At 62.8% G+C, this 54234-nt stretch carries 64 protein-coding genes and 1 tRNA gene (1 of these 65 only partly in view); 52 read left to right on the top strand and 13 right to left on the bottom strand.

All coding sequences use genetic code 11. The features are described from left to right. From ACI48I_RS21155 to ACI48I_RS21170, 4 genes are all read left to right on the top strand, one after another. On the top strand, positions 1-118 hold a 118-nt coding region (locus ACI48I_RS21155), incomplete at its 5' end, for an EF-Tu C-terminal domain-related protein (protein WP_446033001.1). A 178-nt stretch (positions 119-296) separates the two neighbouring features. Then, entirely contained in the window at positions 297-611 is a 315-nt protein-coding gene (rpsJ, locus tag ACI48I_RS21160; RefSeq protein ID WP_136219921.1) for a 30S ribosomal protein S10, read from the top strand. Positions 612-1110: 499 nt separating this feature from the next. Continuing rightward, positions 1111-1704 (top strand): hypothetical protein, encoded by a 594-nt coding sequence (locus tag ACI48I_RS21165; RefSeq protein WP_498575326.1) that lies wholly within the window; start codon positions 1111-1113, stop codon positions 1702-1704. A gap of 259 nt (positions 1705-1963) precedes the next feature. Continuing rightward, complete coding sequence (locus ACI48I_RS21170) at positions 1964-2593, top strand: phasin family protein (RefSeq protein WP_498575327.1); 630 nt, start codon at positions 1964-1966, stop codon at positions 2591-2593. Positions 2594-2641: 48 nt separating this feature from the next. On the opposite strand, the gene ACI48I_RS21175 is transcribed toward ACI48I_RS21170, so the two are convergent. From ACI48I_RS21175 to ACI48I_RS21205, 7 genes are all read right to left on the bottom strand, one after another. Then, positions 2642-3901 carry a TerD family protein gene (locus ACI48I_RS21175; RefSeq protein ID WP_498575328.1) on the bottom strand — a complete coding sequence of 420 codons (1260 nt, stop codon included), beginning with the start codon at positions 3899-3901 and terminating at the stop codon, positions 2642-2644. Then, on the bottom strand, positions 3898-4806 hold the full coding sequence (locus ACI48I_RS21180) for an HpcH/HpaI aldolase/citrate lyase family protein (RefSeq protein WP_498575329.1): 909 nt from the start codon (positions 4804-4806) through the stop codon (positions 3898-3900). Before ACI48I_RS21180 ends, ACI48I_RS21175 begins: the two co-directional genes overlap by 4 nt. Further along, entirely contained in the window at positions 4799-5896 is a 1098-nt protein-coding gene (locus tag ACI48I_RS21185; protein WP_498575330.1) for a cysteine protease StiP domain-containing protein, read from the bottom strand. The genes ACI48I_RS21180 and ACI48I_RS21185 overlap by 8 nt, the downstream gene beginning before the upstream one ends. Beyond that, positions 5893-6648, bottom strand: coding sequence for an HAD family hydrolase (locus ACI48I_RS21190; RefSeq protein WP_498575331.1), 756 nt, complete (start codon positions 6646-6648; stop codon positions 5893-5895). Before ACI48I_RS21190 ends, ACI48I_RS21185 begins: the two co-directional genes overlap by 4 nt. Further along, the gene (locus tag ACI48I_RS21195; RefSeq protein ID WP_498575332.1) at positions 6623-7804 is read right to left on the bottom strand and encodes a phosphoribosyltransferase domain-containing protein; all 1182 of its coding nucleotides are present in this window, start codon (positions 7802-7804) and stop codon (positions 6623-6625) included. The genes ACI48I_RS21190 and ACI48I_RS21195 overlap by 26 nt, the downstream gene beginning before the upstream one ends. Beyond that, positions 7801-8820, bottom strand: coding sequence for an ATP-grasp domain-containing protein (locus ACI48I_RS21200; RefSeq protein ID WP_498575333.1), 1020 nt, complete (start codon positions 8818-8820; stop codon positions 7801-7803). The genes ACI48I_RS21195 and ACI48I_RS21200 overlap by 4 nt, the downstream gene beginning before the upstream one ends. 72 nt (positions 8821-8892) lie before the next feature. Continuing rightward, entirely contained in the window at positions 8893-9468 is a 576-nt protein-coding gene (locus tag ACI48I_RS21205; RefSeq protein ID WP_193687465.1) for a TerD family protein, read from the bottom strand. Between the two features lie 331 nt (positions 9469-9799). On the opposite strand from ACI48I_RS21205, the gene ACI48I_RS21210 reads away from it, so the two are divergent. From ACI48I_RS21210 to dsbD, 30 genes are all read left to right on the top strand, one after another. Beyond that, positions 9800-9876 (top strand) — tRNA-Val (locus tag ACI48I_RS21210). 266 nt (positions 9877-10142) lie between these two features. After that, positions 10143-10799 carry a 50S ribosomal protein L3 gene (gene rplC / locus ACI48I_RS21215; protein ID WP_056337567.1) on the top strand — a complete coding sequence of 219 codons (657 nt, stop codon included), beginning with the start codon at positions 10143-10145 and terminating at the stop codon, positions 10797-10799. Between the two features lie 2 nt (positions 10800-10801). Beyond that, positions 10802-11422: a 50S ribosomal protein L4 gene (gene rplD, locus ACI48I_RS21220; protein WP_193687464.1), complete on the top strand. Its 621-nt coding sequence runs from the start codon at positions 10802-10804 to the stop codon at positions 11420-11422. Further along, positions 11419-11736 carry a 50S ribosomal protein L23 gene (gene rplW / locus ACI48I_RS21225; protein WP_182990702.1) on the top strand — a complete coding sequence of 106 codons (318 nt, stop codon included), beginning with the start codon at positions 11419-11421 and terminating at the stop codon, positions 11734-11736. Before rplD ends, rplW begins: the two co-directional genes overlap by 4 nt. Continuing rightward, on the top strand, positions 11736-12563 hold the full coding sequence (gene rplB, locus ACI48I_RS21230; RefSeq protein WP_193687463.1) for a 50S ribosomal protein L2: 828 nt from the start codon (positions 11736-11738) through the stop codon (positions 12561-12563). The genes rplW and rplB overlap by 1 nt, the downstream gene beginning before the upstream one ends. Before the next feature lie 10 nt (positions 12564-12573). Further along, a complete protein-coding gene (gene rpsS / locus ACI48I_RS21235) occupies positions 12574-12849 on the top strand; it encodes a 30S ribosomal protein S19 (protein WP_056337578.1) in 276 nt (91 codons plus the stop codon). Further along, positions 12846-13178, top strand: a complete 333-nt coding sequence (rplV, locus tag ACI48I_RS21240; RefSeq protein WP_181017582.1) for a 50S ribosomal protein L22 — start codon at positions 12846-12848, stop codon at positions 13176-13178. Before rpsS ends, rplV begins: the two co-directional genes overlap by 4 nt. 11 nt (positions 13179-13189) lie before the next feature. After that, a complete protein-coding gene (gene rpsC / locus ACI48I_RS21245) occupies positions 13190-14020 on the top strand; it encodes a 30S ribosomal protein S3 (RefSeq protein ID WP_056337585.1) in 831 nt (276 codons plus the stop codon). 2 nt (positions 14021-14022) lie between these two features. Then, on the top strand, positions 14023-14442 hold the full coding sequence (rplP, locus tag ACI48I_RS21250; RefSeq protein WP_145653055.1) for a 50S ribosomal protein L16: 420 nt from the start codon (positions 14023-14025) through the stop codon (positions 14440-14442). A gap of 12 nt (positions 14443-14454) precedes the next feature. Continuing rightward, positions 14455-14646, top strand: a complete 192-nt coding sequence (rpmC, locus tag ACI48I_RS21255) for a 50S ribosomal protein L29 (RefSeq protein WP_159698333.1) — start codon at positions 14455-14457, stop codon at positions 14644-14646. Then, positions 14643-14915, top strand: a complete 273-nt coding sequence (gene rpsQ, locus ACI48I_RS21260) for a 30S ribosomal protein S17 (RefSeq protein ID WP_020655684.1) — start codon at positions 14643-14645, stop codon at positions 14913-14915. The genes rpmC and rpsQ overlap by 4 nt, the downstream gene beginning before the upstream one ends. 234 nt (positions 14916-15149) lie before the next feature. Further along, complete coding sequence (gene rplN, locus ACI48I_RS21265) at positions 15150-15518, top strand: 50S ribosomal protein L14 (protein WP_005663451.1); 369 nt, start codon at positions 15150-15152, stop codon at positions 15516-15518. Positions 15519-15527: 9 nt separating this feature from the next. Beyond that, complete coding sequence (gene rplX, locus ACI48I_RS21270; RefSeq protein WP_056337594.1) at positions 15528-15842, top strand: 50S ribosomal protein L24; 315 nt, start codon at positions 15528-15530, stop codon at positions 15840-15842. Positions 15843-15846: 4 nt separating this feature from the next. Further along, the gene (gene rplE, locus ACI48I_RS21275; protein WP_182990708.1) at positions 15847-16386 is read left to right on the top strand and encodes a 50S ribosomal protein L5; all 540 of its coding nucleotides are present in this window, start codon (positions 15847-15849) and stop codon (positions 16384-16386) included. Positions 16387-16390: 4 nt separating this feature from the next. Continuing rightward, positions 16391-16696: a 30S ribosomal protein S14 gene (rpsN, locus tag ACI48I_RS21280; protein ID WP_056449167.1), complete on the top strand. Its 306-nt coding sequence runs from the start codon at positions 16391-16393 to the stop codon at positions 16694-16696. 14 nt (positions 16697-16710) lie between these two features. Next, positions 16711-17106, top strand: a complete 396-nt coding sequence (rpsH, locus tag ACI48I_RS21285; RefSeq protein ID WP_056337601.1) for a 30S ribosomal protein S8 — start codon at positions 16711-16713, stop codon at positions 17104-17106. Between the two features lie 10 nt (positions 17107-17116). Beyond that, positions 17117-17650: a 50S ribosomal protein L6 gene (gene rplF / locus ACI48I_RS21290; protein ID WP_193687462.1), complete on the top strand. Its 534-nt coding sequence runs from the start codon at positions 17117-17119 to the stop codon at positions 17648-17650. 12 nt (positions 17651-17662) lie between these two features. Next, positions 17663-18025 (top strand): 50S ribosomal protein L18, encoded by a 363-nt coding sequence (gene rplR, locus ACI48I_RS21295; protein ID WP_192056825.1) that lies wholly within the window; start codon positions 17663-17665, stop codon positions 18023-18025. A 12-nt stretch (positions 18026-18037) separates the two neighbouring features. Beyond that, positions 18038-18556 carry a 30S ribosomal protein S5 gene (gene rpsE / locus ACI48I_RS21300; protein WP_193687461.1) on the top strand — a complete coding sequence of 173 codons (519 nt, stop codon included), beginning with the start codon at positions 18038-18040 and terminating at the stop codon, positions 18554-18556. A 10-nt stretch (positions 18557-18566) separates the two neighbouring features. Further along, a complete protein-coding gene (gene rpmD / locus ACI48I_RS21305) occupies positions 18567-18746 on the top strand; it encodes a 50S ribosomal protein L30 (protein ID WP_007875342.1) in 180 nt (59 codons plus the stop codon). A gap of 26 nt (positions 18747-18772) precedes the next feature. Continuing rightward, complete coding sequence (gene rplO, locus ACI48I_RS21310; protein ID WP_137172335.1) at positions 18773-19204, top strand: 50S ribosomal protein L15; 432 nt, start codon at positions 18773-18775, stop codon at positions 19202-19204. Positions 19205-19232: 28 nt separating this feature from the next. Then, the gene (secY, locus tag ACI48I_RS21315; protein WP_193687459.1) at positions 19233-20567 is read left to right on the top strand and encodes a preprotein translocase subunit SecY; all 1335 of its coding nucleotides are present in this window, start codon (positions 19233-19235) and stop codon (positions 20565-20567) included. 19 nt (positions 20568-20586) lie between these two features. After that, positions 20587-20805 (top strand): translation initiation factor IF-1, encoded by a 219-nt coding sequence (gene infA, locus ACI48I_RS21320; RefSeq protein ID WP_005663428.1) that lies wholly within the window; start codon positions 20587-20589, stop codon positions 20803-20805. Between the two features lie 38 nt (positions 20806-20843). Then, entirely contained in the window at positions 20844-20957 is a 114-nt protein-coding gene (gene rpmJ / locus ACI48I_RS21325) for a 50S ribosomal protein L36 (protein WP_005663407.1), read from the top strand. 12 nt (positions 20958-20969) lie between these two features. Further along, complete coding sequence (rpsM, locus tag ACI48I_RS21330) at positions 20970-21335, top strand: 30S ribosomal protein S13 (protein WP_056337616.1); 366 nt, start codon at positions 20970-20972, stop codon at positions 21333-21335. 14 nt (positions 21336-21349) lie between these two features. Next, on the top strand, positions 21350-21754 hold the full coding sequence (gene rpsK / locus ACI48I_RS21335) for a 30S ribosomal protein S11 (RefSeq protein ID WP_005663404.1): 405 nt from the start codon (positions 21350-21352) through the stop codon (positions 21752-21754). 234 nt (positions 21755-21988) lie between these two features. Continuing rightward, positions 21989-22612, top strand: coding sequence for a 30S ribosomal protein S4 (gene rpsD / locus ACI48I_RS21340; RefSeq protein ID WP_193687458.1), 624 nt, complete (start codon positions 21989-21991; stop codon positions 22610-22612). A 117-nt stretch (positions 22613-22729) separates the two neighbouring features. Continuing rightward, positions 22730-23707, top strand: coding sequence for a DNA-directed RNA polymerase subunit alpha (locus ACI48I_RS21345; RefSeq protein ID WP_026354946.1), 978 nt, complete (start codon positions 22730-22732; stop codon positions 23705-23707). Between the two features lie 127 nt (positions 23708-23834). Further along, on the top strand, positions 23835-24230 hold the full coding sequence (rplQ, locus tag ACI48I_RS21350) for a 50S ribosomal protein L17 (protein WP_159698303.1): 396 nt from the start codon (positions 23835-23837) through the stop codon (positions 24228-24230). A gap of 112 nt (positions 24231-24342) precedes the next feature. Next, positions 24343-26271, top strand: a complete 1929-nt coding sequence (gene dsbD, locus ACI48I_RS21355) for a protein-disulfide reductase DsbD (protein WP_498575334.1) — start codon at positions 24343-24345, stop codon at positions 26269-26271. A 102-nt stretch (positions 26272-26373) separates the two neighbouring features. On the opposite strand, the gene ACI48I_RS21360 is transcribed toward dsbD, so the two are convergent. Next, positions 26374-26901 (bottom strand): Spy/CpxP family protein refolding chaperone, encoded by a 528-nt coding sequence (locus ACI48I_RS21360; protein ID WP_498575335.1) that lies wholly within the window; start codon positions 26899-26901, stop codon positions 26374-26376. 199 nt (positions 26902-27100) lie between these two features. Between ACI48I_RS21360 and ACI48I_RS21365 the strand changes: the two genes are divergently transcribed. From ACI48I_RS21365 to ACI48I_RS21385, 5 genes are all read left to right on the top strand, one after another. Continuing rightward, the gene (locus ACI48I_RS21365) at positions 27101-27829 is read left to right on the top strand and encodes a response regulator (RefSeq protein ID WP_193687455.1); all 729 of its coding nucleotides are present in this window, start codon (positions 27101-27103) and stop codon (positions 27827-27829) included. Continuing rightward, positions 27826-29184, top strand: coding sequence for an ATP-binding protein (locus ACI48I_RS21370; RefSeq protein ID WP_498575336.1), 1359 nt, complete (start codon positions 27826-27828; stop codon positions 29182-29184). Before ACI48I_RS21365 ends, ACI48I_RS21370 begins: the two co-directional genes overlap by 4 nt. Before the next feature lie 91 nt (positions 29185-29275). Beyond that, the gene (locus ACI48I_RS21375; protein WP_498575337.1) at positions 29276-30457 is read left to right on the top strand and encodes an efflux RND transporter periplasmic adaptor subunit; all 1182 of its coding nucleotides are present in this window, start codon (positions 29276-29278) and stop codon (positions 30455-30457) included. Then, positions 30454-33600, top strand: a complete 3147-nt coding sequence (locus ACI48I_RS21380) for an efflux RND transporter permease subunit (protein ID WP_498575338.1) — start codon at positions 30454-30456, stop codon at positions 33598-33600. The genes ACI48I_RS21375 and ACI48I_RS21380 overlap by 4 nt, the downstream gene beginning before the upstream one ends. A gap of 141 nt (positions 33601-33741) precedes the next feature. After that, on the top strand, positions 33742-34641 hold the full coding sequence (locus tag ACI48I_RS21385) for a hypothetical protein (RefSeq protein WP_193687451.1): 900 nt from the start codon (positions 33742-33744) through the stop codon (positions 34639-34641). Positions 34642-34701: 60 nt separating this feature from the next. Here ACI48I_RS21385 and hemB read toward each other — a convergent pair whose 3' ends face one another. Then, positions 34702-35715, bottom strand: coding sequence for a porphobilinogen synthase (gene hemB / locus ACI48I_RS21390; protein WP_193687450.1), 1014 nt, complete (start codon positions 35713-35715; stop codon positions 34702-34704). A gap of 14 nt (positions 35716-35729) precedes the next feature. After that, complete coding sequence (gene yihA / locus ACI48I_RS21395; RefSeq protein WP_193687449.1) at positions 35730-36464, bottom strand: ribosome biogenesis GTP-binding protein YihA/YsxC; 735 nt, start codon at positions 36462-36464, stop codon at positions 35730-35732. 156 nt (positions 36465-36620) lie between these two features. On the opposite strand from yihA, the gene ACI48I_RS21400 reads away from it, so the two are divergent. From ACI48I_RS21400 to ACI48I_RS21425, 6 genes are all read left to right on the top strand, one after another. Continuing rightward, on the top strand, positions 36621-37295 hold the full coding sequence (locus tag ACI48I_RS21400) for a c-type cytochrome (RefSeq protein WP_193687448.1): 675 nt from the start codon (positions 36621-36623) through the stop codon (positions 37293-37295). A 93-nt stretch (positions 37296-37388) separates the two neighbouring features. After that, the gene (locus ACI48I_RS21405) at positions 37389-39479 is read left to right on the top strand and encodes a cytochrome c biogenesis protein ResB (protein ID WP_498575339.1); all 2091 of its coding nucleotides are present in this window, start codon (positions 37389-37391) and stop codon (positions 39477-39479) included. A 43-nt stretch (positions 39480-39522) separates the two neighbouring features. Beyond that, entirely contained in the window at positions 39523-40683 is a 1161-nt protein-coding gene (gene ccsB, locus ACI48I_RS21410) for a c-type cytochrome biogenesis protein CcsB (RefSeq protein WP_498575340.1), read from the top strand. A 70-nt stretch (positions 40684-40753) separates the two neighbouring features. Then, positions 40754-41734, top strand: a complete 981-nt coding sequence (msrP, locus tag ACI48I_RS21415) for a protein-methionine-sulfoxide reductase catalytic subunit MsrP (RefSeq protein ID WP_498575341.1) — start codon at positions 40754-40756, stop codon at positions 41732-41734. Between the two features lie 3 nt (positions 41735-41737). Then, positions 41738-42361 carry a protein-methionine-sulfoxide reductase heme-binding subunit MsrQ gene (gene msrQ / locus ACI48I_RS21420; protein WP_498575342.1) on the top strand — a complete coding sequence of 208 codons (624 nt, stop codon included), beginning with the start codon at positions 41738-41740 and terminating at the stop codon, positions 42359-42361. Between the two features lie 127 nt (positions 42362-42488). After that, positions 42489-42896 carry an RcnB family protein gene (locus tag ACI48I_RS21425; protein WP_498575343.1) on the top strand — a complete coding sequence of 136 codons (408 nt, stop codon included), beginning with the start codon at positions 42489-42491 and terminating at the stop codon, positions 42894-42896. A gap of 83 nt (positions 42897-42979) precedes the next feature. Here ACI48I_RS21425 and lysA read toward each other — a convergent pair whose 3' ends face one another. After that, a complete protein-coding gene (lysA, locus tag ACI48I_RS21430) occupies positions 42980-44260 on the bottom strand; it encodes a diaminopimelate decarboxylase (protein ID WP_498575344.1) in 1281 nt (426 codons plus the stop codon). A 7-nt stretch (positions 44261-44267) separates the two neighbouring features. Continuing rightward, positions 44268-44474, bottom strand: coding sequence for an LPS translocon maturation chaperone LptM (gene lptM, locus ACI48I_RS21435; RefSeq protein ID WP_193687442.1), 207 nt, complete (start codon positions 44472-44474; stop codon positions 44268-44270). A gap of 39 nt (positions 44475-44513) precedes the next feature. On the opposite strand from lptM, the gene cyaY reads away from it, so the two are divergent. Next, positions 44514-44843: an iron donor protein CyaY gene (gene cyaY / locus ACI48I_RS21440; RefSeq protein ID WP_498575345.1), complete on the top strand. Its 330-nt coding sequence runs from the start codon at positions 44514-44516 to the stop codon at positions 44841-44843. A 137-nt stretch (positions 44844-44980) separates the two neighbouring features. Here the strand turns inward: cyaY and ACI48I_RS21445 are convergent, their stop codons facing one another. Next, positions 44981-47323, bottom strand: a complete 2343-nt coding sequence (locus ACI48I_RS21445; RefSeq protein ID WP_498575346.1) for a penicillin-binding protein 1A — start codon at positions 47321-47323, stop codon at positions 44981-44983. A 308-nt stretch (positions 47324-47631) separates the two neighbouring features. Here ACI48I_RS21445 and ACI48I_RS21450 point away from each other — a divergent pair, with 308 nt between their 5' ends. From ACI48I_RS21450 to ACI48I_RS21475, 6 genes are all read left to right on the top strand, one after another. Continuing rightward, entirely contained in the window at positions 47632-48696 is a 1065-nt protein-coding gene (locus ACI48I_RS21450) for a pilus assembly protein PilM (protein WP_193687439.1), read from the top strand. Next, on the top strand, positions 48696-49340 hold the full coding sequence (locus ACI48I_RS21455; protein ID WP_193687438.1) for a PilN domain-containing protein: 645 nt from the start codon (positions 48696-48698) through the stop codon (positions 49338-49340). Before ACI48I_RS21450 ends, ACI48I_RS21455 begins: the two co-directional genes overlap by 1 nt. Continuing rightward, positions 49337-50011 carry a type IV pilus inner membrane component PilO gene (locus ACI48I_RS21460; protein WP_498575347.1) on the top strand — a complete coding sequence of 225 codons (675 nt, stop codon included), beginning with the start codon at positions 49337-49339 and terminating at the stop codon, positions 50009-50011. Before ACI48I_RS21455 ends, ACI48I_RS21460 begins: the two co-directional genes overlap by 4 nt. Continuing rightward, entirely contained in the window at positions 50008-50559 is a 552-nt protein-coding gene (locus ACI48I_RS21465; RefSeq protein WP_307727339.1) for a pilus assembly protein PilP, read from the top strand. The genes ACI48I_RS21460 and ACI48I_RS21465 overlap by 4 nt, the downstream gene beginning before the upstream one ends. Then, positions 50556-52724 carry a type IV pilus secretin PilQ gene (locus ACI48I_RS21470; protein ID WP_498575348.1) on the top strand — a complete coding sequence of 723 codons (2169 nt, stop codon included), beginning with the start codon at positions 50556-50558 and terminating at the stop codon, positions 52722-52724. Before ACI48I_RS21465 ends, ACI48I_RS21470 begins: the two co-directional genes overlap by 4 nt. 108 nt (positions 52725-52832) lie before the next feature. Next, a protein-coding gene (locus ACI48I_RS21475) for an Ig-like domain-containing protein (RefSeq protein WP_498575349.1) crosses the window boundary here: on the top strand, positions 52833-54234 show its 5' portion. 701 nt of this gene lie beyond the right edge of the window; the window shows 1402 of its 2103 coding nt (coding positions 1-1402); its start codon is at positions 52833-52835; its stop codon lies off the right edge, out of view.

The raw sequence follows: 54234 nt of genomic DNA on the forward strand, positions 1-54234 counted from the left end.
CGTGTCGATCACCGTCAAGCTGATCAACCCGATCGCGATGGAAGAAGGCCTGCGCTTCGCAATCCGCGAAGGCGGCCGTACCGTCGGCGCCGGCGTCGTTGCCAAGATCATCGCCTAATCAAGCTTTGATTTGCCGGCGGTTCGTTCCGCCGGCACAACAAGAGGGGGCAGAATCTCGATTCTGCCCCCTCTGTTTAAGGAAGAAGAGTGATATACTCTCGCTCCTTTGCAGCACGTAGTACCTGACAAATCATTGCCGGTCCTAAAACCGGTTCGCTCTTTTCCAAGGAAATCGCATGTCCGCAAATCAAAAAATCCGTATCCGCCTGAAAGCGTTCGACTACAAGCTGATCGACCAGTCCGCACTGGAAATCGTCGACACCGCCAAGCGCACCGGCGCCGTCGTCAAGGGCCCAGTTCCACTGCCGACCCGTATCCAGCGTTTTGACGTCCTGCGTTCGCCGCACGTCAACAAGACCTCGCGCGACCAGTTCGAGATCCGTACGCACCAGCGTCTGATGGACATCGTGGACCCAACCGACAAGACCGTCGACGCACTGATGAAGCTGGACCTGCCAGCTGGCGTCGATGTCGAAATCAAGCTGCAGTAATCATTGAGGCCGACGCGGAGCAATCCGCGGGCTGAAATAAAAATCGGGGCCGGGAAGGGCCGCCAACTGGCGAACTTTCCCGGCCCCGATTCCGTTTACGCATGGCGAATGCGTCTCTTCGATGCATCAGCAGATCCGACTGGCGTCCCCTCATCCTCCCGATACTGCCTTCCGCGCCGTGCCTTGCCCGGACGAGCGCGTGCGAAGCACAGGCAAGTTCACCTTTGCCAGACGCTTGCATTAGTTCAGCATAGTGCGCGCCTGCGGACTATACTGAAATGCCAATTGCTTCTGGCGCGATTTAACTTTCTTGCCAGACAGCGTCGCTCACGAGCAAGAAGGTCCTGACCAAAGGCGGGCTCGACCGCTACAGCTCGCGCGATGCGGGCAATACCAGATACGGTACGAAGATTTTTACCGGAAATCGCAAGCACGATCGCGTCGCGCCTCCGGAATCGTCGGCAACCGCAGCTTCCAACGATGCCACCGGGAGAACACCATGAGACACGCCTTGACGGCGGTTTTTGACGACCGCGGCGCTGCACAGCATGCGCTGAACAAATTGCTTGCTGCCGGATTTACACGTGCGGACGTGGCGCTTTCCCTTGCTGTTCCGGCGGGACAGGCCGGTAAGGGCAGTACGGCGGACGAGGCAGCGCGCAGCCACGTGCTCACGCTGACGACCGGGGCGGACATGGAAGCAGACCGCGCCACCGCGCTCGTCGGACGCTTCGGTATTGCCGGGACGGACCGGCCCGCTGCGCCGCAAGCCAGGGATGGTTTCCAATGCCGGATGCGCCGCTGGACCGCGCAGGCGGCAGACCGGAAGGCAAGCTGGTCATTGCGCCATGGGGGGGAACTGCCGCCCTGGGACAGATTCAACGATGCCGTGCTTCACGGCTGGGGCAGGATCGATCTGGGCAACGAGCATCCCGACGACGGTCACCCTGCGCGCTATCCGGACGCCTACGATACTGGCTTCGACGATCCAGGCCCGGCCTATCGCTATGGCGACGAGATGGCGCACACCGACAAGTTATCGGGCCTTGCATGGGAGGGAGCGCCACCGCTACCCCGCGCATCGACGCGCTGAGCGCGTCATTCCGCCGGCAGTACGCCCCTGCGTACGCCATGGCGAAACATTGCCCGATTTTAAGGCGCGTAAATACTTTTGGTATTTTGTCCTATCCTCGCGATAAATGGCGCATAGTGTCCTTTGTTCGCACGGTCCCTTCGTGATCCTGCATTCAAGCAGCAGCCTGCTATTTTCCCCTTCGCCCGCACCGGGCACCCCCGCTCCTCATTGCTCATGTGACCGCATCCTTTGCGGCTCAACACTGAAAAGGTACACCATGTTTCCATTTTCCCAACCTGTCAATCCGGTTCTACGTTCCTATCTCGATTCCCAGCTCGCCTTCTTCAACGACCTGTCGACCTCGCTGTCGGGTACTTTCCAGAGTATTTGCGACGCCAACCTCAAGCTCAGCCGGACCATGCTGGAAGAAAGCATGGGCGCCGGCCAGCGCATGCTGGCCAGCAAGAACGTCAGCGACGCGTTTGGCGCTGCCGCCTCCGGTGCCCAGCCGGCAGCGGACAAGCTGCGTGCCTACCAGCAGCACCTCTCGCGCCTGACGGCCGATTCCCAGGTCGAGCTTGCCCGGGTAACCCAGCAGCATGGAGAGGAAACCTCGCGTACGGCGCATGCGCTGTCGGACGAGGTGACCCGTGCCGCCACGGAAGCGAGCGAGCAGAACACGCGTCAGAAGGAGGACTTCCTGAAGCAGTTCCGCGATCCGTTCCAGAAAGAGGCGGCGGCGCAGGCCAACGGCGCCTTCCGCGCCAAGGCGAGCGCGCAGGATGCACGCGAGGGCGTAGCGGCCAGCATGCAGTCGGCAGGAGAGGCCCTGTTCCGCGGCAACGCGCAGGGCCATCCGGCCCAGCCAGCCGCGCAGCCGGGCAACAAGCAATCCGGTAACAAATAGTCTGGCCATGCCGCCACCCTGGAAGGGGTGCCGGCATGCCGGGCAGCGTCAATCCTTTCTGCCCGTCTTCCAGCGCAGCCCGAAGTTGAACCGCCGGTCCATCATCTCGTGCGCGCTGGTCTGGCCCTGCTGCTCGAAATAGTCGGTCATCTTCGTTACCTGCAGCTGGCCGCCCTGGTTCTCGATCATGGCGATCGCGCACATCATCTGGTTGCCGCCGCCATCGAGGCGCACCTCGATCGGCGCCTGGTTCGGCACCGCGATCGTGACCACGCCATCGGTGGCCGACCAGTTCGGGACGCCCTCGTAAATGAACGAAAAAATGATGGCGCGCCGGATCTGGGCGAACTGGTCGCCGTTGATGAACAGGTTTTCGCCATTGGTGGAAGCGCCGGTGCGGTCGTCGGCGTCGAGTCTGATGAATGGCGCGCGCTCGTAGTCGCCCCAGGCATTGCCGAGCGCCTGCACCAGGCCCTTGCGGCCGTCGCTCAGCTCGAACATGCAGCCGAGGTCGAGGTCGAGGTCGATGCCGCCGGAGCGCCGTTTATTCGCCATCGCGTCGTTTACGACCCCGCTCAGGCGGCCGAGCAGGCCGCCTTTTTGGGGCGCCTGCGGCGGCGGGGCCGACGCCATCCCCGAGCGGTTCCAGTTCAGGTTGACGTGGATGCGGCCGAAGCCGGCACCGGCGCGCTTGTCGAGCGAGACCTTGTCGCCGCGCTTCTCCAGCGTGACTTTCGAGAGCGAGATTTTGGGGGCGGCCGGCGCAGGTTGGAGAGATGCGGGCGCAGCGCCGCGCACCGGCGCTGCCTCGGTCCCACCAAAGTGTTTCAATAGCGCCGACAGGCCGCCATTGAAACCCTGGCCGACGGCGCCGAAGCGCCACTGGCCGTCCCTGCGGTAGATCTCGGCCACGATGACCGCCTTCTCGTCGCCGAAGTCGGCGCCCGACCACGGAAAGCGCAGGGCACCGCCCAGGGTGAGGCTGCTGCTGCCCAGGGCACGCATGGTCTGGGCGCCGTCGATCGCCGCGACGAAGACGAGCTTGGCGATCGATGGCGGCAACGCGTCGAGGTTGATGCTGAAGCGCGCCGGGCTGCCCAGGGTCAGGCGCACCGCTTCGCCGGGACTGGCCAACTGGTTATAAAAGACCATGTAGCGGTCGTCCGCCAGTTTGTCAAAGCTGTCCAGTCCAAAGCAGGAAACGTCGACGGCGAAGCCGGGTGCGTTGATGTCGAGGTCGACGCTGAAACTGCTGCCGACGCCGAGGTCCGTCAGCTTGCCTTTCTGGCCGCGTGAAAAAACGTTCATCTGCCTTCCCTTTCGATATTCAATACGTTGGCTCCATGGGCGCCGAACAGGTGCGATTGCGCGACCATGCGCTCGGCCCAGGCGCGGTGCGTGGCGACTTCGCACATCGAGTCGTGCATCTTGAAGACGGCCGGGCTGTTCTCGTCGAGGATCGCCTGTGCTGCCGCCAGGTCCTGCGGTTTCACCTTGTAGTGCTCTTCGATCGGCAGGATCTGGCTCGGGTGGATCGCCGTCTTGCCGACCATGCCGTAGGCGATGTCCTCGCCGACCTCCTGCGCCAGCAGCTCCGGCAGGTCCAGGTGTTCGAACACGGGGGCGGTGAGCACGAAGCCGTGCGGGCGGAAGATCGTCACCAGGCGCGCGATGACGGGGCCGAGCGGGGTACGGTAGAGCGTCATGTTGCGCGGGCGGCGCAGGCCGAGCAGGGCCAGTAAATCGTTGCCGCCGATGCGCAGCGCCAGGATGCGGCCACGCACGCCCGGCGACTGCAACAGGTCGCGGAAGGCTTCCATCTCGCGCTCGCTGAACACCTCCGCCGTTTCCAGCGTCGGCATCAGCATGTGGTCCGTATCGCGCACCTGGCGGTAGTAGGCCTCGAAATTCTGGCGGGTCGCTTTCGGGATCACGAAGCCGGTCAGTTTATGCGCGCCCTTCATCGCCAGCACGCGCGCCAGCACTTCGGGACTGCGCACGCGCACGAAGCGCTCCACTGCGACATCGGGCCGCATGTGTTCGAGCACCACCGACAGGTTGAACAGCGCCCAGCCCAGGTCGCGGTCCGCCACCGAATCCTCGGTGCAGAAGATCAGCGAGCGCGCGTCCGGCAGCTTTTCTCCGTTGGCGATGCTGAGCAGGTGTTTATGGTTGGCCGGCACGTACAGCGACGCGCCCATCGATTTATGCATCCGACGCACTCCTGATCAGGGAAACAGCTTGGTAGGGCAGTGCCGGGTCGATCTCGACCGGCACGTGTTTTTCTTCGGCCAGCAGGCGCAGGTGCGCCACGGCAGGCGAGTGCGCATCGCGCAGCAGCAACAGGCGCGGCACGCGGCGCAACAGCACCCGCGTCGCTTCGCCGATGCCAGGTTTGATGAGGTTGACGTCTTCGATGCCGTAGCGGCGCCGGGCCTGTTCGATATAGGCCTGGGAGCGGGCGGCGGCGGCGTCGGTGTCGGCAGCAATCACAGGGCCGTCGGTGCGCGCCTGTTCCAGCGCCAGGCTTTCGACCAGGTCGACAAAGCTGCGCGAACGGTCCTCGCCCGCGAATTGTTCGTACAGCACGCAGCCATGAAAATCGTCCGGGCCGATCGCCTCGTTGAGCACCGAGCGGCTGACCAGGCCCGACACCGTCGCGTTCAGGATGCTCGACGGGATCAGGTAATCCTCGCAGGAGGCCGCGACAAAGGCGGCGCCGGCCAGGTCCGACAGCACATATAAACCGGGATCGAGCGCCACGCCGTGCTGCGCATTGAAGCGGGCGACCGCGCTTGCCAGTTCGCGTGCGATCACGCCCTTGCCGGTCCAGCCGTCAATAAAAACGATCGATTCCGGCGCGTGGCCGTGCGCCAGGATGTGGCGCAGCGCATTGGCATCGATGCCGCGGTCGCGCACGATCGAGACCGAATAGTGGACTGTCTCGCGCCCGAACACCTTGGCCAGCAGGCGTTTCAAGACGACGCCGACCGGCGTGCCGCCACGCGCCAGCGACACCAGCGTGAGCGGGCCGCGGCGCCGCGCCGCGATCAGGCCCGCCAAGTGCAGGCAGTCGCGTGCCATGCGTTCGCCGTTAACACGGCAAGCCTCCTCGAACAGCGCCATATAGCGCGGAGAAGGAGCACGTTCGGGCGACAGCATCTCGCTGTAGTGGCGCTTTCCTGCCTGGATCAGTGCCTCCTTCGCCTTGACGTCGACGAAATCGGCGGCCGGCAGGCGCGTGAGCAGGAAGCGCACGTCGCCCTCGCGATAGCTGCCCGCGAAGCCCAGGGAGAGGCTCACAGCGTCTCCACCGTCAGCTTCGCCAGCTGGGTGCGGCGCGGGATGATCGCATAGTCGCAGTCGGCCATGAAACGCGCATCGGACCGGCTGTCGCCCATGCCGAAGGTGACGATCTCTCCATGCTCGCGGCGCAGGCGTTCGGTGATCCAGGCCACTGCATCGGCCTTGTCCAGGGTGCGCGGCAGCACTGCCAGGTTGTTGCCGTTGCGGTGGACGCAGTAGGCCTTGCCCTCGCCGGCGATCCAGGGCAGGACGACCTCGCGCTCGACACGCTCCAGGTTCAGCGCGACCTTGTCCGGATCTTTGACGACGATGAAGAAGGGGGTGCCTGCGTCTTCCACCAAACGCGCGCGGCCGCCGTAACCGGTGCGTGCGCACCAGTCATCGATGTGCGCGGAGAGTTCCTGCAGGCCGGGCAGGGCGGCCAGCATGAGGCCGTGCATGCGGCCCTGCCAGTCGCGCTCGATGCCGCCGTCGGGCTGCAGGATGATGCCGCCGAAATTCAGCACGGCATAACTGGTGAAGCCGAGGTGCACACGCGAGAACGCATCGAGGCTGCGCGCCGTGGTCGGGATCACCGTCATGCCCTCGCTGACAAAGCTGAAAAAGGCACGCTGGGCAGGCGTGGTGTACGAGCAAATGCTGCCATTGCTGTAGTACGCGGCCGGCTCGAGCGCATCGCGTACGGCGCATTTTTCCAGCGTCTGGAACAGGGTGTCGTCCAGGTCAGCGAACAGGAACTTCTTCAACATCGTCCTCGGCATGGTAGTGGAACAGGCGGGCATTCAACAGGCGCGCAAAGCCGATAAGGGCCTCGCCGGGCGGCGTCTCATGGCAGACCAGCACGTGGTCGTACTGGCAGGGCGCGACGTTGTAAATAAAATTCGGGATGCCTTCGCCGTAGTTGTCGGCAAGGGTGAGAACGTGTCCGATCGCGCCCCAGGTGAGGATGGGCGAGCGCGTGGTCGACTGCACGACGACATCGACGCCTAGCCGCTCCAGCGCGGCGCCGAGCAGGGTCGAGGGGTGCATGAATTCGCCGGTACCGAGCACCAGCACGCGATCTTGCGGCGCAATGGTCGCGGCCAGGTCGCGCGCCAGCCTGTCGGGCGTGCGCAGGGCGCGGGCGAGACCCAGGCGGCCAAAGGCGGTACTCGCACCGCGTTCGGCCTGTGCGTCGTAGCGCTGGGCCGGCGCCGCGTCCACAGGGCAGTCGGCCGGGGTAAACCGGTAAGCGCCGGCGATCAGGGCGCCCATCGTCGTCGGCAGCCCGAAACGCGCGCTCAGGACATCCGTCGCCTCTGCTCCCATGAAATTGGCCAGCACCGCCAGGTGCACGCGTTCCAAAGCGGGATTCAGGCGCCGGCAGGCTTGCGTTAAATTCAGGAAGGTGTTGCCGGTGCTGGCCTCGTCGTCGACCAGCACGATGGTGCGCGCGCTTTTCAACAGCGCCTGTTCCTGCGCGCCGTCGGGCATGTGCAGGAACTGGCGCGGCGCGTGGCTGTGCGCTTCCTCGAATTCGATGATGGGGCCGGTGCCGACGCGGTAGCGCGTCGTCTGCAGGAACAGCGCCTGTTGTCCCGGGTGCGCGCGCAGCCAGGCCTCAAAGACGCCCTGGCCGAGACCGAGGCCGGTTTCCGCCATCGCGATGAACAGTACCGGGCCGGGCGCATCGGGGACGCCGGCGGCGAGGCGCTCGTGGATGGCCAGCATGCGGCCCGGGCGTACCGGCCAATGCTTGCCGAGCACCTTGCTCACGAAGAGAAAACCGCGCTTGGCGTTGGCGCGCGCGGCAAAGCCGAGCAGGGCATCGAGTTCGTCGGCGCCTTCGTGCAGCTCGAGTTCGAGCAGGCCGGTCGGCAGCTGCTGCGTCAGGCGTACCGGCAGCACGTCGTTGCGGGCGTTCACACCAGCTCCACGGCGCGCGCCAGTTCGGCCACGCGGATGCCATTGCGGACCGGCGTCACGTCGACCGCATCGAAGCCGTCCGCGAAACCGCGCAGGGCGATATACGGCAGGTTGGGGCCGGCCACGCAGGCCATGCCGATCCCGCCCGACATGCGCGGGTTGATCTCCAGGAGGCGCGGTTTGCCGGCCGCTTCGCGGAACTGGACATTGAAGATGCCGTTCAGGCCATGGGTACGGCACAGCTGGGCGGTGGCGTCGAGGATGTCCTGTCGCTGGTCGATGCGCTGGCCGGCGCCGGCCTGGTTCGATTTGCGGCGCACCACGGCGGTGACCAGGCGGCCCTGGTCTCCCACGCAGTCGACGCTGTATTCTCGTCCGTCCAGGTATTCCATCAGCAGCATGCTGCGAAAGCCCCCGAGGCGGGCGAGGCCGGCCCGGAAATCCGCCAGCGAGACGTGGTATTCGGCGCCGGCCATCAGCAGTTCGGCGCTGTTCCTCGTTTCGTCGAGGACGGCGAAACCGAGCCCGTAGATCGAGTGAGAGGGTTTGACGCACAGTTTGGCGTGACGCCGGCGCAGCAGGTCCCAGGCGGCTTCGAAACCGGCGGCATCCTCGAAATGGTGGAACTCGGCGACCGGGGCGACGGGCAGGTCGGTCTCGGCGTAGAAGCGTGCCTTGTCGTGGATGAGCTGAAGGGATGCTTCCGACGCCGCGCTCAATACGCGGGTGCCGACTTCTTCGAAACGCGCATGAACGCCGGCGATCGCCGTCGCTTCGCGTCCCGGAACGAAGATCTCGACCTGGTGCTCGCGGCAGAAGGCGACGCACCAGTCGATGTATTCAGGCGTAGCGAGGCCGGTCGGTTCGAGGTGGAATGCGTGGGCCACCCGGGCGACGGGCGACTTCGGATTCGGATTGCTGTGGATGATCGTGAAGCGTTCTCCGGTATCGGCCTGGCGGATCAGGTCGATCGCGGTATGGACGGACGAGAAGCTACGGTTGAACCAGACGCGCATGGGATTCTTCGCTTGCAGGGGAGGGAGCAGTCCCGCAACCAGGGTGCGGGACTGCGGGCATGGCTTGCCGGCTCAGACGTTGACGCCGAACGAGCGGGCCAGCGGGCCGAGGCCGCCGTTATAGCCCTGGCCGACAGCGCGGAACTTCCAGTCGCCGCCGGCGCGATACAGTTCGCCGAAGATCATGGCCGTTTCGGTCGAGCTGTCCTCGGAGAGGTCGTAGCGGGCAATTTCCCTGTTGCCGTTGGCGTCCAGGCAGCGAATGAAGGCTTTGCCGACCATGCCGAAGCTCTGGCGCCGGCTTTCCGCTTCGTGGATGGTGACGCAGAACGAGATCTTGTCGATGTCCGGCGGGACGCGGGTCAGGTCGACGGTGACGGTCTCGTCGTCGCCTTCGCCCTGGCCGGTGGTGTTGTCGCCGTTGTGGACGACGGAGCCGTCGCTCGATTTCAGGTTGTTATAGAAGATGAAGTCGGCGTCGCCGCGCACCTTGGCGTCGGACTTGAGCATGAAGGCGGAGCCGTCGAGGTCGAAGGCGGCGCCATCGGTCGAGCGCGGGTCCCAGCCCAGGCCAATGACGACCTTGGTGAGGTTCGGTGCTTCCTTGCTGAGGTTGACGTTGCCGCCCTTTTGCAGACTGATTGCCATTACAGCTCCTTTCGTGAAATGAAACGGGTCGTGTGGCGCGGCCGTGCGGCCGCCGCGAGTGTGCCATGTGAATATAACGCTAATTGACGGATATTACACATGCGGGCTTATGGAAGACTTAGGGGTAGTGGGGCTGACGCCGAGGCCGCTATCGGCATCGCCTGGACGCGTGGGCATGAATGCCCACCCTACGCTACGCCACGGTCGCTTGATGTTGCCAAGGGCCGTGGCGCATCGTAGGGTGGGCTCCCCGAGCCCACGCGGATTGAACGCACGCATTCGAACTCAGCTATTGCAAACCGTTCGAACCCTTGGCATAATGCGGCTCCCCGGGCGGTTAGTTCAGTTGGTTAGAATACTTGGTCGACATCCAAGGGGTCGCAGGTTCGAATCCTGCACCGCCCACCAAAATTCAAATGTCGCAGAACCCCGAGTTCTGCAGAGAAAAGGCGCTGATGTGCCTTTTCTGTGCTGGCAAGCCTTGCCAGATTCCTTTCTTCTCCACGCTACTGCGAAAATTCGCAACAGGGTCGACATACCTCCGATTCTCTTGTTGCGTCAAGCCCTTTTGCGCGCTATACTAGCCGGCTTCGGTATGGACTCGTCGTTTTGAGTCCGTACGTTTTTAGTAGTTCAACTACCCCCGCCCAATCGTAGGTGGGAATGGAGAAAAAATGAGCTTGGGCCTTCTCGGTCGCAAGGTTGGCATGATGCGCATCTTCACGGATGACGGGGATTCGATCCCAGTTACCGTGCTCGACGTGTCGAACAACCGTGTCGCACAAATCAAAACTCCTGAAACTGACGGCTATGCTGCAGTCCAGGTCGCATTCGGTCAACGTCGCGCTTCCCGCGTGACCAAGGCTGTTGCGGGTCACCACGCAAAAGCAGGCGTCGAAGCTGGCACCATGCTGCGCGAATTCCGCGTTGACGCTGCCAAGGCAGCCGAACTGAAAACTGGCGACGCAGTCAATGTCTCGCTGTTCGAAGTGGGCCAGAAGATCGACGTGCAAGGCACCTCGATCGGTAAAGGCTACGCCGGTACCATCAAGCGTCACAACTTCGCATCGGGTCGTCAGACCCACGGTAACTCGCGTTCGCACAATGTTCCTGGCTCCATCGGTATGGCGCAGGATCCAGGCCGCGTGTTCCCAGGCAAGCGCATGACCGGTCACATGGGCGACGTCACCGTCACCACCCAGAACCTGGAAATCGCCCGCATCGACGCTGAGCGTCAACTGCTGCTGGTCAAGGGTGCAGTTCCTGGCGCGAAAAACGGTCAAGTGATCGTCAAGCCAGCCGTCAAAACCAAAGCACAGAAAGGAGCTTAATTATGGAACTTCAGCTCCTGAATGAGCAAGGTCAAGCCGGCGCCGCTGTTGCCGCTACCGACGAAGTCTTCGGCCGCGAATACAACGAAGCCCTGATTCACCAGGTCGTGGTTGCTTACGCTGCTAACGCACGTAGCGGTAACCGCAAGCAGAAAGACCGTGAAGAAGTCAGCCACACCACGAAGAAGCCATGGCGCCAAAAAGGTACCGGCCGCGCTCGTGCTGGTATGTCGTCGTCGCCACTGTGGCGCGGCGGTGGTCGCATCTTCCCGAACTCGCCTGACGAGAACTTCACGCACAAGGTCAACAAGAAGATGTTCCGTGCAGGTATCTGCTCGATCTTCTCGCAGCTGGCCCGCGAAGGCCGTCTGAGCGTTGTCGAAAACCTGTCGATCGAAGCTCCGAAGACCAAGCTGCTGTCGCAAAAGCTGCAGAGCATGGGCCTGGAATCGGTCCTGGTGATCACCGACACCATCGAAGAAAACCTGTTGCTGGCATCGCGTAACCTGCCGAACGTGCTGGTTGTCGAGCCAAAAGCAGCTGACCCGATGTCGCTGGTGTTCTACAAGAAAGTCCTGGTCACCAAAGCTGCACTGGCCAAGATCGAGGAGATGTACGCATGAGCACCGCAATCAAATTTAGCGAAGAGCGCCTGATGAAGGTGCTGATGGCTCCGGTCATCTCCGAAAAGGCTACCTTCGTCGCGGAAAAGAACGAGCAGATCGTGTTCAAGGTCCTGCCTGACGCGACCAAGCCGGAAATCAAGGCTGCCGTCGAGCTGCTGTTCAAGGTCGAAGTGGAATCGGTGCAAACCGTGAACCGCGAAGGCAAACAGAAGCGTTCGGGCCGTTTCAACGGTCGTCGCAACCATACCAAGCGTGCTTTCGTGTGCCTGAAGCCAGGCCAGGAAATCAATTTTGTCGAGGAGGCTAAATAATGGCACTCGTTAAGATGAAGCCAACCTCCCCAGGCCGCCGCGGCATGGTGAAAGTTGTGACCGAAGGCCTGTACAAGGGCCGTCCGTTCGCAGCACTGGTTGAGAAGAAATCGAAGACTGCTGGCCGTAACAACAACGGTCACATCACCACCCGTCACATCGGCGGTGGCCACAAGCACCACTACCGTCTGGTCGACTTCAAGCGCCAGAAGGACGGCATTCCTGCCAAGGTCGAGCGTATTGAATACGACCCGAACCGTACCGCGCACATCGCACTGCTGTGCTACGCGGACGGCGAGCGTCAGTACATCATCGCCACCAAAGGCATGGCTGTCGGCGACAGCGTCATGAACGGCTCGGAAGCGCCGATCAAGTCGGGTAACTGCCTGCCAATCCGTAACATCCCGGTCGGTACCGTGATGCACTGCGTCGAAATGCTGCCAGGTAAGGGTGCCCAGATGGCCCGTACCGCCGGCGCCGCCGTCGTGCTGATGGCCCGCGAAGGCACCTACGCCCAGGTCCGCCTGCGCTCGGGTGAAGTTCGTCGCGTGCACATCGAGTGCCGCGCTACCGTTGGCGAAGTCGGCAATGCCGAGCACAGCCTGCGCAAGATCGGTAAAGCTGGTGCGATGCGCTGGCGCGGTGTTCGTCCTACCGTTCGCGGTGTGGTCATGAACCCGGTCGATCACCCGCACGGTGGTGGTGAAGGTAAAACCGCAGCTGGTCGCCATCCAGTGTCGCCTTGGGGCCAACAGACGAAGGGCAAGAAGACGCGTTCGAACAAGCGCACTTCTTCGATGATCGTTTCGCGCCGCGGCAAGAAATAAGGGATAACACATGACTCGTTCATTGAAAAAAGGGCCGTTCGTTGACGCCCACCTGGTGAAAAAAGTCGAAGCCGCGCAAGCGAACAAAGACAAAAAGCCAGTCAAAACCTGGTCGCGCCGCTCGACGATCACGCCTGACTTCATCGGTCTGACGATCGCAGTTCACAACGGCAAGCTGCACGTGCCGGTGTACGTCTCCGAGAACATGGTTGGCCACAAGCTCGGCGAATTCGCGCTGACCCGCACGTTCAAGGGCCACGCCGCTGACAAGAAGGCGAAAAAATAATGGAAACTAAAGCTATCCTCAAAGGCGTGCGCCTGTCGGATCAGAAAGGTCGCCTCGTTGCTGACCTGATCCGCGGCAAGAAAGTTGACGCAGCACTCAACATTCTTCAATTCAGCCCGAAGAAAGGTGCCACCATCATCAAGAAGGTTCTGGAATCGGCAATCGCCAATGCAGAGCACAACGATGGCGCCGATATCGACGAGCTGAAAGTCGTCGAGATCTACGTTGAAAAAGGCCCGATCCTGAAGCGCTTTACGGCACGTGCCAAAGGCCGCGGCGATCGCATTTCTAAACAATCCTGTCACATCTACGTGACTGTCGGTAACTAAGGAGTCACACGATGGGACAGAAGATTCACCCAACAGGCTTCCGCCTGTCCGTCACCCGTAACTGGGCGTCGCGCTGGTACGCCGGCAACGGCAACTTCGCTGAGATGCTCAACGAAGACCTGAAGGCCCGCGCCTTCCTGAAGAAGAAGCTGAAGAACGCTTCGGTCGGCCGCATCGTCATCGAGCGTCCAGCCAAGAACGCGCGCTTCACTATCTACTCGTCGCGTCCAGGTGTCGTGATCGGTAAAAAAGGCGAAGACATCGAAGTGCTGAAGTCGTCGCTGACGAAGATCATGGGCGTGCCAGTGCACGTCAATATCGAAGAGATCCGCAAGCCGGAAATCGACTCGCAGCTGATCGCCGATTCGATCTCGCAGCAGCTCGAGAAGCGCATCATGTTCCGCCGCGCGATGAAGCGCGCCATGCAAAACGCCATGCGTCTGGGTGCCGTCGGCATCAAGATCATGTCGTCGGGCCGTCTGAACGGCATCGAAATCGCACGTACCGAATGGTACCGCGAAGGCCGTGTGCCTCTGCACACCCTGCGCGCCGATATCGACTACGGCACCAGCGAAGCATCGACCACGTACGGCATCATCGGCGTCAAGGTCTGGGTCTACAAGGGCGACCGTTCGGTCACCGGCGAAGCCCCAGTCATCGACACCCCGCCGGACGAGAAGAAGCCACGCGGCCCACGTCGTGACGATGGCAAGCCATCGCGCGGCCCACGTCCAGCCGGCGGTGCCCGTCCAGGCACTGCAGCACCAACCGTGCGTGCGCGTCCAGCCGTCAAGCTGGCGACCCCGGCCGCTGCTGCACCAGCTGAGAAAGCAGGAGAATAAGCATGCTGCAACCATCGCGCAGGAAGTATCGTAAAGAGCAGAAAGGCCGTAACACCGGCATTTCGCACACCCGCGGCACCGCGGTCTCGTTCGGTGAATTCGGTCTGAAGGCAGTTGCCCGCGGCCGTATCACCGCACGTCAGATCGAAGCTGCACGTCGCGCCATGACCCGTCACATCAAGCGTGGCGGTCGTATCTGGATCCGTATCTTCCCGGACAAGCCGATTTCGAACAAGCCGGCCGAAGTCCGTATGGGTAACGGTAAAGGTAATCCGGAATACTACGTCGCAGAAATCCAGCCAGGCAAAGTCCTGTATGAGATGGACGGCGTCGACGAAACACTGGCGCGCGAAGCATTCCGCCTGGCCGCTGCCAAACTGCCACTGGCTACCACGTTCGTCGTGCGCCAGGTCGGCCAATAACAGGAGTTGAATATGAAAGCATCGGAACTCCGCGGCAAGGACCAGGAAGCGCTGCAAAAGGAGCTGAGTGAGCTGCTGAAGGCCCAGTTTGGCCTGCGCATGCAAATCGCTACCCAGCAGCTGGGCAACACCGCGCAGCTCAAGAAAGTACGTCGCGACATCGCGCGTGTGAAGACTGTGATGAACCAGAAGGAAGCCAAATGAACGACACCACTAAAACGGCGCTGAAGCGTACGCTGGTCGGCAAAGTCGTGTCCGACAAAATGGACAAGACGGTAACCGTACTGATCGAACGTCACGTCAAGCACCCGCTGTACGGCAAGATCATCGTGCGTTCGAACAAGTATCACGCACACGACGAAACCAACCAGGCCAAGACCGGTGACACGGTCGAGATCGCGGAAGGTCGTCCGATCTCGAAGACGAAAGCTTGGACTGTGACCCGTGTTGTGCAGGTCGCACAGGTACTGTAAGTACTAGCAAAATTTGTCTTGCGTGGCCCGCTGGTATCTGAGATACTAGCGGGCTTCGTTCATGTGTTGCCGCAGTTTGTCCCCCTCGGTAACTGCGGCCTGTTCGAAGCAATTGGAAAGTCCAATCACCCAATCGTAGTGCTCCAGCAGGGGCGGTACGGCGGGACCAAGACTGACCGCAGGCCTACGGTTTTCCGTGGGATTTCTTCGGCTTAAGTTGGGAAAGAAAATACTATGATTCAAACTGAAAGCCGGCTCGAAGTAGCCGACAACACCGGTGCAAAAGAAGTTTTGTGCATCAAGGTGTTGGGCGGCTCCAAGCGCCGTTATGCGAGCATTGGCGACATCATCAAGGTAACCGTCAAGGTTGCTGCGCCACGTGGCCGTGTCAAAAAAGGTGAAATTTATAACGCTGTGGTTGTGCGTACCGCTAAAGGTGTGCGCCGCCAAGACGGCTCCCTGGTGAAGTTCGACGGCAATGCCGCAGTGCTGCTCAACGCCAAGCTGGAACCGATCGGCACCCGTATCTTCGGACCAGTGACCCGCGAACTGCGCACTGAAAAGTTCATGAAGATCGTGTCCCTGGCACCTGAAGTACTGTAAGGAGTCGTAATGGATAAGATTCGTAAAAACGACGAAGTCATCGTTTTGGCCGGTAAAGACAAGGGCAAGCGTGGCGTGGTTTCGCGTCGCGTCGACGCCGAGCACGTGATCGTCGAAGGCGTGAACGTTGCCAAGAAGGCCGTCAAGCCAAACCCGATGACCGGCGTCCAAGGTGGTATCGTCGACAAGACGATGCCGATTCACGTCTCCAACGTCGCGCTGTTCAACGCCGCGACCGGCAAGGCAGACCGCGTAGGCTTCAAAGACCAGGACGGCAAGAAAGTCCGCGTCTACAAGTCGTCCGGCGAAGAAGTGAAGGTGTAAGAACATGGCCCGTCTCCAACAATTCTACAAAGACAAAGTCGTCGCTGACCTGACCGAGAAATTCGGCTACAAGTCCGTGATGGAAGTGCCGCGCCTGACCAAGATCACCCTGAACATGGGTGTTGGTGAAGCGATCGCCGACAAGAAAGTGCTCGAGCACGCTGTGGGCGACCTGACCAAGATCGCCGGCCAGAAGCCAGTGACCACCAAGTCGCGCAAGGCAATCGCCGGTTTCAAGATCCGCGAAGGCTACCCGATCGGTACGATGGTGACCCTGCGCGGCGCCCGTATGTACGAGTTCCTGGACCGTTTCATCACCGTGGCCCTGCCGCGCGTGCGTGACTTCCGTGGCGTGAACGGCAAATCGTTCGATGGTCGTGGCAACTACAACATCGGTGTCAAGGAACAGATCATCTTCCCTGAAATCGATTACGACAAGATCGACGCGCTGCGTGGCATGAACATCTCGATCACCACGACCGCTAAGACCGACGACGAAGCCAAAGCGCTGCTCGCCGCCTTCAAATTCCCGTTCAGGAACTAAGAGCATGGCAAAACTTGCACTGATTAACCGCGAACAGAAGCGTGCAGACCTGGTGGAGAAATTCGCCGCAAAGCGTGCAGCTCTGAAAGCAATCATCGACGACCAGTCGAAGACCGAAGAAGAGCGTTACGAAGCGCGCCTGAAACTGCAGGCCCTGCCGCGTAATTCGGCCCCGACCCGCCAGCGTAACCGCTGCGCGATCACCGGCCGTCCACGTGGCACGTTCCGTAAATTCGGCCTTGCCCGTACCAAACTCCGCGAATTCGCCATGAAAGGCGAAATCCCGGGTATGACTAAAGCCAGCTGGTAATAGGAGAATAAGCAATGAGTATGAGCGATCCTATCGCCGATATGCTGACCCGCATTCGCAACGCACAAACTGTTCAAAAGACCACGGTCGCAATGCCGTCGTCGAAAGTCAAGGTTGCCATTGCCAACGTCCTGAAGGACGAGGGTTACATTGAAGATTTCGCCGTGTCCACCGAAGGTGGCAAGTCGGAACTGAAAATCGGTTTGAAGTATTACACCGGCCGTCCGGTTATCGAGCGCATCGAGCGCGTGTCCCGTCCTGGCCTGCGTGTCTACAAAGGCAAAGACGAGATCCCAACCGTGATGAACGGCCTGGGCGTGGCGATTGTCTCGACCCCGCAAGGCGTGATGACTGACCGCAAAGCCCGCGCCAATGGCGTCGGCGGCGAAGTTATCTGCTACGTAGCTTAAGGAGTAGACGATGTCTCGAGTAGCTAAGATGCCAATCGCTGTCCCAGCAGGCGCCGAAGTGGCGATCACTGCAGCAGCGATCACGGTCAAAGGCCCACTGGGCAGCCTGACCCAGCCGTTGAACGGCATGGTCAAGGTGGAAAACAACAACGGCACGCTGACCTTCGACGTGGTGGACGATTCCCGTGAATCGAACGCCATGTCCGGTACCCTGCGTGCCCTGGTCAACAACATGGTGACCGGCGTGACCAAGGGCTTCGAGAAGAAGCTGAACCTGGTCGGCGTGGGCTACAAGGCAGCAGTGCAGGGCAACGCCCTGAACCTGTCCCTGGGCTTCTCGCACCCGGTGCTGCACGCGATGCCGGAAGGTATCACTGCCGTGACCCCGACCCCGACCGAAATCCTGATCAAGGGTATCGATCGTCAAAAGGTTGGCCAGGTTGCTGCCGAAGTGCGCGCTTACCGCTCCCCTGAGCCTTACAAAGGCAAGGGTGTCCGTTATTCGGACGAAGTGGTGAAGCTTAAAGAAACCAAGAAGAAATAATCGGAGCTGACGATGGACAAGAAAGAATCGCGTCTGCGTCGCGGACGCCAAACCCGCATCAAGATCGCGCAGCTGGGCGTGAACCGTTTGTCGGTTCACCGCACCAACCTGCACATCTATGCGAACCTGATCAGCCCGGATGCGAAGGTCCTGGTTTCGGCTTCGACGCTGGAAGCAGACGTGCGCGCCGAACTGGCAGGCCAGAGCGGCAAGGGCGGCAACGCTGCTGCCGCGGCACTGGTTGGCAAGCGCGTTGCAGAGAAAGCACTGCAAGCAGGGATCACCGAAGTGGCATTTGACCGCTCCGGTTTCCGTTACCACGGCCGTGTGAAGGCGCTGGCAGAAGCCGCGCGTGAAGCCGGTCTGAAGTTCTAAGGAAGAATCGTCATGGCAAAAATGCAAGCGAAAATGGCAAGCGACAAGCCGGATGATGGCATGCGCGAAAAAATGATCGCGATCAACCGCGTGACCAAAGTGGTCAAGGGTGGTCGTATCATGGGTTTTGCAGCGCTGACCGTTGTCGGTGACGGCGATGGCCGCATCGGCATGGGTAAAGGCAAGTCGAAGGAAGTTCCAGTCGGCGTGCAAAAAGCGATGGAAGAAGCCCGCCGCAACCTGATCAAGGTGCCCCTCAAGAACGGTACCCTGCACCACACCGTCTCCGGTCGTCACGGCGCCTCGCGCGTCATGATGATGCCAGCGAAACCTGGTACCGGCGTCATCGCTGGTGGCGCAATGCGCGCCATCTTCGAGGTGATGGGCGTGACCGACGTGGTCGCCAAGTCGACCGGCTCGTCGAACCCGTACAACCTGGTGCGCGCTACCCTCGACGGCCTGTCGAAGATGAGCACCGCGTCCGACATCGCCGCCAAGCGTGGCAAGTCGGTCGAAGACATCATCGGTTAAGGTGAAGACAATGGCAAACACCATCAAAGTACAACTGGTCAAGGGCCTGATCGGCACCCGTCAAGATCACCGCGCTACCGTGCGTGGTCTGGGTCTGCGTCGCGTCAACTCGGTTTCCGAGTTGCAGGACACCCCATCTGTGCGTGGCATGATCAACAAAGTCTCGTACCTCGTTAAAGTTGTTTCGTAAGCCTCGGCTTACGAACGGAGAAAACAATGGAATTGAATACCATTCAACCAGCTGACGGCGCCAAGCACTACAAGCGTCGCGTCGGCCGCGGTATCGGCTCCGGCCTGGGCAAGACCGCCGGTCGCGGTCACAAGGGTCAGAAGTCGCGTTCGGGCGGCTTCCACAAGGTCGGCTTCGAAGGCGGTCAGATGCCTCTGCAGCGTCGTCTGCCGAAGCGTGGCTTCAAGTCGCTGAACGCTACGTTCAAGGCTGAAGTGCGTCTGTCGGACCTGAACAACCTGGCCGTCGGCGATGTCGACATCCTGGTGCTCAAGCAAGCAGGCATCCTGTCGGTGGTGGCACGCGACGTGCGCGTCATCCTGTCGGGCGAGATCACCAAAGCGGTGAACCTCAAGGGCCTGAAGGCGACCGCGGGCGCGAAAGCGGCCATCGAAGCAGCTGGCGGTTCGGTCGCTTAAAGCGATCGCTGCCTGATCGGAGCACAAATTGGCGACTAATTCACAACTTGGTAAAAGCGCCGCTGCCGGCTTCCCCTGGGGTCGGTTGTGGTTTTTGCTTGGCGCGTTGGTCGTGTACCGCATCGGTGCTCACATCCCGGTCCCCGGGATTGACCCGATTGCGTTGGCGTCGCTGTTCAAGCAGAACGAAGGCGGCATCCTGGGCATGTTCAACATGTTCTCGGGTGGCGCGTTGTCCCGCTTTACCGTGTTCGCACTCGGGATCATGCCCTACATTTCGGCTTCGATCATCATGCAGCTGGGGTCGATCGTCTCGCCACAGCTCGAAGCGCTGAAGAAAGAGGGCGAAGCAGGGCGCCGCAAGATCACCCAGTACACCCGTTACTTCACGGTGGCACTGGCCTTGTTCCAGGCGTTCGGCATCGCCGTCGCGCTCGAAGCCCAGCCGGGTCTCGTGCTCGATCCAGGCATGGGCTTCCGCTTCGTCACGGTCGTGACCCTGCTTACCGGCACCATGTTCCTCATGTGGCTGGGCGAGCAGATCACCGAACGTGGCCTCGGTAACGGCATTTCGATCATCATCTTCGCCGGTATCGCAGCCGGTCTGCCGTCGGCATTGGGTGGCTTGTTCACTCTGGTGTCGAATGGCTCGATCAACAGTATTGCCGCAATCGGCATTGTCGTCCTGGTGATTGGTGTGACCTATGCGGTGGTGTTCGTGGAACGTGGTCAGCGCAAGATCCTCGTGAATTACGCCAAGCGCCAGGTCGGCAACAAGGTGTACGGTGGCCAAACCAGCCACCTGCCCCTGAAGCTGAACATGGCCGGCGTGATCCCGCCGATCTTCGCGTCGTCGATCATCCTGTTCCCGGCGACGATCGTCGACTGGTACACGCGTGGCAAGGATTCCAGCGGCCCGTTCATCGGGTTCCTGAAAGACCTCGCCGCTTCGCTCGGTACCGGTTCGCCGATCCACGCGTTGCTGTATGCGGTGGCAATCGTGTTTTTCTGCTTCTTCTATACCGCGCTGGTGTTCAACAGCAAGGAAACGGCGGACAACTTGAAGAAAAGCGGTGCGTTTGTGCCTGGCATCCGTCCAGGTGACCAGACGGCCCGCTACATCGACAAGATCCTGATGCGCCTGACTTTGGCTGGTGCGGTCTACATCACCGTCGTGTGCCTGGTGCCGGAGTTCCTGCAGTCGTTTGCGAAAGTTCCTTTCTATTTCGGCGGCACCTCGCTCCTGATCATCGTGGTAGTAACGATGGACTTCATGGCACAAGTGCAGAACTACGTCATGTCGCAGCAATATGAATCGCTGCTGCGGAAGGCGAACTTCAAGGGCGGAATTCCGACGCGATAAGCGGGAGTGTAGAGACCGAATGGCAAAAGACGACGTCATCCAAATGCAAGGCGAGATTCTCGAGAATCTCCCAAATGCGACATTTCGCGTAAAGCTGGAAAACGGGCATGTGGTCCTGGGGCATATCTCGGGTAAAATGCGGATGAACTATATCCGCATTCTCCCAGGAGACAAGGTAACGGTCGAGTTGACGCCGTACGACTTGTCCCGGGCGCGCATCGTATTCCGCACCAAGTAAAAAATCTAAGTAAATACTCACCAGGAAGAGAGTGCAAAATGAAAGTTAATGCTTCAGTCAAGCGGATCTGCCGCAACTGCAAGATCATCAAGCGCAAGGGCGTGGTCCGTGTGATCTGCGTCGAGCCGCGTCACAAGCAGCGTCAAGGTTAAGAGGAATAACGAATGGCACGTATTGCAGGGGTTAACATCCCAAATCATCAGCACACTGTTATCGGCCTGACGGCGATCTACGGTGTTGGCCGTCCGCGCTCGCAGAAGATCTGCGATGCGACCGGTATCGCGACCAACAAGAAGGTCAAGGACCTCGACGATAACGAACTCGAGAAGCTGCGTGACGAAGTCGCGAAGTTTGTCGTGGAAGGCGATCTGCGCCGCGAACTGTCCATGAACATCAAGCGTCTGATGGATCTGGGCTGCTACCGCGGCATGCGTCACCGTAAGGGTCTGCCAGTGCGCGGTCAGCGTACCCGCACCAATGCACGTACCCGCAAAGGTCCGCGCAAGGCCGCTCAATCGCTGAAGAAATAATCTAGGAACCGACCATGGCCAAGCAACAAAGCAGCGCAGCAGCAGCGCGCGTCCGTAAGAAAGTCAAGAAGAACGTGGCTGAGGGCATCGCCCACGTCCACGCTTCGTTCAACAACACCATCATCACGATCACCGATCGCCAGGGCAATGCCCTGTCGTGGGCGACGTCGGGTGGCGCAGGCTTCAAAGGCTCGCGTAAATCGACCCCGTTCGCGGCTCAGGTCGCTGCTGAAGCAGCCGGCAAGGTCGCCCAGGAAAGCGGCGTGAAGAACCTGGAAGTGCGCATCAAGGGCCCAGGCCCAGGCCGTGAATCGGCTGTCCGTGCACTGAACAACCTCGGCATCAAGATCACCGAGATCCAGGACGTGACGCCAGTGCCGCACAACGGCTGCCGTCCTCCAAAGCGTCGTCGTATCTAAATTCATCCGGGCAGTTCTGCTGCCCTGTTGTTTTCAGTACAGCGCTTAGGCAGTATGCAGTAGCAAAAGCCGGTGCAGTGACCCGAATTCGGGTATACTGCCCGGCTGTTGTCGCCTTGGGCGTTTGCTCGGGGTTTATTTTTAGCCACGTCCGCTCTTATCAGGGTCGGACTAGCGCCTGCCGCATTCTCAAGAATGCCTCTGGGGCGTGATTAATACATCAAAGGATTCAACGTGGCACGTTATATCGGACCAAAAGCAAAACTGTCGCGCCGTGAAGGCACCGACCTGTTCCTCAAGAGCGCACGCCGCTCGCTCGACTCGAAGTGCAAACTGGACGTCAAGCCAGGCCAGCACGGTGTCAAGTCGGGTGCCCGCACCTCGGACTACGGCAACCAGCTGCGCGAAAAGCAGAAGGTCAAGCGCATGTACGGTATCCTCGAGCGCCAGTTCCGCCGCTACTTCGCTGAAGCGTCGCGCAAGAAGGGCAACACCGGCGAAACCCTGCTGAAGCTGCTGGAATCGCGCCTGGACAACGTCACCTACCGCATGGGCTTCGGCTCGACCCGCGCTGAAGCGCGTCAGCTGGTGAGCCACAAGGCCTTCACCGTCAACGGTAACGTCGTGAACATCGCTTCGTACGCTGTCAAGACCGGCGACGTCATCGCCGTTCGCGAAAAGGCGAAGAAGCAAGTGCGTATCGTCGAAGCCCTGTCGCTGGCTGAACAGATCGGCATGCCGAGCTGGGTGTCGGTCGACGCGAAGAAGATGGAAGGCACCTTCCGTTCGTTCCCAGAGCGTAACGAGATCGCCGCTGACGTCAACGAAGCACTGATCGTCGAACTGTACTCGCGTTAATCGTTAGTCGGTATTTGCGCCCGCTCCTCACCGAGCGGGCGTTTGCAATTCAAGAATTTTAAACATGCCATCAGCCTTATCGGTGTAACGAGCCGAGGGTATTGAAAAGGACATTTCATGCAAAATAGTTTGTTGAAGCCACGTATCATCGATGTCGAAGCACTCGGTGCCGGTCACGCCAAAGTCGTGATGGAGCCGTTCGAGCGTGGCTATGGCCACACGCTGGGCAACGCACTGCGCCGCGTCCTGCTGTCGTCGATGATCGGCTACGCGCCGACCGAAGTCACCATCGCCGGCGTCGTGCACGAGTACTCGTCGCTCGACGGCGTGCAGGAAGACGTCGTCGACCTGCTGCTGAACCTGAAGGGCGTCGTGTTCAAGGTGCACAACCGTGACTCCGTGACCCTGACCCTGAAAAAGGAAGGCGAAGGCGCCGTCCTGGCATCGGACATCGATCTGCCGCATGACGTGGAACTGATCAACCCGGATCACGTGATCGCTCACCTGACCGCCGGTGGCAAGCTGGACATGCAGATCAAGGTCGAAAAAGGCCGTGGCTATGTTCCTGGTAACGTCCGTCGCCTGTCGGAAGACACGAACAAGACGATCGGCCGCATCATCCTGGACGCATCGTTCTCGCCAGTGCGCCGCGTGTCGTACGCCGTCGAATCGGCGCGCGTCGAACAGCGTACCGACCTGGACAAGCTGATCATCAACATCGAGACCAACGGCGTCATCACCCCGGAAGAGGCGATTCGCCAGTCGGCACGCGTGCTGGTCGACCAGCTGAACGTGTTCGCCGCCCTGGAAGGCACGGAAGCCGCCGCCGAAGCACCATCGCGTGCTCCGTTGGTCGATCCGATCCTGCTGCGTCCAGTCGACGACCTGGAACTGACCGTCCGTTCGGCCAACTGCCTGAAAGCAGAAAACATCTATTACATCGGCGACCTGATCCAGCGTTCGGAAAACGAACTGCTCAAGACGCCGAACCTGGGCCGCAAGTCGCTCAACGAAATCAAGGAAGTCCTTGCTTCGCGCGGCCTGACCCTGGGTATGAAGCTGGAAAACTGGCCGCCTGCCGGCCTGGAAAAGTAATTTGATTTGTAGTACCACTATCCGGACAAGGGTGTCCGGATAGTTCAACCCTTATGAACCGGTCCGCGGTCATGCATCTGCATGAACGATCGAAGAACTGGAAATTAAACACTCGAAAGGAAGTACCATGCGTCACCGTCACGGCCTCCGTAAGCTGAACCGTACCTCGTCCCACCGTCTCGCCATGCTGCGCAACATGACCGTCTCGCTGCTGCGTCATGAAGCCATCAAGACCACCGTGCCAAAAGCCAAGGAACTGCGTCGCGTCATCGAGCCGATCCTGACCCTGGGCAAGACCGACACGCTGGCCAACAAGCGCCTGGCATTCGCCCGCCTGCGCGACCGCGAAATGGTGCAGAAGCTGTTCGCCGAACTGGGCCCACGTTACGCCAACCGTAACGGCGGCTACCTGCGCATCCTGAAAATGGGTTTCCGCGTGGGCGACAACGCGCCAATGGCGTATGTCGAGCTGCTGGACCGTCCGGAAGTCACCTCGGCCGACGAAGCACCGACCGCTGAGTAATCGCTTCTTGCGAATAAAAAAACCAGGCCTTGCGCCTGGTTTTTTTTCGCCCGTACCCGTCCGCACACAGCCGGTGTACCATTCTGCTGCGTTGTGTTCATCAAAGGAAGTCATGTCCGTCTCCCGTTTTCGTGCAGCCCATACGCGCCTGCTGGCCGCGCTGACGCTGCTGTTCGTCTCGCTCGTGCTGCTGGCGGTACCTGGCCGCGCCGAGGATTTCCTCGATCCTGCGGTCGCCTTCAAATTCTCCGCGCGCATGGAGGGCGAACGCACGGCCGTCGTCACCTACGACATCGCCCCCGGCTACTACATGTACCGCGAGCGTTTTACATTTACGGCGACCGGAGCGAAGCTGGGCGAGCCGCAAATCCCGCCAGGCAAGGTCAAATACGACCAGACTTTCGAAAAGAACGTCGAAACTTACCACGGGAGCGTAACGATCCGCATCCCCGTCGAAAGCGGGTCCGCCTTCACGCTGAACGCCACCAGCCAGGGCTGCGCCGACGCCGGCCTGTGCTACCCGCCGCAGGAACACAGCGCGCGATTGACGGCCGCCAGCGGATCCTCCGAGGCGAGCATACCGATTGGCGCCAGCGCACAGCCGCCGTCGTCGATCGCGCTGTCATCCACGCCGCTCAGCGAAGGGCCGGCAAGCGTCGTCGCCCCGCGCGGGAGCAGCACACCCGCCACGGCGCCGGCGGCCGCGAGCCCGGCGCCGCAGAACCCGGCACCCGGCGCGGAGCCACCGACCAGTGCTCCCGCGGCCAATCCTGCCGGCACGCCCTCCGACATGGCCGGTATCGGCGCCATCCTGCAAGGCGGGCGCCTGCTCGCCATTGTCCCCGCCTTCGCGCTGCTCGGCCTGGGCCTGGCGTTTACACCCTGCGTGCTGCCGATGGTGCCGATCCTGTCGTCCATCATCGTGGGGGAGGGCGGCAAGACCAGACGCTCGCGCGGCCTGGTGCTGTCGGTCACCTATTCGCTCGGCATGGCCATCGTCTACACGGCGCTCGGCGTAGCCGCCGGCCTGATCGGGGAGGGCTTGTCGGCCGCCCTGCAGAACCCGTGGGTGCTGGGCGCCTTCTCCCTGCTGATCGTCGCGATGGCGATGTCGATGTTCGGTTTTTATGAGCTGCAGGTGCCCGCTTCGATGCAAACGAAACTGGCCAATGCGTCCGGGCGCCAGGCGTCGGGCAAGCTGGCCGGCGTGTTCGCCATGGGTGCGATTTCCGCCCTGATCGTCGGGCCCTGCGTGGCTGCCCCGCTGGCCGGCGCCCTGGTCTACATCAGCCAGACGAGAGACGTGCTGGTCGGCGGCGCCGCGCTGTTTTCGATGGCGATCGGCATGAGCATCCCGCTGCTGCTGGTGGGCGTCTCCGCCGGCTCGCTGCTGCCGCGTGCCGGCGCCTGGATGGACACCGTCAAACGCTTCTTCGGCGTACTGATGCTGGGCATGGCGCTGTGGCTGGTCTCTCCGGTGCTGCCGCCGTTGCTGCAGATGATCCTGTGGGCTGCGCTGCTGCTCGGCTACGGTGCGTATCTGCTGAGCCGGCGCGGGCACTGGGCGGCCATCGCCTGCGGCGCCGCATTCGGCATCCTGGGGGCCTTGCAGCTGGTTGGCGCGGCCACGGGCGGGCGCGACCCGCTCGCACCGCTGGCACACCTGACGGGTACGCCAAAACACGCGCTGACCTTCAAGCGCGTGAAAACCGTGGCCGAGCTCGATGCGGTGCTGGCCGCGAACGCCGGCAAGACGGCCATGCTCGACTTTTATGCCGACTGGTGCGTGTCGTGCAAGGAGATGGAGAAGCTGACCTTCATCGATCCCGCGGTGCAGGCCAAGCTGGCCAATACGATGCTGCTGCAGGTCGACGTAACCGCCAACGATGCGCACGACAAGGCGATGCTGAAACGGTTTGGCCTGTTCGGCCCACCGGGGATCATTTTCTTCGACCGGGCGGGCAAGGAGATCAGTGACAGCCGCGTGATCGGTTACCAGAATGCCGCCAAATTCCTGAATTCGCTGCAAAAGCTCGAGTAGCCCGTAGGGTGGGCTCCGCCCACGCGGTACATCGTTCGCGTATCGAACAGAGGACAAAAAAGGGATGCCGAGGCATCCCTTTTTCGTTATCAGCTAAATCATTTAGCTTTGCAGCGCCGCGCCACGGTCGCCGTGCTGACCACCGCGATGACCGTGATGCCTGCCGCCGAAACGCATCGCTTTGCTGTCCAACACCTGCTTCTGCTCCGGCGTGAGCACGGCATACAGGTTGTTCAAGGCCGCCAGGCGCGCTTCCATGCGGGCGGTGCGCTGCTTCTGGCGCTCGATCTGCTGCTGCAGGCGCTGCGGCGCGGGTAGGGCCGCCAGCTTCTCGTGCTCGGCACGGGCTTGCGGGCCCTGTGCGGGCTTGCCGGCTGCGATGAAGGCGGCGAAAGCCGGTTCCTGCTGCCGGGTCAGCTTGAGCTCGGCACGCAGCTTGGCTTCACGCTGGGCTTGCCATTCGGCGCGCTTGGCCTGGCGCTCGGCTTTGAATGCCGCGCGCTGTTCGGCGCTGACGGCCTGGCCATGGCGGCCTTCCTGCGGCTGGACAGGGGCAGTCTGGGCGACGGCGGCGCCGGCGATACCGAGGGCGGTCAGGGCGATCAAGACATTTTTGTGAAGAGTTTTCATTTCAGGTCCTCGTGGTGTGTGAGTCAGTTGATGTTGTGCGTGAACTACTCACTGCACGGGATCCATCATCGCGAATAAATGTAAGCCCAGCGTGTCCCCTGCCACACTCTTTGTATCAATATGTTTCCTTCGTTTATTCATATACATACAGATACAAACCCGCTGTTCATGCCCTGTAGAAGCAAGGATAATTGCGAGCATGGACAATCCATCTACCATCCTCATCGTCGACGACGACCGCGACATCCGCCAGTTGCTGGCCGACTACCTCGAGTCGAACGGCTACCGCGCGCTGGCCGCCGCCGACGGCGTGGCGATGTGGAAGATCCTCGACGAGGCTCGTCCCGACCTGATCGTGCTCGACCTGAACCTGCCGGGCGACGACGGCCTGACGCTGTGCCGCAAGCTGCGCGCCACCTCCAGCCTGCCGGTGATCATGCTTACGGCGAGAAACGAGCCGCTCGACCGCATCCTCGGCCTGGAAATGGGCGCCGACGATTACCTCCCGAAACCCTTCGAGCCGCGCGAGCTGCTGGCGCGCATCCGCAGCGTGCTGCGCCGCTCGCATGCGATGCCCTCGAATGCCCCGGCCGAGAACGTGCAGCAGATGCGCTTTTCGGGCTGGACCCTGGACCTGACGGCGCGCCACCTGCTCAATCCGGACGGCATGGTGATCATGCTGTCGGGCGCCGAGTTCCGACTGCTGCGCGTCTTCCTCGAACACCCGAACCGCGTCCTGAACCGCGACCAGCTGCTGAACCTGACGCAAGGGCGCGACGCCGACCCCTTCGACCGCTCGATCGATATCCAGATCAGCCGCCTGCGCCAGAAGCTGGGCGAAGACGCGCGCATGCCGCAAATCATCAAAACCGTGCGTAACGGCGGCTACGTGCTCGCCGGCCAGGTCACTGTGGAGCCCGCAGCGTGAAAGCCTTCCTCGGCTCGATGACGGGCCGTGTCTTTGCCACCTTGCTCCTCGGTATTCTGATTTCGGCTGCGCTCACCCAGTGGCTGGCCGACGTCGAGCGCCAGCGCGTGCTCGAACGCCAGCGCGACCAGACCCTGATCGAGCGCGCCGAGCAACTCATCATGGCAACCGAGATCGTGCCGGCCTCGGCCCGACGCGCCTATCTCGGCGTTGCCAACCGTCCCGGCTTGCAGCTCGATGCCGGTGAGCTGCAGCCGCTCGCACCCATACCCTCGGACTTCGCCCGCACCCTGACCGACCGGCTCGGCAAGGACTACCGGATCGGCAGCGCCGCGGCCCGTCCGGCGGCCTGCGCCAACCCGCCGCGGATGCCGCTGCTGTACGGCCTGCTGAGCGCCGAATGGCGCGGCGCCTGCGAAAACCTGAACGTGCGCCTGCGCGACGGCGAACAATTGCACCTGTCCGTGCTGCCGCCGCGCAGCCTGGTGCTTGCCGATACCGATTACCGCGCCGTGCTGGCGCTGTTTTTTGTCAGCATCGCCATTCTCGCCTACCTCGTCGCGCGCATGACGACCCGTCCGCTGAAACAGCTGGCGCAGGCCGCGCAAGACCTCGGCAACGACATCAACCGCGCCCCGCTCGACCTCACCGGCGCCAGCGAAATCCGGCAAGCGAGCGCGGCCTTCAACGCTATGCAGGCGCGGATTCGCCAGTACATCTTCCAGCGCACGCAGATGCTGGCCGCGATCACCCACGATCTGCAAACGCCGCTCACGCGCATGCGCCTGCGCCTGGAAAAGGTGTCGGACCACGAGCTCCAGGAACGCCTGATCGGCGATTTGTCGGCCATGCAGGCGATGGTGCGGGAGGGACTCGATCTCGCGCGCAGCATGGACACCACCGAAAGCATGCAGCTGCTCGACCTCGATTCGCTACTGGACTCCGTGTGCGACGACGCCGCCGACGCCAGCCAGGCCGTCACGCTGGCGGGGCGCTCGGGCATGGCGCTGCTGGGCCGTCCGCTCGACCTGCGCCGCTGCCTCGGCAACCTGATCGACAACGCGGTGAAATACGGGCACCAGGCCCAGGTCACGGTCGACCGCGTGAACGGCGCGGCGCGCATCCGGGTGCGCGACAGCGGCCCCGGCATCGAGCAATCGGAGCAGGTCCGCGTGTTCGATCCCTTCTACCGTGTCGAGACCTCGCGCTCGCGCGAATCGGGCGGCACCGGCCTGGGCCTGACCATCGCCCGCAACATCGCCGAGCAGCACGGCGGCAGCATCTCCCTGGCGAACCACCTGGAAGGCGGCCTCGAGGTTACCCTCATGCTGCCGGAGTACTACCCGGGCAAATGACACTGTGATATGCCAGTGTCATACTGACTAATCTCATCGCACCGATTTAATTGACTGATAAAGCCGCCGGCACGCGCGGTAAGGGACCTGAATGAAAAAGAATACTCTCGCAGTGATCGCCATTGTCGTGGCCGCTGGTGCCGGCGGCGCCTGGTACATGAACCGGGGCGCCCATGCCGAAGCCGAAAGCGCACACGGCGGCGCGGGTGGAAAGGGCGGCGCGCAGCCGCCGACCACCGTCAACGTGATCACTCCGCAGCGCCAGGATGTCGGCGTGGACGTTGCCGCGAACGGCACCGTGACGCCGCAACGCACCGTCGACCTGCGTCCGCAGACGACCAGCACGATCCGGCAGGTCCACATCAAGGAAGGCCAGTTCGTGAAAGCCGGTCAATTGATGTTCTCCTTGGATGACCGCAGCGACCGCGCCAGCGTGGCGCAGGCCGAAGCGGAAGTGGCGCGCGGCCGTGCCAGCCTGGCCGACCTCGAGCGCCAGTACAAGCGCAGCCAGGACCTGGTAGCCCAGAAATTCCTGGCGCAAAGCGCCGTCGACACCTTGAGGAGCCAGGTCGAGGGCGCCAGAGCCGCCCTGGCCGCGAGCAGCGCCGCCGTGCGCGCCAGCCAGGTGAACGCCAGCTACACGAGCATCCGCGCACCGATGGCGGGCCGCGTCGGCGCGATCAATGTCTATCCGGGCAGCCTGGTGCAACCCGCTACCTCGCTCACCACCGTCACCCAGCTCGACCCGATCGACGTCGCGTTTACGCTGCCGGAATCGAGCCTCGGTTCGCTGCTGGCCGCGCAGAAGCAGGGCAAGGTGGCAGTCGAAGCCAGCACCGGCGCCGATGCGAAACCGGTGACCGGCGAACTGAGTTTCGTCGACAACACGGTCGACCCGACCAGCGGCACCATCCGCGTGAAAGCGCAGTTCGGCAACAGCGACGGCCTGCTGTGGCCGGGGCAATACGTCAACACGCGCGTCACCGTGCGCACGATAAAGGACGCGGTGGTGATTCCGCAGAATGCGATTATCATCAACGCGCAAGGCACCTTCGTCTACGTGGCCGAGAAGGATGGCACCGCGCGCCAGGTGCCGATTGCACGCCAGCATGCGTTCGGCTTGAATGCGGCGGTGACGGGCCTGAACGGCGACGAGCAGGTCATTACCGAAGGCAAGCAGAACCTGCGTCCGGGCGGCAAGGTACGTCTCGCGGGAGCGAAGCAGCAAGGCACGCAACAAGCTGCGCCGGCAGGAAAGGATAAAGCGGCATGAATTTGTCCGAACTGTGTATCCGCCGGCCGGTAATGGCCGTGCTGCTGTCGATCAGCCTGGTGCTGGTCGGCATCCTCGCCTACATGCACATTCCGGTCGCGGCGCTGCCCAGCTATAACACGCCGGTCATCAACGTCAACGCCAACCTGCCGGGCGCCAGCCCCGAGACGATGGCCTCGTCGGTCGCCTTGCCGCTGGAAAAACAATTCTCGACGATCGCCGGCATCAAGCTGATCACCTCGACCAGCACCCAGGGCAGCACCTCGCTGACCCTGGAATTCGACACCAAGATCGATGTCGACAAGGCCGCCGTCGACGTCCAGGCGGCGCTGCTGGGCGCGCAACGCCAGTTGCCGCTGGAAATGACGGACCTGCCGTCCTATCGCAAGGTCAATCCGGCCGACGCCCCGATCCTGTTCGCGCACATGACCTCGCCGTCGATGAGCCTGGCCGAGCTGAACGACTACGCCGAGAACATGATCTCGCCGGCGATCTCGACCTTGCCGGGCATTGCCCAGGTCACCGTGAACGGCCAGAAGCGTTTCGCCGTGCGCGTGCGTGCCCGTTCCGACCTGATGAACGCGAGAAATATTTCGATGGATGAACTGGCGACCGCGCTGCGTGCCGCCAACTCGAATGCGCCGCTGGGCGTGCTCGACGGCCCGGCGCAAACGCTGACCATCCAGGGCGGCGCCCAGCTGATGAAGGCGGCCGATTTCGCGAAATTGATCATCGCCACCCGCGACGGCATGCCGGTGCGCCTGCAGGATGTCGCGCAAGTCGAGGACAGCTACCAGTCCGTCAAGGCGGCCGGCAGCCTGAACGGCGAACGTTCCATCGTGCTCATGGTGCAGCGCCAGCCGAACGCGAATACCGTGCAGGTGGTCGACGCCGTGCGCGCGCTGCTGCCGAAATTCGAGCAGCAACTGCCGGCCTCGATCAAGATCCACCTGGTCAACGACCGCTCGATCTCGATCAGGGAGGCGATCCACGACGTCAACCTGACCCTGGCCGGTACCATCGTGCTGGTCATCCTGGTGATCTTCCTGTTCCTGCACCGCCTCACGGCAACCCTGATTCCGGCGGTCACCGTCCCCATCTCTCTGCTGGGCGCGCTGTCGCTGTTGTATGCGCTCGGCTATAGCCTCGACAACATCTCGCTGCTGGGCATTACGCTGGCAGTCGGCCTGGTGGTCGACGACGCCATCGTGGTGCTGGAAAACATCGTGCGCCACATGGAGCTCGGTAAAAAACCCTTCCACGCGGCCCTGGTCGGTTCGCGCGAGATGGGTTTTACCATTATCTCGATCTCGATCTCGCTGGTCGCCGTGTTTATCCCCATCTTCTTCATGCCGGGCGTGATCGGCCTGCTGTTCCGTGAGTTCGCCGTCATCGTCGGCCTCGCCGTGCTGGTCTCGGCAGCCGTGTCGCTGACCCTGGTGCCGATGCTGTGCTCGCGCCTTTTAAAAGGCGGCGGCCACGTCGAGCCGCATGAGATGTCCTGGGTCGGCCGCCGTTTCGAGGCCCTGTTCACGAGCGTGCGCAATGGGTATGCGCGCAGCCTGGACCGCGCGCTGCGGCACCGTTTCCTGGTGCTGATGCTGGCGCTGGGCACCCTGGTGCTGACCATCTTCCTGTATTCGACCATGCCAAAAGGCTTCTTCCCAGAGGAAGACCTGGGGCAATTGCGCGTGACCGTCGAAACGGCGGAAGACACCTCATCAAGCAGGCTGCTGGAACTGCAGGGCAAGGTGGTCGACGTGATGCGCGCAAACAAGAACGTGCAGAGCGTGACCTCGTTTACCGGCGGCGGCAACAGCGGCCGCATGTTCCTGGTGCTGGTGCCGCGGGCAGAGCGTCCTGCAATGCCCGCGGTCCTTGATGAACTGCGCAAGGCCACGCGCAACATCGCCGGCGTCCAGGTCTACATGGCCCCGGTGCAGAACCTGCAGCTGGGCGGCCGTCCAAGTAAAAGCCGCTACCAGTACTCGCTGCAAAGCGTGTCGGGCGGAGAAATCGGCGGCTGGGCCGACCAGTTCCTCGAGCGCATGCGGGCCAACCCGATTTTCCGCGACGTCACCAGCGACTCGCAGAACCGCGGCCTGCAAGCCACGCTCGACATCGACCGCGACAAGGCGGCGCTGCTCGGCGTCCAGATGGCCGACGTGCGCACCGTGCTGTACGCCACCTTCGGCGAGCGCCAGGTCTCAACCATTTATTCCAGCGCGGCCAGCTATTACGTGATCCTGGAAGCGGCCGAGGCCGACCGCTATTACGACGACGCCCTGTCAAAAGTGTCGGTGCGCTCGAAATCGGGCGCGCTCGTGAAACTGTCGAGCTTTGCGAGCGTGCGGCGCACGGTCGGCCCGATCGCGATCAACCACCAGGGACAATTGCAGGCGATCACGCTGGCATTCAACCTGGCGCCGGGCGTGCCGCTGGGCGACGCCACCGCGGCGATCGACCAGATGGGCCGCGACATGAAGCTGCCGGCTTCGGTCATCACCCAGTACGGCGGCGATGCGGCCGTGTTCCAGGACACCCAGTCGAGCCAGCTGATCCTGATCATCACGGCCATCGGCGTCATTTACGTGCTGCTCGGCGTGCTGTACGAGAGCTATATCCACCCGTTGACGATTCTGGCCGGCCTGCCGTCGGCGGCGGTCGGCGCCTTGCTGACGCTGTGGATTTTCAATATGGACCTGACCCTGATCGCGATGATCGGCATCCTGATGCTGATCGGTATCGTGAAAAAGAACGCGATCATGATGATCGACTTCGCCCTCGACGCCCAGAGGAATGCCGGCATGACGCCGGACGAGGCGATCCGCGAGGCCTGCGTCCTGCGTTTCCGTCCGATCCTGATGACGACGCTCGCCGCAATGATGGGCGCGCTGCCGATCGCGCTGGGCATCGGTGCCGGCGCGGAATTGCGCCAGCCCCTGGGTCTCGCCGTGGTGGGCGGCCTGATCTTCTCGCAGGTGATCACGCTCTACATCACGCCGGTCATCTACCTGTACCTCGACAAGTACAGCGGCTCCGGCCCGATGACGGACGACGACGTCGCCGCGGCGGAAGCCGAGTCCGAGGCCGGCCACACGCAGCACGAACCGGTGAAACACCCACGCGTACGGGTCGGCTGAAACATCCTGTAACAACCGTCAGGACCACAGTTGTATAAGCTGTAACGTGGAATGCGGCCGTGCGAAGTCGATCCAAACGGGGTAGACTTCGCACGCGGCCGCGTGTCGCGTTATTTGGCTATCCGGAAAGTGCTATCGATTTTGCGTGACCAATCCCATATTTGCGTAGAGCACGGCGATGTATGCGACCATTGCGGCCAGCCCCTGCCTGGCCGCACCGTGCCGCAATATGGCGAGCGCCGCGCCAATCGCACCGGTCTGATACTCACGGTCTTGCTGCACCTGCTGCTGGTCGCGCTGTATTTTTACCAGCCGCAAAAGAAAGAAAAGAAGGCCCGTCCGCCCGATGGCGGCGAAGTCGTCTATGTCGCGCCGTTGGCGAAGCCGGCCCAGCCGCCGCCGCAAAAATCGGCCGCGCGCAAACCCACCAAGAGCACCCCGCGCCCGCGTCCCACGACGCCGCCGGTCCAGCGTCTGCCGAACACCATTACCTTGCCGAATGAAAAACCGGTCGAAGTGGCCAAGGTGCAGCCGCCGCCAGAGCCGAAGCGCGAGGAAGTTGCGCCCGAGATGGACATGACGGAATACATCGCCAAGCGCCGCCAGGCCAGGGGCGCCACCGACCCCAGCACGTCCACGGAAGAAAGCGAAGCCGCGCGCGGCAGCCGCAATGCGCTGGCGAACATCGCGGCGGTCAACAACCGCGGGCGCGACGACGCCAACGAGAGCGGCGGCGTGTTCTCGATCTCGAATAAAACCTTCCACAGCATGGACCTGAAATTCCGTGGCTGGAACCCGAGTTTCAAACGGCGCTGGCTGACCTCGGTGACGGTGGAGCAGGGCAGCGAGCCGGATGTGGAGACGGCGGTCGTCAAGAAGATGATCGAACTGATCCGGCGCGAAAAGACGGGCGATTTCGAATGGGATTCGCACCGCCTCGGCAAGGTGATCACGATGAGCGCGCGGGTGAAGGATACGGAACAGTTGCAGGCCTTCCTGATGAAGGAGATGTTCCCGGAGTACAAGCCGCCGGTGCGGTGAGTCCCGCTCAATAAAAAAAACCGTGCCTCGGCACGGTTTTTTTGTTTGGCGACGAAACGTTTATCCGCCGGCCTTGAGCTTGCGCGCCACGTCCAGCGCGAAATAGGTCAGCACCCCATCCGCTCCCGCGCGTTTAAAGGCCATCATCGATTCCATCATGACCTTGTCGTGATCGAGCCAGCCGTTCTGCGCGGCCGCCTTGATCATCGCGTATTCGCCGCTGACCTGGTAGGCGAAGGTCGGCACCTTGAACTCGTCTTTGACACGCCGCACCACGTCGAGGTAGGGCATGCCCGGCTTGACCATCACCATGTCGGCGCCTTCGGCCAGGTCCAGCGCCACTTCGCGCAGGGCTTCGTCGGTATTGGCCGGGTCCATCTGGTAGGTGTTTTTATCCGCCTTGCCGAGATTCGCGGCCGAGCCGACGGCGTCGCGGAAGGGGCCGTAGAAGGCCGACGCATACTTGGCCGAGTAGGCCATCAGGCGGGTGTGAATAAAACCTTTTTCTTCCAGGGCATTGCGGATCACGCCCATGCGGCCGTCCATCATGTCCGAAGGCGCGACGATGTCGACGCCGGCCTCGGCCTGGGCCAGGGCCTGGCGCGTCAGCATCTCGATGGTTTTCTCGTTGACGATGTAGCCGGTCTCGTCCGGCAGGCCGTCCTGGCCGTGGGTCGTGTACGGGTCGAGCGCGACGTCGGTCAGGATGCCCAGCTGCGGGAACTGTTGCTTGAGCTTTCTTACCGCGCGCGGCACCAGGCCGTCGGGATTGGTCGCTTCCACGCCGTCATAGGTTTTAAGAGAGGCATCGATCACCGGGAACAGCGCCAGTACCGGAATGCCGAGTGCCACGCATTCCTCGGCCACCCCCATCAGCAAGTCCACGGATAAACGCTCCACGCCCGGCATCGAGGCCACCTGCTGGCGCTGGTTCTCGCCGTCGAGGATGAAGACCGGATAGATCAGGTCGGACGCGGTGACGGTGTTTTCGCGCATCATGGCGCGCGAGAACGGGTCGCGGCGCATGCGGCGCATGCGGGTGGCGGGGTACTGGCCGGTAATGATGGAGCTCATCGTGATCGCTTTCTTCAGGGTTGGTCGGGGGCCTTGCCTTCGTCGCTGCCGCCGTCTTGCGCGTCGTCGATGTCGTCCTCTTCTTCGACGTCCAGGCCGATCAGGGACTGGATCTTGGCGTCCGCTTCCTCGATGCCGATCCGTTTCAACGCCGAGAACAATTGCACGGTGAACGGGAAGCCTTCGCCGTCTTCGTCGACATAGCTTTCCAGCACGCCTTTCGCTTCGCGCAGCGCGTTGGCCTGCTCGTTGCGGTTCAGCTTGTCGGCCTTGGTGAGGATGCAGTGGATCGGTTTGCCGGTCGGGGCGAACCATTCCAGCATTTGCGTGTCCAGGTCCGTAAACGGGCGGCGCGAATCCATGATCAGGACCAGCGCGGCCAGTTGCTCGCGGCGCTGCACGTAATCGCCCAGCAGCTTTTGCCAGTGCAGTTTGGCATTGCCCGATACTTCCGCGTAGCCATAACCCGGCAAGTCGACCAGCAGGGCGCGGATTTCCTCGACGATGGTCGGGTCCTTGCGGTGCTGGGCGACGTGGGCGCCGCCGATCGAGAAATAATTGATGTGCTGCGTGCGGCCAGGGGTCTTCGAGGCGAAAGCCAGACCCTTCTGGTTCGTCAGGATATTAATCGCGGTCGACTTGCCCGCGTTGGAACGGCCGGCAAAGGCGATCTCCGGCACCACGGTGTTGGGGAGATCGCGCAATTGATTGACGGTCGTGAAGAAGCGGGCTTGCCAGAGTTTGGACATGGGGAAGAGGTGAAAAAGGCAATGAAATGAAGCAATGGGGAAACAAAGCTATTGTACAATAAGGGGTTATCAATTGTATGGGCTGCCCTTTCAGGGACGCCGGTCAGGCCGCTGTAATTACAATAAATCTGTTGTCGACTTTTTCAGGGTGCTCGAATGAATCGTGTGTCTGTATCGTCCGCTAACGCGGTGTTCGTGAAATCGTTGTTGGTTGCAACCCTGGCTCTCGGCAGCATCGCTGGCGCCGCCGAAGCGCAGCACCCCGCCAAACCCGACGCCGCCAAGGGCGCCACCCTGTACGAAAGCGGCGACACCGCGCGCGGCCTGCCGGCCTGCCTGTCCTGCCACGGCGCCAACGGCAACTCGAGCATCGCAGTCAATCCGAAGCTGTCGTCCCAGATCGAAGCCTACACCCACAAGCAGCTGGTCGACTTCACCACGCCGCAGCGCGTGAATCCGGTCATGACCACCTACGCCAAGATGCTCACCGACGAGGAAAAGCGCAACGTCGCCGCCTACCTCGCCATGCAGAAGACCAAGCAGGGCGCAGCGAAGAACAAGGACACCATCGAACTGGGCCGCAAGATCTATCGCGGCGGCATCGCCGAGAAGGGCGTCGCCGCCTGCGCCAGCTGCCATGGCGCCGCCGGCGCCGGCATTCCGGTACAGTATCCGCGCCTGGCCGGGCAGCAGCAAGACTACACGGTCGCCCAGCTGGTCAATTTCCGCACCGGCGCGCGTACCAACAGCCCGCAGATGACGACGCTGGCACAGCGCCTGTCGGACGCCGAAATGAAGGCAGTCGCGGATTATATCGCCGGCCTGCGTTAAGTTAATCAACGTATGCTGAAGTAATAAAGGGGCGGCAGCGCAAGCTGGCGCCCTTTTTGCTGCAAACTAGCTGCACGAGAAAGTCGTAGAACCATGAGCACCACCGGAATTGAACTGAAAACGCGCCGCTCCTGGCTCGCCGAGACCGTCGAGCTGGTGTCGTCGATGCGCTTTGCCATCAGCCTGCTGGTGATCCTCGCGATCGCCGCCATCATCGGCACCGTGCTGCGCCAGGGCGACATCATGCCGAACTACGTGAACCAGTTCGGCCCCTTCTGGTACGAAGTGTTCGCCAAACTCGGCCTGTACACCGTCTACACCAGCTGGTGGTTCCTGCTCATCCTGATGGTGCTGATCGTCTCGACCAGCCTGTGCCTGATCCGCAATGCGCCGAAGATGATGCGCGACATGCGCAGCTGGCGCGAGTCGGTGCGCGAAGAATCGCTGCGCAATTTCCACCACAAGTACGAATGGACCACGCCGCTGGATGCGTCCGCGCTGGCCGAACAAAGCGCGCTGCGCCTGGGCCATGCCGGCTATAAAGTAAAAATCGTCGAGAAGGAACACGGGACGCTGGTGGCGGCGAAGAAGGGCGCCGGCAACAAGTTCGGCTATATCTTCGCGCACACGGCCATCATCGTGATCCTGCTGGGCGGCATGCTCGATTCCGAGCTGCCCATCCGTTTGCAGCAATGGTTCCTCGGCAAAACGCCCTACACCGGCGGCGGCCTGATCGCCGACGTGCCGGCCCAGCACCGCCTCAGTGTGAACAACCCTACGTATCGAGGCAATATCCTGCTGGCGGAAGGGCAGACCGGGCGCGTCGCCACCATCGCCCAGCCGAGCGGCTCGCTGCTGCAGGAACTGCCGTTCGACCTGCAGCTGAAAAAATTCCACATCGAGTTCTACTCGACCGGCATGCCGAAGCTGTTCGCCAGCGATGTCCTCGTGCACGACCGCGAGCTCGGTAAAACCTTCCCGGCGACCATTAAAGTCAACGAGCCGCTGATCTACAAGGGCGTCGCCGTCTACCAGTCGAGCTTCGAGGATGGCGGCAGCCGCCTGAAACTGACCGGCTTCCCGATGGCGGGCGCCGATGCCAGGGCTTTCCCGATCGCCGGCGAGGTGAACGGCGCAACGGAACTGAAAGCGGCTGGCAGCACTTATTCCGTCGAGTGGTCGGGCTTCCGTCCTTTCAACGTCGAGAACACCGCGGGCAATGACGTACGCGCCGTGGCCAAGGGCCAGACGCTCAACGAGCAATTCGCGGCGACCCTTGGAAAAGCCTCCGGTTCGGCCGGCAAGCATGCCGGCAACAAGGATCTCAAAAATGTCGGCCCCAGCGTGCAATACAAGCTGCGCGACCAGACCGGGCAAGCAAAGGAATTCCTGAACTACATGCAGCCGGTAACGCTCGAGGGTTCCCAGGTGTATCTGGCCGGCGTGCGCTCCAGTCCGTCCGAGGCCTTCCGCTTCCTGCGCATCCCGGCCGACGACGCTTACAGCGTGCGCGAATGGATGCGCCTGCGCGCGGCGCTGGCCGACCCGGCCTTGCGGCTTGAAGCGGCACGCCGCTATGCCGCGCGCACCATGGCGCAGGGGCAGAAGGGCGGCGACGCCTTCGCCGGCCAGCTGCGCGAATCGGCCGAGCGCACGCTGGGCATGTTCGCCGGCGAGGGCACGCCGGGCGGCTTCGTCGCCGTGGCGCAGTTCCTGGAAAAGATTCCGGCAGCGGAGCAGGAAAAGGCGGCCGCCGTCTTCATCAAGATGCTCAACGGCGTGCTGTGGGAACTGTGGCAGGCCGCGCGCGCGCATGAGGGACTCCCTCCGATCGAAGGCAACGATACCCACGCGCGCTTCCTGCAGCTGGCGACGAATGCTTTATCGGACAGTTTCTTCTACGGCGCCCCGGTCTACCTGCAGCTCGACGAGTTTCACGAGGTGAAGGCCTCCGTGCTGCAGGTGACGCGTTCGCCCGGCAAGAAGGTCGTATATCTCGGCTGCGTGCTGCTGATCGCGGGTATCTTCTCGATGTTCTATATTCGCGAGCGGCGCCTGTGGATCTGGGTGCGGAAGAACGATAATGGCGCCCATGCCCTGATGGCGATGAGCACCCAGCGCAAGACACTGGATTTCGAAAAAGAGTTCGCCGAGCTGGCAGCCAAGCTGCCGCAATCGGCGTAAGCTGGCAGCGTTGCCGAGTTCAATACAGGCACTGGAGACAAACATGGAAGCATTTCAAAAGAACCCTGGCGTCGTCTACAAGGAAGCGCCCGGCTATTTCCGCAGCCTGAGCACCGTCGACTGGCTGTTCGGCGCCGGCCTGCTCGCGGCCGTGCTGTTCGCCCTGAACCGCTACGCCGGCTACATGGACGTCTATGAGCGCGCGATCCTGCTGCTGGCCGCGCCCACCTTTGCCGCCCTCGGCTGGCATTGGAAACCGGTGCGCTGGCTGATCCCGCTGGTTGCCGTGCTGGCGCTGTGGGCGATTTCGCTGTACGGCGGTTCGCTCGCGAATGCCGATCAAAAATTCTTCCTCAAATACATGCTGTCGAGCCAGTCGGCCATCCTGTGGATGAGCGCGATGTTCGCATTCTCGACGGTGTTCTACTGGATCGGCCTGCTGGCCCGTTCTCCGTTTGGCGCGGCGATCGGCTCGCGCCTGTGCTGGGCGGCGGTCGTGCTCGGCTTTACGGGCATGATGGTGCGCTGGTTCGAAAGTTACCTGATCGGCGCCGACGTCGGCCATATCCCGGTGTCGAACCTGTACGAGGTCTTCATCCTGTTCGCGATGATCACGGCGCTGTTTTACCTGTATTACGAGGAGCGCTACGCGACGCGCCAACTGGGCGCCTTTGTCCTGCTGGTGATCGGCGCCGCCGTCGCCTTCCTCCTCTGGTACACGGTCTCGCGCGACGCCGCCGCGATTCAGCCGCTGGTGCCGGCCCTGCAGAGCTGGTGGATGAAGATCCACGTGCCAGCCAACTTCATCGGCTACGGCACCTTTGCCCTGGCGGCGATGGTCGGCACTGCGTATTTGCTGAAATCGCATGGCATCCTGGCCGACCGCTTGCCCAGCCTCGAGGTGCTCGACGACGTCATGTACAAGGCGATTTCGGTCGGCTTCGCCTTCTTCACGGTCGCCACGATTCTGGGCGCGCTGTGGGCCGCCGAGGCCTGGGGCGGCTACTGGTCCTGGGATCCGAAAGAGACCTGGGCACTGATCGTCTGGCTGAACTACGCGGCCTGGCTGCACATGCGCTTGATGAGCGGCCTGCGCGGACGCGTGGCGGCCTGGTGGTCCGTGGTCGGCCTGCTGGTGACGACGTTTGCCTTCCTCGGCGTCAACATGTTCCTCTCGGGTCTGCATTCTTACGGGGAACTGTAAAAGTTCGCAACCAGGCAAGGCAATTTGACGAAATCGTGTATCGTGAAGATTCAATTGCCTGGAGTTAGCGATGCTCATCAAATCAAGCCGCGACGGTGCGAATCCGCCGCTCTCTTCTGAAATCACGCCGCGCGAGGTCTATGAAGAGCGGCGCAAGTTCATCGCCCGCATGGCGGTCGGCGCCGCCGCCGGCAGCGCCTTGTGGGAGATGGCGAACCGCGAAGCCTTTGCCCAAGCACCGGCAGCGCAGAAGCTCGCCGCGAAGGCCAATCCCACGTTCTCGACCACCGAGCCGCGTACGGCCTTCAAGGACGCGACCAACTACAACAATTACTATGAGTTCGGCCTGGATAAGGGCGACCCGGCCGAGAACGCGCACACGCTGCGTCCGCGTCCCTGGACCGTCTCCATCGAAGGCGAAGTGAAAAAGCCGATGCGCCTCGACATCGACAGCCTGGTCAAGCTCGCTCCGCTGGAAGAGCGCGTCTACCGGCTGCGCTGCGTCGAAGGCTGGTCGATGGTGATCCCCTGGGTCGGCTATTCGCTGTCCAATCTCATCAAGCATGTCGAGCCGACCGGCAACGCGAAATATGTCGAATTCACGACCCTGGCCGACCCGAAGCAGATGCCGGGCCTGCGCAGCGGCGTGCTCGACTGGCCCTATGTCGAGGGCCTGCGACTGGACGAGGCCATGCACCCGCTGGCGCTGCTGACCGTCGGCATGTACGGCCAGGTGCTGCCGAACCAGAACGGGGCGCCAGTGCGCGTCGTCGTGCCCTGGAAGTATGGTTTCAAATCGGCCAAGTCGATCGTGCGCATCCGGTTTACGCGCGACCAGCCGAAGACGGCCTGGAACGTGTCCGCCCCTTCCGAATACGGCTTTTACTCGAACGTGAACCCGAAGGTCGATCACCCGCGCTGGTCGCAGGCGAGCGAGCGCCGCATCGGCGAAGACGGCTTTTTCAAGAAGAAGCGCGAGACCCTGATGTTCAACGGCTACCCGGAAGTCGCCTCCATGTACGCCGGCATGGACCTGAAAAAATTCTTCTGAGCGATGGCGTTCAATCCCGCACCAAAACAGCTGTCGACCATCAAGGGCATCGTCTTCGTCGCGGCTTTGCTGCCGTTCTTGCGGGTGGCCTGGCTCGTGTTGCGCCAGGTACCCGTCGATCCGCTCGCCTTCATCACCCACGAGACCGGCGACTGGGCTTTATATCTGCTCTGCATGACGCTGGCGGTGACGCCCGTGCGCCGCCTGTCGGGCTGGAACTGGCTGCTGAAACTGCGGCGTATGTTCGGGCTGTTCACCTTTTTCTACGCCTTCCTGCATTTCATGGCCTTCTTCTGGTTCGACCATTTCTTCGATGTCGCGGCGATGCTGCGCGACGTCGGCAAGCGGCCATTCATTCTCGTCGGCTTCACCGCGTTCGTGCTGCTGATCCCGCTCGCGGCGACCAGCACCAACGCCATGATCAGGAGACTGGGCGGCAAGCGCTGGCAATGGCTGCACCGCCTGATCTACGTGATCGCGCCATTGGCCGTGCTCCACTTCTGGTGGATGAAGGCGGCCAAGAACAACCTGGCGCAGCCGGCGCTGTTCGCGACGATCGTGTTCGTCTTGCTGGGGATGCGCGTCTACTGGAGCCGGGTCAAGACGCGCGCGGCGGTGCGCGCCTGATGAGCATTCTGTATTTACGTTCTGAAACATTTCGTAGCCTTCCTTACAGGTGTGCGTAACCTGTTGGGGCCGTTCAGGCGTGTAATGGTCTCACTGCAGTCCCACTGCCACATCGAGAGGAAGCACAATGAAAACCAAATTGATCGCATCAGCACTGATCGCCCTGAGCATGGCCGCCAGCGGTAGCGCTTTCGCGCAACGCAATGACCATGGCAGCGATCGCAACGATCACAACGACCATTCCTATCAGCAAAATAACGACCGTCACGACAACGGGCGCTACGATAACGACCGCCGCGACGACGCCCGCCAGTATCACCGCGACGACAAGCGCGGCGGCGGCCCCCGTCACGACCTGCGCCGCGGCCAGCGCCTGAGCCAGGAATACCGCGACAACCGCTACGTCGTCAGCGACTGGCGCGCCCGCCACCTGAGCGCGCCACCGCGGGGCCATCACTGGGTCCGTGCCGGCAACGACTACGTACTGGCCGCCATCGCGACCGGCGTCATTGCCCAGGTCTTGCTGAGTAACTAAGCACCAAGCGTAAAAAAAACCGCGCCCTCGAAAGATGGCGCGGTTTTTTCGTTCTGACGTGCGCAAGCGCCAGGGCGGCGCAGTTACTTCAGCATCGACTCCAGCGCAAACAGGTCGGCCGGGTTCTCGCGCTGGCGAATCACGTGCACCTGCTCGCCGTCGACCATGATTTCGGCCGCGCGGCCGCGCGTGTTGTAGTTCGACGCCATCGTCATGCCGTAGGCGCCTGCGCTCATCATCGCCAGCAGATCGCCCGGCTCGACGGCCAGTTCGCGCTCTTTCGCCAGCCAGTCTCCCGATTCGCAGACCGGGCCGACGATGTCGTACACGGCGGTGGCCGCACCCTCGCGCGGCACGACCGGCTTCATGTCCATCCAGGCGCCGTAGAGCGTCGGGCGCATCATGTCGTTCATGGCGGCGTCGATGATGGCGAAATTCTTTTCCGCGCCGGGTTTCAGGAACTCGACTTTGGTGACCAGCACGCCGGTGTTGGCGACGATCGAACGGCCCGGCTCAAAAATGACCTTGACGGCACGGCCGTCGTGGCGCGCCGCGCGCCAGGCGTCGATGCGCGCGAACAGGCGTCCCAGGTAGTCGCCCACCGGCACCGGCGGCTTGTCGCCGGGCGCACCGTAATCGACGCCGACGCCGCCGCCGATGTCGAGGTGGTGGATGTGGATGCCCTCGGCGTCGAGCGTGTCGATCAGTTCGATCAGTTTATCGAGCGCTTCCAGCAGCGGCGCGTCGTCCAGCAGCTGCGAACCGATGTGGCAGTCGATGCCGACCACGTCCAGGTTGGGGAGAGACGCGGCGGCGCGGTAGGTGGCCAGCGCGTCATCGAAAGCCACGCCAAACTTGTTCGCCTTCAGGCCGGTCGCGATATAGGGGTGGGTCTTGGCGTCGACGTTCGGGTTCACCCGCAGCGAGACCGGGGCGCGCTTGCCCATGCCGGCCGCGACTTCGTTCAGGCGGTGCAGTTCCGGGATCGACTCGACGTTGAAGCAGAGGATGCCCTTTTCCAGCGCCAGGCGCATTTCAGCTTCGGTCTTGCCCACGCCCGAGAAGATCACTTTATCTGGATCGCCGCCGGCCGCGATCACGCGCAGCAGTTCGCCGCCCGAGACGATGTCGAAGCCGGCGCCTTGGCGCGCCAGCAGGTCGAGGATGGCGAGATTCGAATTGGCCTTCATCGCATAGCAGACCAGGGCGTCGCGGCCCTGGCAGGCGTCGGCGTACGCTGCGAAATTCTGCAGCAGCGCCGCTTTCGAATAGACATAAGTAGGCGTTCCGAACTCTTCGGCAACGCGGGACAAAGGGGTGCTCTCGGCGTGCAGGACGCCGTCTCGGTACGAAAAGTGCGACATGAAGTTCTTATTGGACGGGGGCGGGAGTTGGAGTCAAAGTCTGGGCCGGCGCGGCGTCGGTGGTCGGCGCGACAATGGGCGTCACCGGTTTGGCTGGCGCCGCGGCAGGCTTGGCAGGCGGTTTCGGCATGTATAACGGACCGGTCTGGCCGCAGCCGGCGAGCGCGGCAACGGTCAGCGCGGCGGCGATGGAAAGCGCGTAAGGTGACTTCACGATTAGAATCACGGTTTAATCAAGACCTTGGAGTGTAGCATGACCGAATCCGAATTTTTGGACCTGGCCGATTCGACGCTGAACCGCATCGAGACCTGTTTCGACAACCTCAACGATCAGGACGTGGTCGACGTCGAGTGCAAGCGCAACGGCAACGTGCTCGAGATCGAGTTCATCGCCAACGGCTCGAAGATCATCGTCAACAGCCAGGCGCCGCTGCAGGAGATGTGGATGGCGGCGCGCGCCGGCGGCTACCACTACAAGCGCGTGGGCGACGAGTGGCGCAATACGCGCGACGATTCGGAGTTTTTTGCGGCCTTGTCGGATGTGGCCACGCAGCAGGGCGGGGCGCCGGTGAAGGTGGGATGAAATGATGCGCACGTAACGCGTGGGCTCAAGAGCCCACCCTGCGTTACGCCACCGTTCCATGAATTTGCTACGGTTGGTGGTGCACCGTAGGGTGGGCTCCCCGAGCTCACGCGTTACGCACGACTCGGCGTCGACTATTAAAACAACTCGTTCTTGACCGCGTCCTGCGCCTTCTGCTGCGCCGGTGCCGGCGTCGTTCCCACGTCGAGCGACTGCACGCCCGTTCCCGGCGGGTTCTCGGCATAGTAGTACTCGCCATTGGCCATGATCAGCCCCGGCGGCACCGCGCGTTCCTCGACCGGCACCGATTTCAGGGCCGTCTGCATGTAGCCGATCCAGATCGGTAATGCCAGGCCGCCGCCGGTTTCCTTGTTGCCCAGGTTCTTCGGCTGGTCGTAGCCCATCCAGGCAATCCCGACCACCTTCGGCTGGTAGCCGGCAAACCAGGCGTCGATCGAGTCGTTGGTGGTGCCGGTTTTACCCGCGATGTCGGTGCGTTTCAGCGTCGCCTGCGCCTTGGCCGCGGTGCCGTAGCGCGCCACGTCCTTGAGCATGCTGTCCATCAGGAAGGCGTTGCGCGCGTCGATCACGCGGTTCGCTTCCGTGCCGGCGCGCTCGGGACGCGCTTCGGACAGCACTTTACCGGCGCTGTCGGTCACCTTCGAGATCAGGTAGGGGCTGACGCGGTAGCCGCCGTTGGCGAAGACGGCATACGCGCCGGCCATCTGCAGCGGCGTGGTGGCGCCGGCGCCCAGGGCCAGCGTCAAATACGGCGGGTTCTTTTCCGGATCGAAGCCGAAGCGGGTCGCGTATTCCTGGCCGTAGCGCGCGCCGATGCGGTTCAGGATGCGGATCGAGATCATGTTTTTCGACTTGGTCAGGCCGCGCCGCATCGTCATCGGACCTTCGTATTTCGCGTCGTAGTTCTTTGGCTCCCAGGCCTGGCCGCCGGTCTGGCCGGCGTCGAAGGAGATCGGCGCGTCGTTGATCAGGGTCGATGGCGACAGGCCGCGTTCCAGGGAAGCGGAATAGATGAACGGCTTGAACGAGGACCCCGGCTGGCGCCAGGCCTGCGTGACGTGATTGAATTTGTTGCGGTTGTAGTCGAAGCCGCCGACCAGGGCGCGGATCGCGCCGTCCTCGGTGTTGGCCGCAACGAAGGCCGATTCGACTTCCGGCATCTGCGTGATCTTCCAGCCGTCGCCACCGTCCTGCGTGACGCGGATCAGCGCGCCGCGGCGGATGCGGCGGTTCGGCGCCGCCTTCGCCGACAGCCAGCTCGACGCGAAGGACAGGCCGGGGCCGGTGATCTTGATTTCCTCGCCCGAGGCCAGCACGGCGCTCACACTCGACGGCGAGGCCGTCAGCACGACGGCGGCCACGATGTCGTCGCTGTCGGGCTTCTCGGCCAGTTCCGCTTCGATCGCCTCGTCGGCTTCGGTCTTGTCGGTCGGGATCTCGATATACGATTCCGGGCCGCGGTAGGGGTGCCGGCGCTCGTAGTCCATCACGCCGCGGCGCAGGGCGAGGTAGGCCGCGTCCTGGTCGGCCTTGGTGATCGTGGTGAACACGTTCAGGCCGCGCGTATACGTGTCCTCTTTAAATTGTTCATACACCAGCTGGCGCGCCATCTCGGCCACGTATTCGGCGTGTACGCCGAAGGCGGTGCTGTCGGACTTGACTTTCAGTTCTTCGTTTTTCGCCGTCTCGAACTGCGCATCCGTGATGTAGCCGAGCGAATGCATGCGCTGCAGGATGTACTGCTGGCGGGTGCGGGCGCGGGTCGGGTTGACCACCGGGTTGTAGGCCGACGGCGCTTTCGGCAGGCCGGCCAGCATGGCCGCTTCGGCGACGCTGATGTCGCGCAGGTCCTTGCCGAAATAGATCTGGGCCGCCGACTGGAAGCCGAAGGCGCGCTGGCCCAGGTAGATCTGGTTCATGTAGACCTCGAGGATCTGGTCCTTGGTCAGGTTCTTTTCGATTTTCCACGCCAGCAGGGCCTCGTAGGCCTTGCGTTTCAGGGTCTGCTCGGACGACAGGAAGAAGTTGCGCGCGACCTGCTGCGTGATCGTCGAGGCGCCCTGGCGCGCGCCGCTGCCTGCGGCATTGTGCAGGGCTGCGCGCAGCACGCCCATGTAGTCGACGCCGCCGTGCTGGTAGAAACGGTCGTCCTCGATCGAGAGCACCGCCTTTTTCATGACGTCCGGGATTTCCTTGAAACGCACCAGGGTGCGGCGCTCCTCGCCGAACTCGCCGATGAGGACGTTATCGGCGGTAAAAATCCGCAGCGGCATCTTGGGCCGGTAGTCGGTGATGGTGTCGAGGGCCGGCAGGTTCGGGTAGGCCATGGCCAGCGCGAACACGACCACCAGCACGCCGGTCAGGGCGAGCCCGGCCAGCGCGGCAAAAGCCATCAGGACCAGGCGCTTCGGACTGTATTTCTTCGGTGCCGGGGAATTCGTCGTTTGGGAAGATTTCATGCTGACTCGCAAAATTGATCCGCCTCATTATAAGGCACCCCCTTCCATGGTGGCGCGGACTCATCCACAAGCAGTGTGTGGCATGCATGACAAGGGGTATTAACACGGGAATATCAGACTGTGGCATCCCCGCCGGATTGTAATGTTCCAGTGTAGAAATATCTTGTCGAGGCGCACTATTGCCGCTACGATTTAATGTACTGCCTCATAAATATGCAGTAACTGAAGATTTCACTACAAGATTTTCCCGCACGCGGGCATTGAACGACATTGGCCCGGCATCCGGGCCGCAGCTGAGGAGTAGGCGCGTGATCAATCTGGGTTCCTTGTTCGGTAAGTCGAGCCCGCCGCTTGCCGGACTCGACATCAGCACCTCGGGCCTGCGCCTGGTCGAGCTGGCCGATGCCGGCAAGGGTGTGCTGCGCCTGGAGCGCCACGCGTTCGAGGCGCTGCCGCGCGGCGCCGTGGTCGACGGGAATATCGAAAACTTCGACCAGGTGGCCGAGGCCGTGCGCCGCATCTGGAAGAAAAGCGGCACCCGCGCCAAGAACGTCGCGCTCGGCATGCCGCCTGCGTCGGTCATCACGAAAAAAATCATCCTGCCGGCCGGCATGGCCGAAGACCAGCTGGAAGTGCAGGTCGAATCCGAAGCCAGCCAGTACATCCCGTTCGCGCTCGACGAAGTGAGCCTGGACTTCGACGTGGTCGGCCCGGCGCCGAATTCTCCCGACGACATGGAAGTGATGCTGGCCGCTGCGCGCCGCGAAAAGGTCGAGGACCGGGTGGCGATCGCCGAAGCGGCCGGCCTGACGGCCACCGTGATGGACATCGAATCCTATGCCGCGCGTGCCGCCCTCGAGCGCGCCGCACCTGCAGGCAAGGACAAGATCGTCGCCCTGTTCCAGATCGGCGCCGGCATCACCCACGTATCGATGCTGCACAACGGCGACACCGTCTACGAGAAAGAGCAGGCTTTCGGCGGCAACACGCTGACCCAGGAAATCGTGCGCAGCTACGGCCTGGCCTACGAGGAAGCGGAAACGCGCAAGAAATCCGGCGATTTGCCGGAAAACTTCCGCGCCGACGTATTGACGCCATTCCTGGAAAGCGCCGCGCTGGAAGTGACGCGCGCGATCCAGTTCTTCTTCACCTCGACGCCGTATACCCGCATCGACCAGATCTGGCTGGCCGGCGGCAGCGCCCCGCTGCCCGGCCTGGTCGAACTGATCGGCGGCCGCACGCGCATCCCGACCGCGCAAGTGACGCCCTTCGACGGCATGCTGCTGGCCCCCGGCTTGCGCGAAGCGCAAGTGCGCGCCGACGGCGCGTCCTACCTGGTTGCCTGCGGCCTCGGCCTGCGGAGGTTTGGCTGATGATCCGGATTAACCTGCTCCCGCACCGGGAAGCGAAACGCAAACAGAAACAGGCGGCTTTCATCGCCATGCTGGTGCTCGGCGGCCTGCTGGGCGTGGCCGTGGTGCTGCTGGTCGGCGGCTGGAACGCCAGCCGCATCGCGATCCAGGAACAGCGCAATGCCGCGCTGTCCACCGAGAACGCCGAACTCGACAAGAAGATCAAGGACATCGCCACCCTGAAGGAAGAAATCAATGCCCTGAAATCGCGCCAGCAGGCGGTGGAAGACTTGCAGGGCGACCGCAACCAGCCGGTCTACCTGTTCGACGAACTGGTGCGCCAGACGCCGGAAGGCGTCTACCTGAAATCCTTCGAGCAGAGCGGCCAGCGCGTGGTCCTGAATGGTTATGCGCAGTCGCAGGAACGCGTGGCCGAGCTGCTGCGCAACCTGTCGGGCAATTCTCCCTGGCTCGAGCGTCCCGAACTCACCGAGGTCAAGGCGGCCACGCTGACCCAGAACAAGCTCGTGCGCAAGGCGGTCGAGTTCACGCTGGCGGTGGCCATCAAGCGTGCCCGCGACACCGAAGAAGCGGCAGACGGCAAGAAGGCCCCGCTGGCCGGCATCGCCAGGACGGAAGCGAAAGCGGGAGAGAACAAGCCATGAACATCGACCTGAAACAACTGGGCGCCGAGCTGTCGGCGCAATTCCAGGGGCTGCAGGGCCGCCCGCCGGGCCTGTGGCCGCTGGCGCCGCGCCTGCTGTGCGCGGCCGGCGCGATGGCGCTGGTCGTCATTGCCGGCTATTTCCTGTACTGGAGCGGGCAGTTCGAGACCCAGGAGTCGCTGGCGGCCCAGGAATCGACGCTGCGCGACGAATACCGTTCGAAAATCGCGCAGGCGGTGAACCTGGAAGCGCTGCAGGCGCAGAAGATCCAGGTCGACCGGTCGGTCGAGCGCCTGGAAAAGCAGTTGCCGAGCAAGGCCGAGATGGCCGCGCTGCTCTCCGACATCAACCAGGCCGGCGTCGGCCGCGGTTTGCAATTCAAGCTGTTCCGTCCCGACCAGGTCGTCGTGCGCGACTACTACGCCGAATTGCCGATCGCGATCGAACTCTCCGGCAATTACCACGACCTGGGCGCCTTCGCGGCCGACATGGCGCATCTGCCGCGCATCGTCACGCTCAACAACATGCGCCTGAAAACCGACAAGGATGGCGTCCTGACCCTGGACGCGATCGCGAAGACCTTCCGCTACCTCGACGCCGACGAACTGGCCACGCAGAAAGCGGCGCGCCTGAAGGCGAAGAAGAACAAGAAAGCGGAGGGCGCGCCATGATGAAGAACCTGATCGTGCCGGCCTTGATGACCGTGCTGCTGGCCGGCTGCGGCGACAGCGACGTGCGCGAAGTGCGCACCTGGATGGAAGAGACGAAGGCGCAAACCAGGCCGTCGGTGAAACCGCTGCCGGAGTCCAAGGAATTCCTGCCGTACGCCTATAACGGCGCCCAGGCCCCGGATCCCTTCAGCGCCGACAAACTGGCGGGACCGGGCGTGCTGGCCGCCGCGCAGCCGAATGCGGGGCAGCCGTACGCGGCCCGGCCGGACTTGAATCGTCCCCGTGAAGCCTTGGAGAACTATCCTCTCGATACCATGAGGATGGTCGGTATGATGCAAAAGGGCGGCGTCAGCTTTGCCCTGGTGCAGATCGAGCGCAGTGTCTACCGCGTGCGGGCAGGACAGCGCCTGGGCCAGAACTTCGGCCAGGTAACGCGCGTGACCCCGGCGGCCGTGGAAATCCGGGAAATGGTACAGGACGCTGGCGGCGATTGGGTCGAGCGGATATCGAAGCTGGAGTTGCAGGAAAGTAAGGAGATCGGGAAATGACCCCATTCGCAATGATGAACCTGAAGCGCGCCGTCGGCACGCTGCTGGTGCCGGTATTGCTGGCGCTCGGCGCAGGCGCGGCCCAGGCTCAAGATAACGCCATCGAATCGATCAGCGCCAACCAGCAGGGCGCGAACGTGGTGGTCAACATCGCGATGAAAAACGCCCCGACCAAATTGCCGCTCGGCTTTGCGATCACGAATCCGGCGCGCATCGCGCTCGACTTCGGCGCCACGACGAATGCCACCGGCCAGAATGCGCAGGACATCAACCTGGGCGAAGTGCGCGGCGTGAACGTGGTGCAGGCCGGCGAACGCACCCGCCTGGTGATGAATCTGAAGCGTCCGGCCAGCTATTCGACGGCGATCGACGGCAAGTCGGTCGTCGTCACCGTGGCCGGCGCCGGTGCGGCTGCCGCGCCGCTCGCCGCGGCCCCGGCGCCGGGCGCGCAGAGCGCAGCCGCAGGGCCGCGCCAGACCTTGCGCAACCTCGACTTCCGCCGCGGTAACGAAGGCGAAGGCCGGGTCGTGGTCGACCTGCCGAACAATGCGGTCGCCGTCGACGTGCGCCAGCTCGGCAACAAGGTGCAGGTGGACTTCATGAACATCAGCCTGCCGGAAACCCTGCGCCGGCGCCTGGACGTCACCGATTTCGGCACCCCGGTGTCGCGCGTGACGACGAGCAGCAACGGCGCCAACGTGCGCATGATCATCGAAGCGCAAGGACAGTGGGAACAGTCGGTCTACCAGAGCGACACCCAGCTGGTCGTGGCCGTGCGTCCGGTGAAGGAAGACCCGAACAAGCTGGCCAAGGGCGCGCAGGGTTACCGCGGCGAGAAGATCAGCTTCGACTTCCAGAACATCGAAGTGCGCGCCGCGCTGCAGGCCGTGGCCGATATTTCGGGCCTGAACATCATCGCCAGCGATTCCGTCACCGGCAGCCTGACCCTGCGCCTGAAGGACGTGCCCTGGGACCAGGCGCTGGACGTGATCCTGCAGTCGAAGGGCCTGGACATGCGCAAGAACGGCAGCGTCATCTGGATCGCGCCGAGGGAAGAACTGCTGACCAAGGAAAAGCTCGAACTCGAGCAGCGCGCCCAGATCTCGGACCTCGAGCCGCTGAAGTCCGAAATCTTCCAGCTGAACTACCAGAAAGCCGAATCCTTCCGCACCGTGTTCGGCCTGGACGCGAACGGCGGGGCAGCCAGCGGCGGCGACCGCAACCGCGTGCTGTCCAAGCGCGGCAGCGCGATCATCGATCCGCGCACGAACCAGCTGTTCGTGACCGACATCGCCTCGAAGATCGAAGACATCCGGATGCTGATCCAGAAGACCGACGTGGCATCGAAGCAGGTCCTGATCGAAGCCCGCCTGGTCGAGGCGAACGATGGCTTCTCGCGCAACCTGGGCGCCAAGATCGGCTTTGGCGACATGCGCGGCGTGCGCGGCGGCGATGCCGGCTACGGCATCGGCGGCAACAACCGCGTCGCCATCGGCGGCAACCTGACCGGCGTCGGCCAGGTCACGGGCCAGACCCCGGACAACGGCGATGCCTACACGAATACGACGATGGTGAACCTGCCGGCGGCGGCGATCGGCGGCATCTCGGCGCCGAGCCTGGCCTTCTCCCTGTTCTCCTCGGCCGACAATCGCTTCCTGAACCTGGAACTGTCGGCGCTGGAAGCGGACGGCAAGGGCAAGATCATCTCCAGCCCGCGCGTGGTCACCGAAGACAAGATGGTGGCCGTGATCGAGCAGGGTATCGAACTGCCGTACCAGGTCGCCTCCTCGAGCGGCGCCACCTCGATCGAATTCAAGAAGGCGAACCTGCGCCTGGAAGTGATCCCGCAGATCACGCCGGACGGCAACGTGGTGCTGGAAGTGGACGTGAGCAAGGATTCGAAGGGCGAGGAAACGCGCGCCGGCTTCGCCATCAACACCCAGCACGTGAAAACCAAGGTCATGGTCGAAAACGGCGGCACCGTGGTGCTGGGCGGTATCTACCAGCAGACCGAGCGCAGCAACGTGAGCAAGGTGCCGCTGCTGGGCGACGTTCCGGTGCTCGGCTACCTGTTCAAGACCCAGGGCCGCGAGAGCGCGAAGACCGAACTGCTGGTGTTCATCACGCCGAAGATCGTCGCCGACCGCGTGGCATCCGGACGCTGATCCGGGACCTTGATCCATATCGAGCCAGACAACACCTGACACCGATGCCGGACCGTCCTCCCGACGTTCCGGCATTTTTTACAGCTGAAAAAGAATAGGAACAACAACATGCTGACAGCATCGACCCACCATCCTTCCGCCGGCATCAAGCGCGTGGCGGTCCTGACCCTGATCGCCGCCGCAGTGTTGAGCGCCTGTGGCGGCGGTGGCGGCAATCCCGGCGCGGTGCCGGCCGCATCCGGCGCCACGGGCAACACCGGTACCGGCGGCACCGGCACCGGCACCGGCACGGGCACCACCGCCACCGCTGACACCAAGGTCAGCCTGACGATGACGGACGGCACCAACCAGCCGGTCACGAGCCTGTCCGGCGGCCAGAGCGCGACGCTGAAGGCAACCGTCCTCACCCCGGCCGGCAAGCCCGCCGTCGGCGCGATCGTCCAGTTCGCCACCGCGACCGCGGGCATGGTCGCCTTTACGCCGGACACCGGTTCGGCCCTGACCGACGCCAACGGCGTGGCCGTCGTGACGATCAAGCCGGCCACCTACACCACCGCGGGCGCGCTCGCCCTGACCGCGACCTCCGTCGTCGAAAGCAAGACCGGCAGCGCCGGCCTGAACATCGCCATCGGCGCCGCGCCCCTGACCGTGGGCGCGCTGTCGTTCTCGCCGGCCCCGGCCGGCCGCCTGCCGGCCTTCAACACCCTGGCACTGAACATCCCGGTCACCAGCAATGGCCAGGCTGCCACCGCATCGACCGGCCTGAGCCTGACCTCGCTGTGCGCCGGCAACGGTAGCGCGACGCTGGTGCCGGGCGCGATCAGCAACGGCGTGCAGCTGGCAACCTACACCAACAATGGCTGCACGCTCGGGCGCGACGTCATCACCGCCTCGATCGGCAACTCGAGCCAGACCATCGGCATCGACGTCAGCGCGGCCAATATCGGCGCGATCCAGTTCTCGGGTTCGAGCCTGAGCGGCACCGCGATCGTGCTCAAGGGTTCGGGCGGCCAGGGCCGTTCGGAATCGGCCCAATTGAACTACCGCGTCGTCGACCAGCAGGGCAATGGCCTGGCCGGCGTCGACGTCGACTTCAGTGCCACCACGGCCACCGGCGGCCTGACGGTCAGCCCGATCCGCGCCACCACCGACGCCTCGGGCAAGGTCTCCACGACCGTGGCCTCGGGCTCGATCCCGACCCCGGTGCGCGTGCTGGCCTCCGCCAGCCGCAACGGCTCCGTCATCACCGGCCTGTCGGACACCCTGATCGTGTCGACCGGCCTGCCGATCCAGAAGTCGATGACGATGAGCCCGGCGTTCCGCAATCTCGAGGCCTGGGACGTGACGGGCGAGACGGTGGGGATTTCCGTCTACCTCGCTGACCAGTACGGCAACAAGGTGTCCGATGGCACCGCGGTCAACTTCGTGACCGAAGGCGGCGCCGTCGCCAGCTCGGCCCAGGGCGGCTGCGTGACGGTCGACGGCCACTGCTCCGTCGACCTGGTCGGCC

This window comes from Massilia sp. LXY-5 (genome assembly GCF_059801075.1).

What these genes read in the sequence shown, in the direction of transcription:
- rpsJ (WP_136219921.1), top strand. Translation starts at nt 297, where the DNA reads ATGTCCGCAAATCAAAAAATCCGTATCCGCCTGAAAGCGTTCGACTAC.
- ACI48I_RS21165 (WP_498575326.1), top strand. Translation starts at nt 1,111, where the DNA reads ATGAGACACGCCTTGACGGCGGTTTTTGACGACCGCGGCGCTGCACAG.
- ACI48I_RS21170 (WP_498575327.1), top strand. Translation starts at nt 1,964, where the DNA reads ATGTTTCCATTTTCCCAACCTGTCAATCCGGTTCTACGTTCCTATCTC.
- ACI48I_RS21175 (WP_498575328.1), bottom strand. Translation starts at nt 3,901, where the DNA reads ATGAACGTTTTTTCACGCGGCCAGAAAGGCAAGCTGACGGACCTCGGC.
- ACI48I_RS21180 (WP_498575329.1), bottom strand. Translation starts at nt 4,806, where the DNA reads ATGCATAAATCGATGGGCGCGTCGCTGTACGTGCCGGCCAACCATAAA.
- ACI48I_RS21190 (WP_498575331.1), bottom strand. Translation starts at nt 6,648, where the DNA reads ATGTTGAAGAAGTTCCTGTTCGCTGACCTGGACGACACCCTGTTCCAG.
- ACI48I_RS21200 (WP_498575333.1), bottom strand. Translation starts at nt 8,820, where the DNA reads ATGCGCGTCTGGTTCAACCGTAGCTTCTCGTCCGTCCATACCGCGATC.
- ACI48I_RS21205 (WP_193687465.1), bottom strand. Translation starts at nt 9,468, where the DNA reads ATGGCAATCAGTCTGCAAAAGGGCGGCAACGTCAACCTCAGCAAGGAA.
- rplC (WP_056337567.1), top strand. Translation starts at nt 10,143, where the DNA reads ATGAGCTTGGGCCTTCTCGGTCGCAAGGTTGGCATGATGCGCATCTTC.
- rplD (WP_193687464.1), top strand. Translation starts at nt 10,802, where the DNA reads ATGGAACTTCAGCTCCTGAATGAGCAAGGTCAAGCCGGCGCCGCTGTT.
- rplW (WP_182990702.1), top strand. Translation starts at nt 11,419, where the DNA reads ATGAGCACCGCAATCAAATTTAGCGAAGAGCGCCTGATGAAGGTGCTG.
- rplB (WP_193687463.1), top strand. Translation starts at nt 11,736, where the DNA reads ATGGCACTCGTTAAGATGAAGCCAACCTCCCCAGGCCGCCGCGGCATG.
- rpsS (WP_056337578.1), top strand. Translation starts at nt 12,574, where the DNA reads ATGACTCGTTCATTGAAAAAAGGGCCGTTCGTTGACGCCCACCTGGTG.
- rpsC (WP_056337585.1), top strand. Translation starts at nt 13,190, where the DNA reads ATGGGACAGAAGATTCACCCAACAGGCTTCCGCCTGTCCGTCACCCGT.
- rplP (WP_145653055.1), top strand. Translation starts at nt 14,023, where the DNA reads ATGCTGCAACCATCGCGCAGGAAGTATCGTAAAGAGCAGAAAGGCCGT.
- rpmC (WP_159698333.1), top strand. Translation starts at nt 14,455, where the DNA reads ATGAAAGCATCGGAACTCCGCGGCAAGGACCAGGAAGCGCTGCAAAAG.
- rpsQ (WP_020655684.1), top strand. Translation starts at nt 14,643, where the DNA reads ATGAACGACACCACTAAAACGGCGCTGAAGCGTACGCTGGTCGGCAAA.
- rplN (WP_005663451.1), top strand. Translation starts at nt 15,150, where the DNA reads ATGATTCAAACTGAAAGCCGGCTCGAAGTAGCCGACAACACCGGTGCA.
- rplX (WP_056337594.1), top strand. Translation starts at nt 15,528, where the DNA reads ATGGATAAGATTCGTAAAAACGACGAAGTCATCGTTTTGGCCGGTAAA.
- rplE (WP_182990708.1), top strand. Translation starts at nt 15,847, where the DNA reads ATGGCCCGTCTCCAACAATTCTACAAAGACAAAGTCGTCGCTGACCTG.
- rpsN (WP_056449167.1), top strand. Translation starts at nt 16,391, where the DNA reads ATGGCAAAACTTGCACTGATTAACCGCGAACAGAAGCGTGCAGACCTG.
- rpsH (WP_056337601.1), top strand. Translation starts at nt 16,711, where the DNA reads ATGAGTATGAGCGATCCTATCGCCGATATGCTGACCCGCATTCGCAAC.
- rplF (WP_193687462.1), top strand. Translation starts at nt 17,117, where the DNA reads ATGTCTCGAGTAGCTAAGATGCCAATCGCTGTCCCAGCAGGCGCCGAA.
- rplR (WP_192056825.1), top strand. Translation starts at nt 17,663, where the DNA reads ATGGACAAGAAAGAATCGCGTCTGCGTCGCGGACGCCAAACCCGCATC.
- rpsE (WP_193687461.1), top strand. Translation starts at nt 18,038, where the DNA reads ATGGCAAAAATGCAAGCGAAAATGGCAAGCGACAAGCCGGATGATGGC.
- rpmD (WP_007875342.1), top strand. Translation starts at nt 18,567, where the DNA reads ATGGCAAACACCATCAAAGTACAACTGGTCAAGGGCCTGATCGGCACC.
- rplO (WP_137172335.1), top strand. Translation starts at nt 18,773, where the DNA reads ATGGAATTGAATACCATTCAACCAGCTGACGGCGCCAAGCACTACAAG.
- infA (WP_005663428.1), top strand. Translation starts at nt 20,587, where the DNA reads ATGGCAAAAGACGACGTCATCCAAATGCAAGGCGAGATTCTCGAGAAT.
- rpmJ (WP_005663407.1), top strand. Translation starts at nt 20,844, where the DNA reads ATGAAAGTTAATGCTTCAGTCAAGCGGATCTGCCGCAACTGCAAGATC.
- rpsM (WP_056337616.1), top strand. Translation starts at nt 20,970, where the DNA reads ATGGCACGTATTGCAGGGGTTAACATCCCAAATCATCAGCACACTGTT.
- rpsK (WP_005663404.1), top strand. Translation starts at nt 21,350, where the DNA reads ATGGCCAAGCAACAAAGCAGCGCAGCAGCAGCGCGCGTCCGTAAGAAA.
- ACI48I_RS21345 (WP_026354946.1), top strand. Translation starts at nt 22,730, where the DNA reads ATGCAAAATAGTTTGTTGAAGCCACGTATCATCGATGTCGAAGCACTC.
- rplQ (WP_159698303.1), top strand. Translation starts at nt 23,835, where the DNA reads ATGCGTCACCGTCACGGCCTCCGTAAGCTGAACCGTACCTCGTCCCAC.
- dsbD (WP_498575334.1), top strand. Translation starts at nt 24,343, where the DNA reads ATGTCCGTCTCCCGTTTTCGTGCAGCCCATACGCGCCTGCTGGCCGCG.
- ACI48I_RS21360 (WP_498575335.1), bottom strand. Translation starts at nt 26,901, where the DNA reads ATGAAAACTCTTCACAAAAATGTCTTGATCGCCCTGACCGCCCTCGGT.
- ACI48I_RS21365 (WP_193687455.1), top strand. Translation starts at nt 27,101, where the DNA reads ATGGACAATCCATCTACCATCCTCATCGTCGACGACGACCGCGACATC.
- ACI48I_RS21375 (WP_498575337.1), top strand. Translation starts at nt 29,276, where the DNA reads ATGAAAAAGAATACTCTCGCAGTGATCGCCATTGTCGTGGCCGCTGGT.
- ACI48I_RS21380 (WP_498575338.1), top strand. Translation starts at nt 30,454, where the DNA reads ATGAATTTGTCCGAACTGTGTATCCGCCGGCCGGTAATGGCCGTGCTG.
- hemB (WP_193687450.1), bottom strand. Translation starts at nt 35,715, where the DNA reads ATGAGCTCCATCATTACCGGCCAGTACCCCGCCACCCGCATGCGCCGC.
- yihA (WP_193687449.1), bottom strand. Translation starts at nt 36,464, where the DNA reads ATGTCCAAACTCTGGCAAGCCCGCTTCTTCACGACCGTCAATCAATTG.
- ACI48I_RS21400 (WP_193687448.1), top strand. Translation starts at nt 36,621, where the DNA reads ATGAATCGTGTGTCTGTATCGTCCGCTAACGCGGTGTTCGTGAAATCG.
- ACI48I_RS21405 (WP_498575339.1), top strand. Translation starts at nt 37,389, where the DNA reads ATGAGCACCACCGGAATTGAACTGAAAACGCGCCGCTCCTGGCTCGCC.
- ccsB (WP_498575340.1), top strand. Translation starts at nt 39,523, where the DNA reads ATGGAAGCATTTCAAAAGAACCCTGGCGTCGTCTACAAGGAAGCGCCC.
- msrP (WP_498575341.1), top strand. Translation starts at nt 40,754, where the DNA reads ATGCTCATCAAATCAAGCCGCGACGGTGCGAATCCGCCGCTCTCTTCT.
- msrQ (WP_498575342.1), top strand. Translation starts at nt 41,738, where the DNA reads ATGGCGTTCAATCCCGCACCAAAACAGCTGTCGACCATCAAGGGCATC.
- ACI48I_RS21425 (WP_498575343.1), top strand. Translation starts at nt 42,489, where the DNA reads ATGAAAACCAAATTGATCGCATCAGCACTGATCGCCCTGAGCATGGCC.
- lysA (WP_498575344.1), bottom strand. Translation starts at nt 44,260, where the DNA reads ATGTCGCACTTTTCGTACCGAGACGGCGTCCTGCACGCCGAGAGCACC.
- cyaY (WP_498575345.1), top strand. Translation starts at nt 44,514, where the DNA reads ATGACCGAATCCGAATTTTTGGACCTGGCCGATTCGACGCTGAACCGC.
- ACI48I_RS21445 (WP_498575346.1), bottom strand. Translation starts at nt 47,323, where the DNA reads ATGAAATCTTCCCAAACGACGAATTCCCCGGCACCGAAGAAATACAGT.
- ACI48I_RS21455 (WP_193687438.1), top strand. Translation starts at nt 48,696, where the DNA reads ATGATCCGGATTAACCTGCTCCCGCACCGGGAAGCGAAACGCAAACAG.
- ACI48I_RS21460 (WP_498575347.1), top strand. Translation starts at nt 49,337, where the DNA reads ATGAACATCGACCTGAAACAACTGGGCGCCGAGCTGTCGGCGCAATTC.
- ACI48I_RS21465 (WP_307727339.1), top strand. Translation starts at nt 50,008, where the DNA reads ATGATGAAGAACCTGATCGTGCCGGCCTTGATGACCGTGCTGCTGGCC.
- ACI48I_RS21470 (WP_498575348.1), top strand. Translation starts at nt 50,556, where the DNA reads ATGACCCCATTCGCAATGATGAACCTGAAGCGCGCCGTCGGCACGCTG.